General features: G+C 47.4%; 48 protein-coding genes (2 of these 48 only partly in view). 6 read left to right on the top strand and 42 right to left on the bottom strand.

Annotated elements, in window-relative coordinates:
* Nucleotides 1-206: the start of a thiosulfate reductase PhsA gene (gene phsA / locus KXJ80_RS05400; protein ID WP_259474550.1), read on the bottom strand. The gene continues 2077 nt to the left of window position 1, outside the view; only the first 206 of its 2283 coding nucleotides appear in the window; the start codon lies at nt 204-206; its stop codon lies off the left edge, out of view.
* Between the two features lie 485 nt (nt 207-691).
* Nucleotides 692-1318, bottom strand: a complete 627-nt coding sequence (locus KXJ80_RS05395; RefSeq protein ID WP_259474549.1) for a pentapeptide repeat-containing protein — start codon at nt 1316-1318, stop codon at nt 692-694.
* 702 nt (nt 1319-2020) lie between these two features.
* On the opposite strand from KXJ80_RS05395, the gene KXJ80_RS05390 reads away from it, so the two are divergent.
* The gene (locus tag KXJ80_RS05390) at nt 2021-3124 is read left to right on the top strand and encodes a phosphoribosylaminoimidazolesuccinocarboxamide synthase (protein ID WP_259474548.1); all 1104 of its coding nucleotides are present in this window, start codon (nt 2021-2023) and stop codon (nt 3122-3124) included.
* A 584-nt stretch (nt 3125-3708) separates the two neighbouring features.
* A complete protein-coding gene (locus KXJ80_RS05385) occupies nt 3709-4353 on the top strand; it encodes a hypothetical protein (protein WP_259474547.1) in 645 nt (214 codons plus the stop codon).
* Nucleotides 4354-4878: 525 nt separating this feature from the next.
* Here the strand turns inward: KXJ80_RS05385 and KXJ80_RS05380 are convergent.
* The 3 genes from KXJ80_RS05380 to KXJ80_RS05370 form a co-directional block, all read right to left on the bottom strand.
* The gene (locus tag KXJ80_RS05380) at nt 4879-5664 is read right to left on the bottom strand and encodes a class I SAM-dependent DNA methyltransferase (RefSeq protein WP_069454217.1); all 786 of its coding nucleotides are present in this window, start codon (nt 5662-5664) and stop codon (nt 4879-4881) included.
* 131 nt (nt 5665-5795) lie between these two features.
* Nucleotides 5796-6572, bottom strand: coding sequence for an EAL domain-containing protein (locus tag KXJ80_RS05375; protein ID WP_069454216.1), 777 nt, complete (start codon nt 6570-6572; stop codon nt 5796-5798).
* Between the two features lie 186 nt (nt 6573-6758).
* Nucleotides 6759-7469, bottom strand: a complete 711-nt coding sequence (locus KXJ80_RS05370; protein ID WP_259474546.1) for an oxidative stress defense protein — start codon at nt 7467-7469, stop codon at nt 6759-6761.
* 420 nt (nt 7470-7889) lie between these two features.
* Between KXJ80_RS05370 and rimO the strand changes: the two genes are divergently transcribed.
* Nucleotides 7890-9335, top strand: coding sequence for a 30S ribosomal protein S12 methylthiotransferase RimO (rimO, locus tag KXJ80_RS05365; RefSeq protein WP_259474545.1), 1446 nt, complete (start codon nt 7890-7892; stop codon nt 9333-9335).
* Nucleotides 9336-9556: 221 nt separating this feature from the next.
* Here rimO and KXJ80_RS05360 read toward each other — a convergent pair whose 3' ends face one another.
* Complete coding sequence (locus KXJ80_RS05360; protein ID WP_088586631.1) at nt 9557-9790, bottom strand: ribosome alternative rescue factor ArfA; 234 nt, start codon at nt 9788-9790, stop codon at nt 9557-9559.
* Between the two features lie 261 nt (nt 9791-10051).
* On the opposite strand from KXJ80_RS05360, the gene KXJ80_RS05355 reads away from it, so the two are divergent.
* Nucleotides 10052-10897: a substrate-binding periplasmic protein gene (locus KXJ80_RS05355; RefSeq protein WP_259474544.1), complete on the top strand. Its 846-nt coding sequence runs from the start codon at nt 10052-10054 to the stop codon at nt 10895-10897.
* Between the two features lie 182 nt (nt 10898-11079).
* Entirely contained in the window at nt 11080-13221 is a 2142-nt protein-coding gene (locus KXJ80_RS05350) for a TonB-dependent receptor plug domain-containing protein (protein ID WP_375164120.1), read from the top strand.
* Nucleotides 13222-13342: 121 nt separating this feature from the next.
* Here KXJ80_RS05350 and pmbA read toward each other — a convergent pair whose 3' ends face one another.
* Nucleotides 13343-14686 (bottom strand): metalloprotease PmbA, encoded by a 1344-nt coding sequence (gene pmbA, locus KXJ80_RS05345; RefSeq protein ID WP_259474542.1) that lies wholly within the window; start codon nt 14684-14686, stop codon nt 13343-13345.
* 161 nt (nt 14687-14847) lie between these two features.
* On the opposite strand from pmbA, the gene yjgA reads away from it, so the two are divergent.
* Nucleotides 14848-15381, top strand: coding sequence for a ribosome biogenesis factor YjgA (gene yjgA / locus KXJ80_RS05340; RefSeq protein WP_037422477.1), 534 nt, complete (start codon nt 14848-14850; stop codon nt 15379-15381).
* A gap of 414 nt (nt 15382-15795) precedes the next feature.
* Here the strand turns inward: yjgA and KXJ80_RS05335 are convergent, their stop codons facing one another.
* The 35 genes from KXJ80_RS05335 to KXJ80_RS05165 form a co-directional block, all read right to left on the bottom strand.
* Nucleotides 15796-17127 carry an APC family permease gene (locus KXJ80_RS05335; RefSeq protein ID WP_259474541.1) on the bottom strand — a complete coding sequence of 444 codons (1332 nt, stop codon included), beginning with the start codon at nt 17125-17127 and terminating at the stop codon, nt 15796-15798.
* 631 nt (nt 17128-17758) lie between these two features.
* Entirely contained in the window at nt 17759-18904 is a 1146-nt protein-coding gene (locus KXJ80_RS05330; RefSeq protein WP_259474540.1) for an ABC transporter permease, read from the bottom strand.
* Between the two features lies 1 nt (nt 18905).
* A complete protein-coding gene (locus KXJ80_RS05325; RefSeq protein ID WP_259474811.1) occupies nt 18906-20117 on the bottom strand; it encodes an ABC transporter permease in 1212 nt (403 codons plus the stop codon).
* A gap of 89 nt (nt 20118-20206) precedes the next feature.
* Nucleotides 20207-21181: an HlyD family secretion protein gene (locus tag KXJ80_RS05320; protein ID WP_259474539.1), complete on the bottom strand. Its 975-nt coding sequence runs from the start codon at nt 21179-21181 to the stop codon at nt 20207-20209.
* Entirely contained in the window at nt 21171-22589 is a 1419-nt protein-coding gene (locus KXJ80_RS05315; RefSeq protein WP_069454209.1) for a TolC family protein, read from the bottom strand. Before KXJ80_RS05315 ends, KXJ80_RS05320 begins: the two co-directional genes overlap by 11 nt.
* Before the next feature lie 202 nt (nt 22590-22791).
* Entirely contained in the window at nt 22792-24240 is a 1449-nt protein-coding gene (gene tldD / locus KXJ80_RS05310; RefSeq protein ID WP_069455392.1) for a metalloprotease TldD, read from the bottom strand.
* A 109-nt stretch (nt 24241-24349) separates the two neighbouring features.
* Complete coding sequence (locus tag KXJ80_RS05305; protein ID WP_069454208.1) at nt 24350-25198, bottom strand: carbon-nitrogen hydrolase family protein; 849 nt, start codon at nt 25196-25198, stop codon at nt 24350-24352.
* Nucleotides 25122-29372 (bottom strand): YhdP family protein, encoded by a 4251-nt coding sequence (locus KXJ80_RS05300; RefSeq protein WP_259474538.1) that lies wholly within the window; start codon nt 29370-29372, stop codon nt 25122-25124. Before KXJ80_RS05300 ends, KXJ80_RS05305 begins: the two co-directional genes overlap by 77 nt.
* Entirely contained in the window at nt 29372-30838 is a 1467-nt protein-coding gene (gene rng / locus KXJ80_RS05295; protein WP_051714234.1) for a ribonuclease G, read from the bottom strand. Before rng ends, KXJ80_RS05300 begins: the two co-directional genes overlap by 1 nt.
* A 109-nt stretch (nt 30839-30947) precedes the next feature.
* A complete protein-coding gene (locus KXJ80_RS05290; RefSeq protein ID WP_099457377.1) occupies nt 30948-31532 on the bottom strand; it encodes a Maf family protein in 585 nt (194 codons plus the stop codon).
* Between the two features lie 2 nt (nt 31533-31534).
* Nucleotides 31535-32023: a rod shape-determining protein MreD gene (mreD, locus tag KXJ80_RS05285; protein WP_037422445.1), complete on the bottom strand. Its 489-nt coding sequence runs from the start codon at nt 32021-32023 to the stop codon at nt 31535-31537.
* Nucleotides 32023-33051: a rod shape-determining protein MreC gene (gene mreC / locus KXJ80_RS05280; protein ID WP_037422442.1), complete on the bottom strand. Its 1029-nt coding sequence runs from the start codon at nt 33049-33051 to the stop codon at nt 32023-32025. The genes mreD and mreC overlap by 1 nt, the downstream gene beginning before the upstream one ends.
* Before the next feature lie 44 nt (nt 33052-33095).
* Nucleotides 33096-34145: a rod shape-determining protein gene (locus KXJ80_RS05275; RefSeq protein WP_007651015.1), complete on the bottom strand. Its 1050-nt coding sequence runs from the start codon at nt 34143-34145 to the stop codon at nt 33096-33098.
* A 339-nt stretch (nt 34146-34484) separates the two neighbouring features.
* Nucleotides 34485-38252, bottom strand: a complete 3768-nt coding sequence (locus tag KXJ80_RS05270; protein ID WP_218678297.1) for a DUF6701 domain-containing protein — start codon at nt 38250-38252, stop codon at nt 34485-34487.
* Complete coding sequence (locus KXJ80_RS05265) at nt 38245-38700, bottom strand: MSHA biogenesis protein MshP (protein ID WP_218678296.1); 456 nt, start codon at nt 38698-38700, stop codon at nt 38245-38247. Before KXJ80_RS05265 ends, KXJ80_RS05270 begins: the two co-directional genes overlap by 8 nt.
* On the bottom strand, nt 38690-39538 hold the full coding sequence (locus tag KXJ80_RS05260; RefSeq protein WP_218678295.1) for a PilW family protein: 849 nt from the start codon (nt 39536-39538) through the stop codon (nt 38690-38692). The genes KXJ80_RS05265 and KXJ80_RS05260 overlap by 11 nt, the downstream gene beginning before the upstream one ends.
* Complete coding sequence (locus KXJ80_RS05255) at nt 39538-40089, bottom strand: type IV pilus modification PilV family protein (RefSeq protein ID WP_218678294.1); 552 nt, start codon at nt 40087-40089, stop codon at nt 39538-39540. The genes KXJ80_RS05260 and KXJ80_RS05255 overlap by 1 nt, the downstream gene beginning before the upstream one ends.
* A complete protein-coding gene (locus tag KXJ80_RS05250) occupies nt 40079-40567 on the bottom strand; it encodes a prepilin-type N-terminal cleavage/methylation domain-containing protein (RefSeq protein WP_218678293.1) in 489 nt (162 codons plus the stop codon). Before KXJ80_RS05250 ends, KXJ80_RS05255 begins: the two co-directional genes overlap by 11 nt.
* A gap of 187 nt (nt 40568-40754) precedes the next feature.
* Entirely contained in the window at nt 40755-41270 is a 516-nt protein-coding gene (locus KXJ80_RS05245; protein ID WP_169548628.1) for a type II secretion system protein, read from the bottom strand.
* 13 nt (nt 41271-41283) lie between these two features.
* On the bottom strand, nt 41284-41793 hold the full coding sequence (locus tag KXJ80_RS05240) for a type II secretion system protein (protein ID WP_169548629.1): 510 nt from the start codon (nt 41791-41793) through the stop codon (nt 41284-41286).
* A gap of 52 nt (nt 41794-41845) precedes the next feature.
* Nucleotides 41846-42463, bottom strand: coding sequence for a pilus assembly FimT family protein (locus KXJ80_RS05235; protein ID WP_023266932.1), 618 nt, complete (start codon nt 42461-42463; stop codon nt 41846-41848).
* 75 nt (nt 42464-42538) lie between these two features.
* Nucleotides 42539-43036, bottom strand: a complete 498-nt coding sequence (locus KXJ80_RS05230; protein ID WP_218678292.1) for an MSHA biogenesis protein MshF — start codon at nt 43034-43036, stop codon at nt 42539-42541.
* A 38-nt stretch (nt 43037-43074) separates the two neighbouring features.
* Nucleotides 43075-44295, bottom strand: coding sequence for a type II secretion system F family protein (locus tag KXJ80_RS05225; protein WP_037428181.1), 1221 nt, complete (start codon nt 44293-44295; stop codon nt 43075-43077).
* Nucleotides 44296-44297: 2 nt separating this feature from the next.
* Complete coding sequence (locus tag KXJ80_RS05220) at nt 44298-46058, bottom strand: GspE/PulE family protein (RefSeq protein WP_037422422.1); 1761 nt, start codon at nt 46056-46058, stop codon at nt 44298-44300.
* The gene (locus tag KXJ80_RS05215) at nt 46055-47350 is read right to left on the bottom strand and encodes a tetratricopeptide repeat protein (RefSeq protein WP_099457408.1); all 1296 of its coding nucleotides are present in this window, start codon (nt 47348-47350) and stop codon (nt 46055-46057) included. Before KXJ80_RS05215 ends, KXJ80_RS05220 begins: the two co-directional genes overlap by 4 nt.
* Nucleotides 47347-48276 carry an ExeA family protein gene (locus tag KXJ80_RS05210; RefSeq protein WP_099457407.1) on the bottom strand — a complete coding sequence of 310 codons (930 nt, stop codon included), beginning with the start codon at nt 48274-48276 and terminating at the stop codon, nt 47347-47349. The genes KXJ80_RS05215 and KXJ80_RS05210 overlap by 4 nt, the downstream gene beginning before the upstream one ends.
* A gap of 6 nt (nt 48277-48282) precedes the next feature.
* Complete coding sequence (gene mshL, locus KXJ80_RS05205; RefSeq protein WP_218678291.1) at nt 48283-49962, bottom strand: pilus (MSHA type) biogenesis protein MshL; 1680 nt, start codon at nt 49960-49962, stop codon at nt 48283-48285.
* 14 nt (nt 49963-49976) lie between these two features.
* A complete protein-coding gene (locus KXJ80_RS05200) occupies nt 49977-50294 on the bottom strand; it encodes an MSHA biogenesis protein MshK (RefSeq protein WP_099457405.1) in 318 nt (105 codons plus the stop codon).
* Nucleotides 50281-50931, bottom strand: coding sequence for an MSHA biogenesis protein MshJ (locus KXJ80_RS05195; RefSeq protein WP_099457404.1), 651 nt, complete (start codon nt 50929-50931; stop codon nt 50281-50283). Before KXJ80_RS05195 ends, KXJ80_RS05200 begins: the two co-directional genes overlap by 14 nt.
* A complete protein-coding gene (locus tag KXJ80_RS05190) occupies nt 50928-51530 on the bottom strand; it encodes a PilN domain-containing protein (RefSeq protein ID WP_099457403.1) in 603 nt (200 codons plus the stop codon). Before KXJ80_RS05190 ends, KXJ80_RS05195 begins: the two co-directional genes overlap by 4 nt.
* Entirely contained in the window at nt 51527-52405 is an 879-nt protein-coding gene (locus tag KXJ80_RS05185; protein WP_099457402.1) for an MSHA biogenesis protein MshI, read from the bottom strand. The genes KXJ80_RS05190 and KXJ80_RS05185 overlap by 4 nt, the downstream gene beginning before the upstream one ends.
* A 238-nt stretch (nt 52406-52643) precedes the next feature.
* Complete coding sequence (gene csrD / locus KXJ80_RS05180; protein WP_259474537.1) at nt 52644-54554, bottom strand: RNase E specificity factor CsrD; 1911 nt, start codon at nt 54552-54554, stop codon at nt 52644-52646.
* Between the two features lie 215 nt (nt 54555-54769).
* Nucleotides 54770-56014: a malic enzyme-like NAD(P)-binding protein gene (locus tag KXJ80_RS05175; RefSeq protein ID WP_037422400.1), complete on the bottom strand. Its 1245-nt coding sequence runs from the start codon at nt 56012-56014 to the stop codon at nt 54770-54772.
* Nucleotides 56015-56527: 513 nt separating this feature from the next.
* A complete protein-coding gene (gene rpmE / locus KXJ80_RS05170) occupies nt 56528-56740 on the bottom strand; it encodes a 50S ribosomal protein L31 (RefSeq protein ID WP_037422397.1) in 213 nt (70 codons plus the stop codon).
* A gap of 179 nt (nt 56741-56919) precedes the next feature.
* Nucleotides 56920-57671, bottom strand: partial view of a FimV/HubP family polar landmark protein gene (locus KXJ80_RS05165; protein ID WP_259474536.1) — the 3' portion only. Its footprint extends 310 nt past the window's final position; 752 of the gene's 1062 nt are visible here — the last part of the coding sequence; its start codon lies beyond the right edge, outside the window — the gene reads right to left on this strand; its stop codon occupies nt 56920-56922.

Here is a 57671-nt window from a genome sequence, read left to right as displayed (position 1 = left end):
AAGACGTTTTTGCCCTCAATCACCCGCGCCGAAATCGGGCAACGGGTCGAACACATCTCACAGATACTGGCAATGTCTTTGCCCATTCCCTTTAGCTGCTTGCTCTCTAATGCCGCTAAGCTGCCCGGCAACAGGCTAGCCAATGCACATGTTGCACCGCTGGCCCCTGCGCCCTTTAAAAAGGTTCGCCTATTAAGCTCAATCATGGTTACCTCCATCACACTCATCCACCCTAATGCACCACTTGGCACACGCAAACTTAGGCTTTGGCTTACCACTGCGGTTAAAGACTAAATTCGCTCACAGGTTTTTAGTTATTAGTGCCAACAGACCTAGTGTTACGTCGTGTCGGCATTTTGCTGTTTCAGGGTGATTGTTATCCCGAAAGGGAGAGGCGGATATTGTGGTAAACCACATGGCCAAGTTGAGTGTGATCTGCGGCAACTAAAAGTTAAAATTGTTCTAAAAAATCGTGAATAAGATCAATAAGCCTGTTTGGCCTAAACCAGTACTAAGCCAGCGCACAGACTCGCGGCTTTGATAAGTTAAAAAGTTCTCAAAAAACCTCAAAAGCCGCTCCCATATTTAGGATGGCCGCGTGCGCAGAGTATGAGATAAGCGTTTCGCCCAGTCGTCACAGGGGAATGGTTGAAAGGGAGTCAGGCATAAGCAAGGCCAATGCCTAAGGGAGTTAGTCAACCAAGGTGATCTCTAAGCCATTTAATAGGCGAATCGCTTCGTCGCGACTAAACTTAGCGCCCTTGATTTTATTGTTAAAAATATCGATATCGTAATCGGTCGCCTCGGAGAAATCCGCCTCCATCAACTCGGTACGACCAAATAAGCTGTGGCGAAAATCGCTATAACTAAAGTTGGCGCGATTAAACTTGCCCTCACGGAAATCCACATCCTGCGCCTTACAGCCCTCGAGCACCATTTCATCGAGCTGAAGCCCCATAAAAGAGCAGTCGTTTAAGATGCAGGCGCTAAAGCTAAAAGGCGCCGCAAAGGATAATCTCGGCCAAGCGGCGCGGGTCCAATCTATGCCGACCAACTTACATTCTTCAAAACTCACACCGTTAAATTGGCTTAAGGGCACCTTGAGCAGGCTCAAATTACAACCCACAAAGCGGCAATCGATAAACTTGCAGCTACGGAATGTGCTATCGCTAAACTGGCAATCGTGGAACTCGCACTCTTCAAACTCCAACTCCTGCCACTGGGTTTGGCTTTCGGCCAAGGCGATAAATTGCTGCGAGAAAAAATATCGCCCCTCGGATGCGGCGCGCGCCATCATCGACGTTTTTACATCTGTCATTGACTACCTCTACTGTGCCATCTGCCTTAGGCTAAGGGCTGATGGGCAAACTGTGTTTTTCAATTCACAAAAAATGGGCGTTAACGCAAAAGGCCACGCTTTATATCGTACTTAGCCACTACCTTTATTCAGACCGCCTATGCTAACCCGATTTACAGAGCTAACTGCATGCCTATATTGGGATTAATACCATTCTAAGGCTTAGCGAGTCACACTTTATACTCAAGCTTATCTATTCTTCTACTCGGGTTTTATGGGAAGTATTTTCAGCAGCCGCATTACTCCCCTCCCCAATTTACCCCGACACGCCGCACAGATGTGCATAAATAGCCGTGGAAAATTTTGCGAATAAAGGTAAAATGGCGCCACTTTTCGCGGCTGTCTAACAAGGTTCTCTCGGATTAATGGTTAGCCTTTTCGAGCAAAATGGCACGGGGTTTCCCCGCTTGAACAGACCAGATTCTCTCTGGCGCCAACCTTGCTCTGCGTGCTATTTTTACCCCTTATCCCGACCTTCCCTCTCCTGCCTATCGCCCGAAAACATCCTATTCGCTTTACGTTTTAACCTCACCAATCTCTTGTGCGCACTTAGCGATAAGCTGTTGGTCAATAATAAAAAGGTGGCAAAGCATTTACGGCTTAAGCACACCGCAACGAATAAAAAACTCGTCCCTACACTCTCTATCCAAAGGAATACTCGTCATGAGTCTTGCTGATTCCGTATTAGCCGTAAACAACGATTTACCCATCCGCACCGACAGCCCAGTCCATAGCGGCAAGGTACGTAGCGTTTACTGGCTAACCGATGCCGACAGCCGCCGTTTAATTCAAACCAAGGGCTACAATGTGCCCGAAGATACGCCGCTTGCCATTATGGTGATTAGCGACCGTATTTCAGCCTTCGACTGCATCTTCCACGGTGAAGGCGGATTAAAAGGCATTCCAGGTAAAGGCGCGGCATTAAATGCCATTTCTAATCATTGGTTTAAGTTATTTGCCGAAAACGGTTTAGCCGACAGCCACATTTTAGATATTCCGCATCCCTTCGTTTGGATAGTCCAAAAAGCCCGCCCGATTAAAGTAGAAGCCATTTGCCGCCAATATATTACTGGCTCAATGTGGCGCGCCTACTCTAAGGGCGAGCGCGTATTCTGCGGTATCACACTGCCAGAAGGCTTAGAGAAAGATCAAAAGCTGCCTGATTTGCTGATCACTCCTTCGACCAAAGGTATTTTAACTGGGATCCCCGGTGTGCCCGCGCAGGACGATGTGAACATCAGCCGCAGCGATATCGAAGCCAACTATCAAGCCTTTGGTTTTGAAAAGGTAGAAGATATCGACCTGTACGAGAAGCTGTTAAAAGATGGCTTTAAGGTGATCGCTAAAGCTCTAGCCGACCTTGACCAAGTGTTTGTGGATACCAAGTTCGAGTTTGGTTATGTGACCGATAAAAACGGCAACTCAAAACTGATCTATATGGATGAAGTGGGCACCCCAGATTCATCCCGTATTTGGGACGGCGCAGCCTACCGCGATGGTAAAATCCTTGAAAACTCTAAGGAAGGCTTCCGTCAGTTCCTGCTGAACCACTTCCCCGATCCAGATATTCTGCTCAACAAGGACAGAATGCCAGAGCGTGAAGCCCTCGCCCGCGACAATGCCCTGCCATTAGAGGCCATGATGGATGTGTCACGCACTTACACCGGCATCGCCGAGAAGGTGACTGGCGCGGCAATCCCGCTGCCAGCCAATCCAAAGGCAGATATTATTAAGATACTCAAAGATGAGTATGATCTGATTGTTTAATCAGCTCTGCTGTGGTTAAGGTGTTACCCTCAACCTAAATTGAAAAAGGCGCTTAGGCGCCTTTTTTGTTTTTCAAACTTGGGTTTGGATTTATTTGTATGAATCAATTTAACTCAATTCTGAAATGTTAATCTGAGAAAAATCAAAGCCAAAGTCAAAATCGTGGGGCTTCACCTCACACCCGACCAAGGAGGACTACTCGTCCTATCCTCCTTGGATTCTCCAAGACGCCCCTACGGAGTTGAAAGCCCCTTGGGCATTTAGCGTCCTTATGCTATCGCGTCAGACGCTCGTCCCTGATTCGACTGACGCTATCTCGGCATCCATGCCTCGCTCACGCAACGAACGCTAATGCCCTGCGGCAACTCCGAGGGGATGGTGAACTCCTGTGATCTCGGCGTTGGCTAAAAACTCCGAAAGAGTTGTATCTGTCCCATCTTTCACCAGAGACCTACCATCACTATTAGAAAATTTAACAATGGGTCGTTAAATTATGCATTGATAAACTTTAAAATCATGTAAATATTTGATTAAAATAGTAATTAAGATTAATCTTTGCTATCTATAATTATTTGACAACATCTATGAAGAACAACATTAAATGTACTGATGTAGCAACAACAATAGCCACTTGGGTGATTGCTTTTTTAGTTTTATTTTTGTTGTTACATGAAGCTGGTTTATCCATACAAAATTTTAGTGCTGATGTATGGGTTGCGATTTGCGCAGCTTTCATTGCCTTGTGTGCGTTGGCAGTATCAATTTATCAAATTAGACTTTCAGAGCAGCATAATAGATTAAGCGTAAAACCACAGTTAACAATTCATTGTCCGTCCTCGGATAATGGGCGAATAGGATTGAAACTTATCAATAGTGGCCTTGGTCCAGCTATTTTAAAGAAAGCTGTGATTATGTGTGATTCAATAACAGCCGAGTGCAACAAAGAGGGCTTTCCGAGTAAAATTCTCAAAGAACGTTATGTTTATGAAGGTGATAAAAGTACATATTTACCTGGTGACTTTGAATATTCCCTTATATTACCTGAAACAACAATTGCCCAAGGGGATTCCATTTGGCTTATCTACCACGATACTCCGTCATCACTGCAAAGAGAATATTGGGTAAATTTTTTACAACAAAAAAATGGAATGCATTTAATAGTGACTTTTGAATCTATGTATGGTGATGAAACATTTAGGTTTGATGGAGTTATATCTCTAAGTAGCTGAACTAAAAAGTGCTAGTAAAAGCCCAAATGGGACATCCATAACTCTTTTGGGATTGACAGCGAACACGTCAGCATCAGGAGTTCACCTTCCCCTGCGAAGTTGCTGAAGGGCGTTGAAGAAAATCGCGTGAGCGAGGCATGGATGCCGAGCTAGCTTTCGGGGTACAGGATGTACCATCGGAAGCGTTAGCGATTTTCGAATAAGCACGAAGCCACTAATCAATGCATGTAACTTCGCTAGGGGCGTCTTGGAGAATCCAAGGAGGATAGGACGAGCAGTCCTCCTTGGTCGGGTGTGGGTTGAAGACCCACGACTTTGATTCACTTCGGCCGTAAGGCCGCAATTAATATAGCATTGTGCTAAACAGCATGAGGGTTGAAGCCCACGACTTTGATTCACCTCGGCCGTAAGGCCGCAATGATTAACAGTTACTCACAGGAAAATTGTGACAGGCAAAGATGGGATATGGGTGTAAATCAGAGCAGCCAAAGCTAACCGCCCAGTTGCCACACCTTCAACCCAAGGTTAAATCTTCACACAGACAAACAGCGCATTACCTGAGCTTAAATCCCATGGGACGATTTTTTCATAATCGTGTTCAAAGATATGCACTTCAAAATATGGCGCGAGTAGGGCTTGTAGCTCCGCAAAACTGGTGGCGACCATAGTGTGTTGGTCTTGCCATAATTCAGTCTGATGTGCAGATGTATCGCTTTCGAAATCAGTGAGTTGAGTAAAAGACTGGAGACTCTTTGCAATACTCAGATTTAACGACTGGTTTTCACCTTGACCACTGTAATGCCAGCCAGATTCAAAGGCAAAATGATGCCCCTCAAACTCGGCAAAATGCTTAATCGATAAGCGGTTATCGATGCGGTGCTTATCAACCGAGTTAAAACAAAATATCCCGCCGTCATTCAGGGCACTGTGCACACTGGCGATACAACTTTTAAGGCGCTCTATGTCCGCACTGTAATGGATGGAATATAAAAAACAGGTAATTAAATCCACTGGCTGCTCAAGATAAAAGGCGGTCATATCTTGCAGATTAAACTGAGCCTCAGGGCAACGACGCATGGCCATATCGAGCATCGGCTGATTAATATCTAGGCCACTACACTGATAACCAAGGTCGATAAAATGCCGTACATGTGGGCCAGTGCCACAGGCTAAATCAAGGTGTTGTTTACCATTATTCCCTAAGAACTGATGCAATCGATGGATGCTCGCACTCTGTTGTTGATAGTTAATATCGGAGCACATTAAATCGTAATAACCGGATAGATCGGTATAAAGCGCGTTAGAAGACATAGCAGCAAAGAGAAGGCATGGGCAATTAAGGGTGGCGCATGATATATCAGTTAGCCCAGAACCGATACACACAATTCCACAACCAATCTGAGTGCAAGGCACTTGGAGCACATTAATTCAATAAAACAATGCTACAGCGCAGCATAACAATCTAAGGCGTCAAAGGTAGTTAAATACTCGAGTTGGGGTTTGGCGAAGTAGTAACCTTGAAAATAATTAATACCACGGCCAACAAGATAGTCTAACTCCGCTTTACTCTCGACCCCTTCGGCCAACACCTGAGTGTTAAGCGTGCTACAAATCCCGAGCACTTCATCGATAACAAACTGTTTTTGTTTGTCTAAATGGATATCTCTGATCAACTCCATATCGAGTTTTAATACCTGAGGGCGCAAAAACTCCAACCAACTCAAATCAGCGAAACCACTGCCAAAGTCGTCGATGGCGGTGATAAATCCCCGTTTAGCGTAACTGTCAAAGATACGGCTTAATTTGGCTCTATCGACAATTTGCTCACCCTCAGTAACTTCAAACATGATGTTATGAATATTAAAACCAAAGAGGTCGGCCGCTTCAATCGAGGCGCGGATACAGGTTTCAGGGTTATAAACCGCATTAGGTAAAAAGTTGATACTTAATATTTTATCAAGGCCAAGCTTAGCGGCGGTTTCAATGGCTTTGACCCGACAAGCCTGATCAAAGTAGTACTTATTGTTTTCGTTTATACGCTCAAACACCCAAGCAGCACCTTCGCCATTTGGGCCGCGCACTAGGGCTTCATAACCATAAATCTGCTGATTTGGCCAATCGATAATGGGCTGAAATGCCATACGAATTTCAAATCCGAGTGACTTACCACTTAAACAGTCCATACAGGTTTGTTGCTTGATTCGAGAGGGAAAATCCATCATAGGTCTCCATAACCTTATCCTCTCTCAGTGTGGGGATAAATCGCTAATTTTGCCAGCGTTTAGTGCCTTTGCTCTGTTAAAACATGCAATATTGTAAATATGCTGACTCAGAATTAACCGATTGCGCCCCATAACAGCAATGGATGAGCCAAAGAATCCTCATCCATTGCATCTCGTTATGACTTATTTGAGTTTATAAACCACTTCGACTCTATCTTCGATAGTCACTTGGCCATATTGATAGCTTTCGGCGGCGCCCATGGCATCGGCCTTAGCATTCATACGTAACATCACCGGTTGCACTGGGCGTTGATCGTAATAACGAATTTGCCAAATCTTACCTAGGTTTTCCCCAAATCCCTTGGCTAAGGATTCTGCTTTTTGTTTGGCATCGACAATCGCCGCTTGGCGCGCCTTGGCCACATACTCGGCCTCTTTGCTCGACTTAAGGGCGATATTATTGACCCTGTTAATCCCCTCCTCTAAGGCGGAGTCTAAAATCGTATTTAAACGTGCCAAATCGTTAATAGTCACAGTGACTTGGCGACTCGCGGTGTAACCAGTTAGCTCAGGTGCTTTATCCTGCGCATACACATATTGGGGTTGCAGATTTAAGTTGGCGCTTTGGATCTGCTCCTTGGTAATGCCCGCGGCGGTTAAACGGGCGATAAATTTCGCCACCGCCGCATCCGAGTTATCTTTAGCCGCCTTAGCGTCTTTCTCGGTGACAGCCACTTCGACATTAAGCTCTGCCATATCCGGCTCAACCTGAATTTGGCTCACCCCCATGGTTTCGATATGGGGAAAATCTACGTCGGCGGCCATCGCCTTCGCGGTAAACACTCCTGAAAAAAGACCACCAGCCACTAATACAGCTAAAAGAGAATGCTTCATTGTTAACTCCAACTAAATCATTTAAGGCGAGACTGCCGTGGTTCTGACGCGGCGGCTATCGGTTAAAAGTGCGACTTGCTGTACCAATATGTAACAGCACCATTTGTCGTCCGTTGCGATAGCCACGCATCATGCAAACTACCCCTATAAACGCAGGCAAAAATAAAAAGGGTTAATTTTTTTGAAAATTTTTTCAATCGGCGCCGAGCGGCTGTGCACTGCGCTATTCAAACCTTAAAGCCATTCACGCAAGATGAAATGTGGCGGGATAACTAAGCTACGGACTCTGCCGCGCCGCAACTGGTAGAAACGCACTCTTGGCTGTACACTTTTCACCCAAAGACACTGTACCTTTTAATCACTTCAGGTATAATCCGCGCTCTTTTTACGGCGCTTTTTTATCAGCATCAGCGAGACACCATGACAGTTGAAACTTTTAATCCTAAGCAAACAACCACGCTTGAGACCCCAGCCAAAACATTAGAAGCCGCCAGTGCTGACTCTGTTAATACGGGCAATGCTGCCACAGGGAATCGCATCGGTTTCGTGTCTTTGGGTTGCCCAAAAAACCTAGTGGACTCAGAGCGCATTCTGACCCAATTACGCATCGACGGCTATGAGGTCACCAACAGCTACGACAATGCCGATCTGGTAATCGTCAACACCTGTGGCTTTATCGATGCGGCGGTTGAAGAATCCTTAGATGCGGTGCGCGAAGCCCTAGAAGAAAACGGCAAAGTGATCGTGACCGGCTGTTTAGGCGCCAAGGAAAACCAAATCCGTGAAGTGCACCCAGACGTGCTCGAAATCACGGGTCCACACAGCTACGAAGCCGTGTTAAAGCATGTACACAAGTACGTGCCAAAACCAGAGCACAACCCATTTACCTCGTTAATCCCGCAAACTGGGGTTAAGTTAACGCCTAAGCATTATGCTTATTTAAAGATTTCAGAGGGTTGTGATAACCGTTGTACCTTCTGCATTATCCCTGCACTGCGTGGCGATTTAGACAGCCGCCCAGCGGGTAGCGTATTAGATGAAGCCAAGCGTTTAGTTGAATCAGGCGTACAAGAAATTTTAGTCGTTAGCCAAGACACCTCTGCCTACGGTAAAGACAAGGGCGGCCGCACCGACTTCTGGAACGGTATGCCAGTGAAGCAAGACATCACTAGCCTTGCTCGCCAACTGGGCAAGATGGGCGCTTGGGTACGTTTACACTATATCTACCCATACCCATGGGTTGACGATCTCATCCCCTTGATGACCGAAGGTTTAATCCTGCCATACCTAGATATTCCAATGCAGCACGCCAGCCCACGCATCCTGAAGATGATGAAGCGTCCAGGCCGTGTTGACCGTCAGTTAGAAGCCATCCAACGCTGGCGCGAAATCTGCCCAGACTTGGTGATCCGCTCAACCTTTATCGTGGGCTTCCCAGGCGAAACCGAAGAAGACTTCGAAATGCTGCTCGACTTCCTGCGTGAAGCCCGCCTCGACCGCGTAGGCTGCTTCAAGTACTCAGAAGTAGAAGGCGCTGTAGCCAACACCATCGCTGAACTGATCAGCGAAGACGTGAAAGAAGACAGATACCACAGATTTATGGAAGTCCAAGCCGAGATCAGCGCCGAGCGTTTAGCCCGTTTCGTTGGCCGCACTATGGATATTCTGATCGATGACGTTGACGAAGAAGGTGCGATTGGCCGCAGCTTCGCCGATGCTCCAGAAATCGACGGCATGGTCTTTATCAACGGTGAAACCGAACTCGAACCCGGCATGTTAGTCCGCGCTGTGATCACTCACTCGGACGAGCACGATCTGTGGGCCGAGTTAGTCGACGCCGATGCCGAAGATGATATCGAGGCTTAAGCCTTCAAATCATTCAAGTTTTAATAAGACGAGCCACAATCTCAATTGTGGCTCGTTTTTTTATGGGCAAAATCTGGCGAATCCTCTCAATAGGTGAAGGTTAACTCTCAATAGTTGAAGGCTAGATAGTGCGACAAAAGGGATTGAAAAGGAAATCGCAAGGCAATGTGAGGGAGGAGTCTAGCAGGGATTAAATGAGCAGGATTAACGCGGCAAAAACGTTAAAACATCATCCCCATAAAGTCGAAAGGGGTATCGCCCCTGTGCTGATACCCCTTTCGGTTTGCTGCTTTACGGTTATAAGACCCTTTGCCCTTTTTCGGCTTTTCGGTACGCATCCGAAATAACGGACTAGTCACCAGCGCCTTAAGTGCATTGTCTGTAATGGTGCCGCGACCATTTTCATGCTCTTGCACACTCTGGGCTGTTACTTTTGCCACATTTATCTTAGTCATAATGACTCCTCAATTAATCCTCAATTCATCCTATATTGGTCAAGGGCCAAGTTAATCATTCTCAGCCAGCGGCGACACTATAAACCAATCTAAAAAGATGTACAGAGTTTGTGCAAAACCACAAAGAATAGCTCTTTTTATTATCAAAAAGTATGATAGATTAATCCAACAAAAATAATACATTAGGCTAACAAGCCTTCATTTTAAGTCGCTATTTAGCGATACGATTACCCTTTGTAATCACGGGATAAGGAGATCATTTTGCAATTTGCAGTTATTTATCGGCCCTTACTTAGCCTCGTTTTCCTATTAGTCAGCCTCTTCCCCAGCTTAGCGCAGGCTTTTTCAAGCTCTGAGTGCATCATTACCATGGGTTATCGCACCAGTGAGCGCCTTCCTTTTATCCAACACGAACCCAATAACCAAGGGTTTTACCACGATATCTATCAAGCCGCCGCCGAGCGGATTGGTTGCAAACTCAGGATCACGCGGGCGCCTAAGATGCGTATTTTGCGGGATCTCAAACTCGGAAATATCGATTTTTATCCTGGGCTGCATTTTAGTGAAGAACGTGCCCAATTTACCTATTTTATTCCTAATGGTCTGTCGGAGCGCATTATTGGAATTAGCCGAGCGGGTGCGGCAAATGTTGGTTCATTAGAGCAGTTATCACAGAGCGGTATGACGCTATTAATTGCCCCGGGCAGCTACGACTTTAATGGCATATCCGAAACCATGTCGGTCCGTAAACCACCTGAACTCAATGTGCCTAAGGCCTTAGATTACCTTATTAGTGGCCAAGGGGACTTTTTTATCTACGATCAAGCAACTATCAGTTATTACCTTAAAAATCGAGATACAAGCCAATTTAAGCTACACCCTAATTGCTGCCAGCAACCTCAAGCTATGTATCTGGGATTTTCGAAAAAAAGCCGCCATTTTCGTGGGCAACATAACCCTAACTATCGCGCCGATCTTCCCTTAAGTCCGAATAACAGCCCAAGCGTACTCGCTGAAGATTCAAAGGCCTATGAATTTGCCAAAGCACTCGCCGCCATGGATGCAGAAGGGGAAACCCAGCGGATCTACTTTAATCACTTCGGTTAATCCTAGGGCGCGTTAAACAACGCTGCTTATTATCCTCACATTGGCGCTAGCTTATCCCCATCTTGGTGCTAGCGAGAACTTCAGGCCGCTATTTCAGCTTTATCTTTATAAGCTCTGCGACAATATGCCGCACTTGTCACACTTAGATGATCTTTATAATGCAGCGCAATTTATCTAAGTGAATGGAAGACAATAAGATGGCTGCAAACGCTTCAACTATTCCCCACGGCTTTAAATGCTCCGCAATCGCCAGCGCGCTGACCTTAGCATTAGGCGCTTCAGTTGCCTCACAGGCCATAGCCGACGAGGCAAATCAAACTCAAATTGAACGTATTCAAGTCCATGGCGAACAGAGTATTGGCCGTAATGCCTTAGGCTCGGCCGATGGTTTGCTGAAAGATCAAGGCGTCGATTTCTCCGAAGCGGGCGGCGTTTCCGCCTTGCCCGTGCTTAATGGCATGATGGGCGATCGCATTAAAGTGTTAGTCGATGGTGCGGATATCACCGCCTCCTGCGCTAACCAAATGAACCCACCACTTTCCTACGTTTCCGCTAATCAAATCAGCTCGGTAGAAGTGGTCGCGGGCGTGTCCCCTGTCAGTGCGGGCGGTGACAATATCGCCGGGGTGATTAAGGTTAATAGCCTGAATCCTAAATTTAACGACAGCGACAACATCAGCTTCGAAAGCGGCGAGATTTCATCGGGATACCGCAGCACCAGCGATGCATTCCTACTCGGCGCGAAGGCTGGGATTGCCAGTAAGGACTTAAGTTTCAGCTATCAAGGCGCCTATGAAGACGCCAATAGCTACCACGATGGTCACGGCGATAAAGTACTAGACACCCTTTATCGCGCCCAAAACCATGCGTTAACAGCGGCATGGCGCGATGACACACAACAACTGGCGATTAAGCTAACGCACCAAGCAATTCCATTCCAAGGTTTCCCGAACCAATACATGGATATGACGGATAACAAGAGCTACGGTGCCCTAGTCCGCTATCTGCGGGATTTAGACAACGACGGCGAATTTAGCGCCCAGTTAAACTGGCACAGTGTGAAGCATGAAATGGGCTTCTTCACCCCAGAAAAAACCGGCAAGATGCCAATGAATACAGAGGGTAGCGATTACAGCTACCAACTGCATTGGCGCCTACCCATGGGCGATAACAGCACGCTACTCATCGGCCAGGAATTTTATAACTATCAACTCGATGATACTTGGCCAGCGGTGCCCGGCACTATGATGGCCCCCAATGACTATATCAATATCAACGACGGTGAACGCCGCCGCGCCGCAGTTTATGGCGAGTGGCAGCAAAACCTCACGCCACTCTGGTGGTTGTCTGCTGGGGTGCGTTATGAATATGTCACCACAAATACTGGCGAAGTGCAGGCATACAGCAATATGCCAATGATGGGCATGCCCAATGTGGATGCCGAGGCGGCAAAAGCCTTTAATGCCATGGATAGAAGCCGTGACGATAACCTTATCGACGCTACGCTGTTGGCGCGTTATCAGCTATCGGCCAAACAACAATTGGAATTTGGCTTAGCCCGCAAAAACCGCGCACCAAACCTGTACGAGCGTTACAGCTGGGGCCGCGGCGTGATGGCAACCACTATGATTGGCTGGTATGGCGACGGTAACGGCTATGTCGGCAACCCAGATCTTAAGCCTGAAACGGCGCATACTCTGAGCGCGGCCTACAAGTTTAATGGCGATGAATGGCAATTCTCGACCACGGCTTGGTATAGCGCTGTAACCGACTATATTGATGCCGAGGTGATTGGCAGCTTTAACCGTACAGGCCTTGCCAGCGGTAAACGCAATATCCTTAAATTCACCAACGAAGATGCCAATTTATATGGCGCTAAGTTTAGTGCGGTCTACCTATTAGCCAATACCGACAGCGGTAAATGGCAGATGCTGGGTAAGATCGATATCACCCGCGGCGAGCGTGATGAGGGTAATGAGCCACTTTATCAAATCAAACCGCTACAAACCGAGTTAGCCCTTAGCCATCAACTGGGTGATTGGGAAAACCGCCTATCATGGCAATGGGTAGCGACTAAGGATAAAGTCGATGAGCGCCGTTTAGAAAATGAGACCGACAGCTATTCGCTGTTAAATTTAAGCAGCAGTGTTAAATGGCAAGAGCTGAGTTTAACCTTTGCAATCAACAACCTGTTTGATACTTACTACGAACTGCCACTGGGTGGTGTCAACCTTGCCGAATTTAAGGCCGATAGCACGGGTGGCTTTAGCCAAGTCGCAGGTTCGGGTCGCTCATTTGAATTAGGCGCCAGCTACAAATTCTAATGACTACCGCCGCTAACAAGTGGTGATGCAATTTAGGGCGGGTCAGTTAAATCAAAAAGGGCAAATGCAGCTGCATTTGCCCTTTTGTGTTTCAATTGACTGAACCGTTATATGCCGCTGGCTAGTTACCTGCGACCTTCATCTCGGATAATAAGATCCCGCCGGTGAGGATAGATGAACGTAAATCGAAGTCCTTACTGACCGCCTGAATCCCACGGAACATATCCTTAAGATTGCCAGCAATGGTAATTTCTTCAACGGGGAACTGCACTTCACCATTTTCCACGTAAAAACCGGCGGCGCCACGGGAATAATCCCCCGTCACCATATTCACGCCTTGGCCCATCACTTCAGTGACAATCAAGCCCGTGCCCATGCCTTTAACTAACTCATCAAAACTTTGACCAGTGTGCGCCAGCGTCCAGTTGTAAATCCCGCCCGCATGACCTGTATTAGGTAGGCTCAATTTGCGCGCCGAATAACTGGTTAGTAAATAGGTTTCTAAAATGCCACTGTCGATAATGCGTCTATCTTGGGTCGCCACGCCTTCGCTATCGTAGTTGGCACTGGCGAGTGCGCCTAATAGATGCGGCTGCTCTTCAATATTGAACCAGTCAGGGAAGATTTGGGTGTGAATGGCATCGAGTAAGAAACTTGATTTACGATACAAACTACCGCCACTGATGGCACCAATCAAATGGCCGATTAAGCCAGTCGCAATCTCTGGCGCCAGTAATATTGGCAAACGGGTGGTGGCAATCTTACGAGCCCCTAAACGGCTCACGGTTTTCTCGGCGGTTTTTAGCCCCACCGATTCAGGAGAAAGCATCTCATTGAATTTACGGGCGATAGTGTAATCGTAATCCCGCTGCATATTGCCGTCACTGTCTTCACCGATCACGCTGCAACTTAAGCTATAGCGCGAGCTGCAATAGCCATTTAAGAAGCCGTGGCTATTACCGTAAACCTTAACCGACGTATGGGCGTTTGCACTGGCGCCGTCGGAGTTATTGATGCGCGGATCGGCATCGAGCGCTGCGGTTTCGGCGCGAATGGCCAATTGGGCTAATTCGTCGGGGGAAATATCTTCAGGATAATAGAGTTTAAGATCGCGGATCTCGGTCGCCATTAAGGCTTTATCGGCTAAACCGCTAAACGGGTCGGCCGAGGTGTAACGGGCGATATCATCTGCCGCTTTAACCGCAATAGCAATGGCTTCAGGACTGAGATCTGAGGTAGATGAACTGCCCTTGCAACCATCGCGATAAACCGTAATACCGAGGGCGCCATCTTTATTAAACTCTACCGTTTCAACTTCCTTTAAACGGGTTGAAACCGATAATCCCTGTTGTTTACTGATCGCCACTTCAGCGGCATTTGTCCCTAATTTATTCGCATATTCGAGGGCCACAGCAACCGCATCTTTCAGCGCGGTCAATTCACTATCGATTCTGTTCAAAGACACAAAGCAACTCTTTCGTTATAGGCAATGGCGCTAGCATAACAAACACCTATCCCATTCTCATTATTTATTGCGCGCTTTACTGATTGAATCGCGCTTTAACTAGGCGAATTTTGGCGGGAGATGTTATTATTAGCGCGTTATTTAACTGAGGTTTTATCTATATGAAGATTGTTGGTGATTCAGAACATTTTAAACAGCCCTATGACAGTAACGACGATTATGTCAGTAAAACTGAGGATAAGCGTGACTGCGAAGCGGCTCAAAAAGTCGGTATGGAACTGGTCTCACTCAGCAAAACCCAGCTAGATAAAATCGAGCTGGACGAGCACTTGTACGACAGCATTCAACAAGCTCATAAGATTAAGCCAAAGACCGAAGCCTATCGCCGCCATATGCAGTATATCGGCAAGCTGATGCGTAACGTCGATATTGAACCTATCAAGGCGTCGCTCGCGGTCGTGCTTAACAAAAACAGCAACGAAACCGCCAAGTTGCAAATGTTCGAGAAAATGCGTGAGCGTTTACTCACCCAAGGCGACGGTGAAATCCAAACCTTAGTGGAACATTACCCACAGTTGGACAGACAAAAACTGCGTACCTTAGTGCGCCAAGCAACCAAAGAGCTGGCAAAAGGTCCTGAGTCAAAATCCTCAAAAGAGCTGTTTAAATATTTACGCAGCGAAATCCAAGACTAGCGTGTTGAGTTTTTGAGATTACATTTTACTGTTCAAGCAAGCTCTAGCTCGCGAAGCGAGGGATAACACACCGTTATTCAACTCAAATGACGGGCGGCTCTTATGATTAAAAGTAAGAGTAAGAGCTTGCCAGAACACCCTCTTGGCCAACATATGGCTGCAAAATAACCCTGAAAGTCAACACGCCCCAATCCCCGCACTTCGGAATATTGCCTTAGGCGCTAGGCGCGATTTAGCAAAAGTTAATGTCTCTAACCTTGCTTTCTATGGGTCAACAAAACTGGGAAAATTTTATCCACGAGTTTTGCAAACGAACAACATGGCCTCGCCAGTCAGCGTAAAAAATGTCGTTCACTCTTAAGCGAACGACATTAGCATACCTCAGTGCTGTTACTTTATGAGTCAATACCTTAGTTAGCTCTGCAACTCTACTGCTTTGCGCAAACGTAGGCTGCGCAGCGCCAAATACAACATCCCTACTGCTCCCCAAATTAAGCCAAGTCCTAAGGACTGAGGCTCGAGGTTTATCCACAGCACGCCAATGGTCGCCGCACCACACAGGGGCAAGATGAAATACTGCAAATGTTCCTTAAGGGATTGATTACGTTTTTCTTTAATATAAAACTGCACTATCACCGACAGGTTAACAAAGGTAAAGGCAACTAAGGCGCCGAAATTTACCAAAGCCAAGGCCATTTCTAAATCAAATGACACCGCCGAAAGCGCCAGTAACCCCACCAGAATCACGTTAAATGCCGGAGTACGCCATTTTGGGTGAACATAACCAAAACCTTTATTAGGCAGCATATTGTCGCGCCCCATCACATAGAGGATTCGCGCCACCCCCGCATGAGCCGCCATGCCCGATGCTAACACCGCAATCGTTGTCGCCACCAGCACGATAGACTGGAATAAATTGCCGCCCACATATAGCGCTATCTCAGGCAGCACAGCGTCTAACTGCTGGAAGCGAGAAATATCAGGGAAATAGAGTTGTAAGAAATAGGACACGCTCACAAAAATCACCCCGCCAATCAGTGCTGTCAGTACAATGGCGCGGGGGATCACTCGCTTAGCGTCCTTGGTTTCTTCACTCAATGAACTTAAGCCATCAAAGCCTAAGAAGGAGAAACACAGAATGGTCGCGCCAGTAAAGAGCGGCGCTAAGGTTATCTGCTCCGAATAGAATGGACGCACGCTGGCAATAACCCCTTCACCTTCGCCAAGGGACAAGCTATGGGCCATTAAACCGATGAAGACTAAGATAATGGCTATCTGAGCAAATACGATAACGCCATTAAAATTCGCGACTAAATCAATGCCTCTCAGGTTGAGTACCGTCATGACGGTGACTAAACCAAAGATGAAAATCCAAGGCTCCACGTTGGGGAACATGGCAGTAAGGTAGATTTTGGCCAATAGCATGTTGATCATCGGCATAAACATGTAATCGAGTAGCGATGACCAACCCACCATAAAACCGATATTTGGGCTAAAGGTTTTTTGGGCATAGGTATAAGCCGACCCCGCATAGGGATATTTACGCACTAAATGACCGTAGCTAAAAGCGGTAAACAGGATACCCGCTAATGCGAGCAAGTAAGAGGTGGCCACGTGGCCAGAGGTGATCTCAGAGACAATTCCGAAGGTGTCAAACACGGCCATAGGCGTGAGGTAAGCGAGCCCCATTACAACCACTTGCCATAGATTAAGGCTTTGCTTTAAGCCCGGTTTTTGTTGGCTCATATACCACCTCCGAGTGCCGTCGGTGGAATGACTAACGCAACATCTTGATTGACGGCAATGACCGAAAATCCGGTAAACAACAGCCCCATTGAATTGTCCTCAGTAAAGTAGGTTCAAGCGAACCTCGTATCATTTCCGGATGTTTACCGGCCTCTATTGGTTTAAAACCCATATATTCAAAAAGAAAATAACCGAGGCAATGAATGCCTCGGTTATTTTTTCGGCGCGCATTTTCGCCCAAAACAGGGTAGAAGACAACCCAATAAGCACATTAAGTGCCTTTTATGTGTCCTAGATTAGGGCGTGTTGACGTTTCGAGATTAGATTTTGTTCGTTCTGGCAAGCACGTGCTCGCGAAACGAGGAATGATGTGTCGTTATTCTACTCAAATGACGAGCGGCTCTTATGACAGAAAGTAAGAGGAAGGGCTTGCCAGACGAACCCTTCGGGCAGCATTTGGCTGGCTTTTCTGCCGCGTTATCGTCCGTTTATGTAGAATAACTACACTGCACGGACTTTGCCTTGCATAAAGCTGCAAAAATAACCCTGAAACGTCAACACGCCCTAACAATGGCAACAATATCTGTAGAAGAATAACTCAACACAGGCAAGAAACGAGCGAATCTAAAGTCTATATTGATGTTTGTAATACATTTGCTCGGCGTTTAATCCCTAAAATGGCAAGGCCAAAAAATGCCGCAAATAAACCCCAAAGCTGTAACCACTTTGGCAGTACACTTGCCCACGTCGCGCCCATTTGGTTCAGCTCCAACATCCCCATAATGGCGGGCACCGCAGGGATAATCTGCGAGCCCAGCACAAGCGGCTCAGGGATTAAGGCAATCGGCCAGACAAAACCAGAGACAAACAGGATCGGCATTGAAATTAATAGCAATACTTGAGTCGGCAAATCGCGGCGGGTAAACAAGGTGCTCATCGCGACTCCGGCCGCCGCCGTTGCCAATAAAAACGGTAATAACCACAGCGCGACCAGGCCAAAACTCGCTTGAATACTGACGTTATACCAGTGGTAGCAATAGCCCACATAAAAGCTGGTAAACAGAGTATAAATCAGCATAAAGGCTAAAATTCGACCGCAAACCAATTGCAGCGGCGACACCTGTTGCCAATAACCCTGATGACGCCACTGGCCTGCACCTAAAATGCCAGTACCGATCAGCAGTGTTTGATGCAGGATCAGTAAAAATAACCCCGGCACGACATAAGGTGTATAGCCTAGGCTTGGGTTAAACGCAGGAACACTATTTAAGTGCAGCGAGTTGAGGTTCTGCTCGGCCTCTTTAGGATTTTTCCCCTGGGCGAGCATGCCAATCCATTGAATTTGTTTACCGGCATCCATCCCCGCGCTGACAAGACCTTCGGCCACAGCGGAGTAAATCAAGAAGTAACTGGCATCACCGCCGTAGCTTAAGGTTACGCCCTTACCTAACAACAAATCGCGGCGAAATCCTTCGGGGATCACTAATAAACCGTGCGCCTTACCGGTTTCGATAAAGCGCTTCGCCTCGGAGATAGAGCCGACTTGGCCTATCACTTGGATTTTTGCACTGGCATCCGCATGGCGAATAAGTTGACGACTCAGGGAAGAATGGTCTAAATCCACCACGATAAGTTGTTGTTCTGTGGGGACTTGGTGCAAATAAGGCAAGGGATAGAGCACAGAATAAAACAGCACACCGCCAAATAGAGTTACGGCAATGGCCTTATCGCTAACAATCGCCTTTAATTCAGTGAGCACTAACTGCCATAAATTCATGTTATTGCCCCTTCACTGATAGAGATGTATCGGTGTCAGCCGCTACCGAATTGGGGGTTACCGTTATCGGCAGTAGTTTGCTCGCCAAGGCATAAATCACGGGGAGCAGGCAAATAAATCCCCAATAGCTACTCAATTGCTGCGCCATCGTTGACCAAGTAGCACCGTAACTGACCACACTCACATGGGACTCAATATAATGGCTAGATGGCATAATCAGTCGCCACCACTGGGCGAGTTGCGGCATATCATGGGTAGGAAAAGTGATCCCCATAAAGGCAAAGGCAGGCGCAAATAACGCCGTGCAAAAGCTGATAACCCGCGCGCTATCACGCATCAGCACAAACACCAATAACACCAAACTCCAAACCGCCAGCAGCATGATCAACTGGGCAAATAGCAGCAGCGCTATACTGCCCGCTAGAGGCAACGCGAGATACAAGTACAACCAGGCTAAAATAAACCCACCCTGCAGCATCAATATCGGGGTAAACAGCAGGATTTTAGCCAACACCTTAGGCCAGAAATGGTCGGTTAAGACATTGGAAACCCTATCCGTTGGCAATGCAGCAGTTAGATGCAACTCGCGATTTAAGCTGTTAGCGATCACCAACATGGATAACAACTGCCACAACGCGACCAATACTGGCGGCACTAAAAAGCCAATATAGTTATTGTTACGATTAAACAATGCCGTGGTCTGGCTTTTGACCGGGCTTAAATTCACCGCCACTTGTGATTTTGGCGTGCCCGTCATCAGTTGCTTAAGGCCTGCGACCTGCAACAACCCATCGCCGAGACTCAACTGAATTTGACTCGACAACAGCTTACCCACCAGCAAAAACTGGCTGTTGTAGCGCACATCGATAGTGGGTGTATGGCCGGTAAGCAAATCCTTTTTCATATCATAGGGAAATACTACCACCGCATAGACCTGTGCCTGCTGCATAGCCTCGACGGCCGAGGAGAGATCGGAAAAACTCTGGGGATCTGTCACAGGATTGGCTTTGAGCTGACGGGTCAACATCCGGCTGAGTTGGCTATGGTCTTGGTCAACAATCGCCACGGGTAACTGCCGCGGTAAACCCGCACTAAATAACCACCACAGGCACAAAATTCCCAGCAACGGAATGTAACTGATAAGGGCTAGTTGCCAAGGATCGCGCCATAGCGCCTTAAGCTCGCGGCGCACCAATGCCATGAACAACGCCATAAAGCCTACGGAGGCAGACTCTGTCGCATCGGCGTTAGTGCCATGCTCGCTCAATGGCTTAGGCTCGCTCGGTAACTTGGTCACAGTCGTTACTCTGCACTGAGCAACACAGACATACCGACGCGCAGATCAGCAATTGGCGCCGTTGGGCGTAATTCAACCTCAAAGGTGCGCATATCAAAATCGTGGCCGCTTTCGGTCGAACGCCAAGTCGCAAAGTCGCCCATCACACTGATATGGGAGACAGTAAACTCTAGCGTTTTATCCAGCGCTGGCAGCGTTAATTGCAGTTTATCGCCCTTTTTAAAACGCTTTAGTTGATCTTCACGTACTTGGAATACCGCCCAAGCGTCCTGCATATCAATCAGACTCACCACCGGGAAGCCGCTGGGTGCCAACTCTCCCGCTTGCAACAATACTTCGCTAATTTCCCCTGACTTAGGTGCGCGCATTTGGCTATCGGCCATAATAGCACTGACTTCTTTCACCGCCCCTTCGGCCATGCGAGCGTTACCCGCCGCCGCAGCTTTGGTTTCGACCCGCGCGCCTTCTTCGGCCATTTGATACATGGCTAACGCCGCTTGTTCTGTGTATTTTGCCGCTTGCCACTGGGTAAAGGCTTCATCGCGTTTTTGCCGTGCAGCAACACCTTCGGCAAATAAGTTTTCGACGCGGGTATAGGTAGTTTTTGCCAGTGTTGCCGCCGCTTGCGCCTTGAGCCATTGCTCTTTAGCTGCCATCACTTCTTGGCTACGGGCACCATTATTTGCCTCTTGTTGCAAGGCTTTAGCGGCATCACGGCCACCTTCGGCCTGCATCAACTTGGCATCTAGCTCTGGACTGTGGATAGCAAACAGTAAATCACCTTCATTGACACTATCGCCACGGCGCACAAGCACTTGTTCGACCCGTCCTGGCACCTTAGAGGATACGTTATATTCGCGGGCTTCAATCTGCCCCTGCAACACACTCGGCTTTGGGCTATAAGCCAGTTTGAGCCCATAGGCTAAAATAAGGCCTAATGCGACCAACGCCGTGAGAGCAAGAATTCTGTTAGCGCGCATTGATAGTCTCCTGCGATTGAGTGCCTGTGGCACTGCGACCGATAAATTCATCTAATTGACCACTGATGGCCATTAATCTGGCATAGGCTTGCACATAGCGATAACTGGCACCGAGCTGCTGGGTTTTAACGGCGCTCAGTTTTAATTCGGCATCGACCCTATCGATAGACGTTGAAAGCCCTTGATTAAAGGCGATTTCCCTTAAACGCAGGTTCTCGGTGGCCAGTTCGAGTGAGGTATTCAGGGCCTTGAACTCTTCTTCGGCCTGTAATAACTGGCGGTAACTTTGGTCGAGCAGCAAACTTAAGTCTTGGCGTGTCTGCGCCTTAGTGTAACGGGCTTGCAGCAAGGCACTCTTAGCCGCTTCCACTTTACCGCTGCGGCCATCGCGGCTCAGCAAGGGCACTTTTACACCGACACCGACCATCCAGTCCGGTTCTACCTTAGAAAACAAGCTGTCATCTTCGTATAAGGTGTAATTACCAAAGAGGAAAACCGTGGGGTGATATTTACCTTTCTCTAAGGAAACCAAACCATTCGCCTGCGCCTCTTTAGCCTCAAGTAGCTTAAGCGCCGGGTGTTGATTTAAGGTCATTTGGGTCAAGTCCCCCAATGACGGCGCCTGTGGCAGCACAAATAGCGGCGAGTTAGTACTGACATCACTTCGTTGCAACATACGCGATAGGGCGATAACGGCCATTTCATGTTGGCGGCGGGCGCTGCCTAAATTGACCTTAGCATTATCTAAGGCCACTTGAGCATTCAGGCGCTCGACCTTAGCGATTTGCCCCTCGCGCTCCAGCACCAGCGCATGGTCAACGTGCTTAGTTAAGGAGGCCACCAGCTCGGTTTGGGTGCTGACGAGGGATTGAGTCACATCAACGGCATAATAACGATCAACCAACTGAGTGAATAAGTCGCGGGTTGCTAACTGTAATTCCTGTTGTTTCTCGGCCACCATGGCGGCATGAATGCCTTGAGCCGCGGTGATCTGGCCGCCAGTATAAATCGGCCACATCGCCTGTAAGCTGGCGCGGAAAATATCTTGCTCGGTAAAGGGCGTGACAAATAATGAACCCGGAATACTCGCCAATATGCCACCTAATTCAGGAGGTAATGGCAATGAACCCGAGGCAAGGGGATTAAGATCCCTTAAATCTAATTCAATTGGTTTTTCGAGGTGGGTATAACTGCCATTCAGACTGAGGGACGGCAGATTTAAACTTTCGCCCGCCTCTTGCTCGCCCTTGGCGCGATTCACCTCTTGGGATTGAGCCTGGAGTTTATCGCTCACCTTAAGCACTTGCTGCCAAGCCTCAGTAAAGCTACTGGGCTGGGCGTAGGCCGCTAACGGCAATAGTGAGGGCAAAGGCAATAAACACAGCCATGCCAAACGTGATAGTTTCATTAACACCTCTAGAGTAGTTACTCTAATTTCCTTTGCAAATGATAACATCCATCATGGAAGGCGGCTAGAACCCACCGCTGGAAGTGTAAGATGGGTTCTAAAATAAGCACTTAGCCAATCAACGTAGGAGCTTCTAGCTTCTAGCTTCTAGCTTCTAGCTTCTAGCTTCTAGCTTCTAGCTTCTAGCTTCTAGCTTCTCGTTTTACGCAGTACCGCCTACGGTCAGCTTATCGAGCTTAAGGGTCGGTTGACCGACACCCACAGGCACGCTTTGGCCATCTTTACCACACACACCAACGCCCTTATCTAGGGCCATGTCGTTACCCACCATGGAAATCTGGCTCATGGCTTCTGGGCCATTACCAATCAGGGTAGCGCCCTTAATTGCTTGAGTCACTTCACCATTTTCAATCAGATAGGCTTCAGAGGCCGAGAACACAAACTTGCCTGAGGTGATATCGACCTGACCACCACCAAAGTTAGGCGCATAGATGCCCTTCTTCACCGACTTGATGATGTCGCTCGGTTCAGACTCGCCCGCCGTCATATAAGTGTTGGTCATCCTCGGCATCGGCAGATGCGCATAGGATTCACGGCGACCATTGCCCGTTGGTGCTACGCCCATCAGGCGCGCATTTAATTTATCTTGTATGTAGCCTTTGAGAATACCGTCTTCGATTAACACTGTTCTCTGGGTTTGTACGCCTTCATCGTCGATGCTCAATGAGCCACGACGATTCGCAAGCGTGCCATCGTCCACCACAGTCACCAGTTTCGACGCCACTTGCTGGCCGACCATACCACTAAAGGCGCTGCTGCCCTTGCGGTTAAAGTCACCTTCCAGACCATGGCCTACAGCCTCGTGCAATAACACACCTGGCCAACCATTACCGAGCACCACGGGCATTTCTCCGGCGGGCGCATCGATGGCATTGAGGTTAACTTGTGCCTGACGCACCGCTTCACGGGCAAAGGCAAAGCACATCGGCAAACTGGTTTCATCATTCACCATAAACACGCTGTAATCGTGACGACCACCGCCACCAGCACTGCCACGTTCACGCTTACCGTTTTCTTCTAAAATCACGCTGCAATTAAAGCGCACTAAGGGACGAATATCGGCAGCCAAGGTGCCATCGCTAGCAGCGACCAAGATTTCTTCGTGCACACCAGCAAGGCTTATCACCACTTGAATAATGCGACTGTCGAGGCTACGAACATAAGCATCGGCCTCTTTCAGCAGGTTGATTTTTTTCACTTCCTCCATGGCGGCGATAGGGTCGAGACTATCGTACAGTGCCAAAGCTTGCTGGCGCTTAAATGCCTGAACCTTGGCCAGCTCACCCGCCCCTGCAATACCGCGCGCCGCCTCGGCCGCAGCGCTTAAGGCCGCTGGCGTAATATCATCGGCATAGGCAAAACCGGTTTTCTCGCCGCTGATGGCACGCACACCGACGCCGCGTTCGATATGGAAGCTACCATCTTTAATAATGCCATCTTCAAGCACCCAAGATTCGTGGCGACTACCTTGGAAATAGAGATCGGAAAAATCGACTTTATGTTGATGTATGGTGTTTAAATAACTTTGTAACCCATCTAGGGCTAAGCCACCCTTTAATAAACTTTGCTCTACTTGTGCTAAAAAAGGCATCGCGGTTCTCTCTGAAAGCTTGGCTAAAATTGGCAACTCACTCATTTTTAAAATAACTTAAATTCGCTGTGAGTCTATTTCATCTAAATCTGTTGAAGGCTTAATCTGTTCAAGGTTTAAGGTTCGGTGCAGTAAAGCGATTATGTTGCGCCACGGGCATTTTACTGCGGATGCTGTGCACCTCGGCCACATCGATATCGGCATGCACCCAACCTGTACCGGTTTTCTGCTCGGCAATTACCTCGCCCCAAGGGCCTATCACCATGCTCTGCCCCCAGGTCTCGCGGCTGCCTTCGTTATGGGCGCCCCATTGGCCGGCAGCCAAAATAAAGCATTGGGTTTCAATGGCTCTGGCCTGTAATAACACCTGCCAATGGGCTTCTCCCGTGACCTTAGTAAAGGCCGAAGGCACGGTAATAATCTCGGCTCCCGCGAGGCGCAGCGCCCTGAATAAGTCCGGAAAGCGTAAATCATAACAGATGGTCAAGCCAATTTTGCCAAAAGGGGTGTCGATGACACTGATATGATTGCCGGGGCAGAAGGTTTCACTCTCGCGGTATTGCTTAGTGCCGTCAGCAACATCCACGTCAAACAGATGCAGTTTATCGTATTGCCCTAAGGTATCACCTTTATCATCAAACAGATAACAGCGGCTGTAGACGCGCCCATCCTCCGCCAGCGCGGGGATGGTTCCCGCCACCATATACACAGAGTAACGGGCGGCTAAGGCACTTAAGGCGGATTTTAACGGGCTAAGATGGCTATCACCCGCATAGGCGAGTTGTTGACTCTCATGGCCACCAAACAGCAGGCTGCATTCTGGCAGCACCACTAAGTGCGGGGCATTTTTGTCCCATTGCAGGCGATCACGGGTTAATTCCTCAAGCTGCGATTCGATAAACAACAGATTCGCGCTGACGTCGCGGCTGCTCTGACATTGCAACAGGCTGATGCGCATGACTATCTCCTTGAATTGTGTTTATCGACAATACCACCTTGGGGCTCACAGGCTTAGGTTGTTCTGGTTCGGCTTTAGGCGGCTCAGCAGGCTCTACCTTGGGGAGCGTCGGCGCTTGCGGCGATGTCTCTTCCTTAACAGCTTTTACAGGTTTCTCTTTAGCTTTATCAGCATCTAGCGCAGGTTGCTCGTTGTTTTTTTCGGGCTCGACGGGCGGCTTATCGTCTGTCTTGGTCGGGGCGCTATTCTTGACGGGTGGCGCATCATTCGGCTCTGCACCCTCGGTTAGCGCTGGCAATTCGCCCCCTACCATAGGCAGAATCGACTCGGGGATTTCAATCTCTTTACTCTTACGTTCCAGTTCCTCTACCACAGGCTCAGACATAGTGCCCGTTACTCGGAAACGGATCTCAGAGATCACCTCAATCACAGGCTCTAACACTTTGGTTAAGGCAAACGCCCCAAGCCCGAGCGTCCACGCACTGGTACTGAGCAGCACCACAGTTGGCACACTTGAGGCCAGTTGCGGCACAAAGCGAATATCATAGTTTAAGCTTTCGCTGGTAAGATCCGTATAGCCGCGCACCTTCATATTACCTGCAATCGCATCCATTTCAGTGTCCGTAGTTTTCACGACACCATTATCGATTTGCAGATTACCGGTAAAGGAATTGAAGTACATGCCTTGACCAAATACATCACTGAAATCTAAGGACAATTTACGTACTAATGAATCGAGGCTAAACAGTGAGAAAATCCGTGCGCCCTTATCGCTCACTTGGGATAAATGGCCTTTGCCCAATTCAAATTTAACTTTACCATTCAAGGTTTCAAGGGAAAACGCATAGGGTGCACCTTGCCAAGCTAGCTCGGCATTCACCTTCAATGGAGCTTCATTTACACCGGGATCGATCCCAAGTTGGTGACTCAAATAGCTAAACTGACTAGCATTCAAACTGACGGATAACTCGGTTTGATTTTGACCATTCTGCTGTTGCCAAATCCCATTCCCCTGCAAAGACACCTCTGGAGTGGTTAAAGATAACGTCTGAATGCGGTAACCCGAGGCTTGCGGACTTGCTTGCACCACTAACTGGCCAAATGGCTTATCGAAAAAACGAAAATCCTCTACATTCACCGCAACGGGCGGCAAATTAGTGAGCACCTGCTCCGCCGCAAAATCCGCTTCACCTTCAGGCTTCACATTGGGTGAAAAATAGAACTTACTGGCAGTCACTTTTAAACCTTGCGTCAACCAATTAGGGTAAAAATCTACCGTTCCTTCAAACTCACTGGCTTTGGCATCGAAGCGCCAACCATTTTCATTGGGTTTGGCGCTGAGTCTCAACTCTGTAAGCCCTTGCCCTAATAAATCAAACTTGCCGATATTTGCATCAATCCCAGCCACTGAAGGGAATAAGTTAGCGTTATTTACCTCTTCCACCAAAATACCAGTGCGAGTCGGTTTGTTATCTGAAGCAACAAAGGCATTAATTACGGGTAACCAATTAGCTAACTTGCCACTGGTTACATCAATCTTAATATGTCCAAGCTCGGTATTGGGCACCTCGGTAGCCTCGAAGAGTCGCCCTAATAGCAGATCAAAATAATTGAATTGCGTACCTTTTTCAGCCTCAAAGCCGCCAATAAACTCAGCTTGTTTATCGAGTTTTACCCTCAGGGTTGAAGTCTGCTGATCACCAGAAAACTCGGCCATTAAAGGCCTAGGCTCGTCAGCAGGTTTTGCGAAAATGCCCGGTAATGTTAAGGTGGCACCGACCAGATCGGAACCTAAATTGGCTTGAATTTGATAGCCTTGCTCATCGAATATCATGCTCAAGTTACCGCCCCAAGCGACTTTACCTTGGTAAAACTTACTTAAGGGATTTTGTAACTCTAAGGGTAAACGACTGAGATCCCAACGACTCTTCATATCCACATTCAGCGCAAAATCTTTACCTTCGGGTTGAGTGGCAAAACTAAACTCCAAGGGCTGCTCAAACAGGCGAGACTTAATCCCTTTGCCTTCGACTATCTCGTTGGCAAATTGCACTGTGCCCGTCACCGCCTTGAGTTGTAACCCTGGCTGCGCAATAAACACGGGCGTGTTATCAAACATAATTTGACCGCGGATATCCTCAGCCTCACCCTCATACAAGGGAATACTAATATCTAAATTCCCCGTTACCGCGCCCTGCACTTGCACAACCTTTAAGGTTTTGCCCACAGTATCGGCAAGGGGAGAAGCCTGTAGCACTTGAGTCGCAGCACTGCCTTGGGTCGCAAGATCGGCCTGAATTTTTAACAGCGAATGCTCGCCTAACTCGGGAATAAACACGTGGGCACCATCGGCAACCACATTCATCAACTTTCCTTGGTTAACCCAGATATCCATGCGGGCATTTTCAAACAAGGCATCGAGGGAAAGATCAGTGACTGCGGGCCAATCTGGTTGGAATTGGTATTCGGCATTGTTTAAGGTAAATGCCGCTTGGAACACACCGCTATTATCCTCAAAGGGAAAACTCGATAATGCCCCCTGCCATAATACTTGGGCGTTTTGACTCTGCCCCGCTTTAATCGCACCATCCAGATACTCAACCAGTGACTCGCCCATGGCTTTGATCGGGAAGTATTTATCCGCATTGGCGGCATTTTTGACTTCAACATTGGCGGCAAGGGACATACTGGTAGCAGCGCTAAAATCCAGCTTTAGAGCAGCAGCAAGACCAATATCGTCGTTTTCGAACTGCACCTGAGGCACAGATAAGGTTGCCCTTTGGGTATCGAAGGCACCGGTTAACGCCGCGCCATGCAGCACTAAAGGCGCTGAAAATTGATCGCCAAAATCGAAGGTATAAGTTTGCTCGGGAAGCGAAAAAATTAACTTTTCATCCTGCCATTGCAACTTCAGATCCAAGGGGTTGATATTGGGTATTCCTTCCACTTTCTGCCAGTGCAATTGCTTAACGCTAGTGCTTGCGAGCAAAGGCTGATCTGCCGCTTGATAGAGACGAATCGGTCCGACGCTACCCTCGGGCGCGAGCTGAAACCATTGCTGCAATATGGCTAAGTCGACACCAGGGAAAAGCGGTAGCAATGGAAATAACGTGTCTAAATCCAAACGGCTAACATAGGCATATAAAGCATCGTCTTGCTGCTTGGCCGCAAACTTCAGCTCGGGCCAATGCACCCCATTGGTGACAAAATCCAAATGAGTGCTGCTGATCTCCCAACCTGCCGCATTTGGCTCCCAATGAATGCTACCGGACTGGATCTCAAACTTTTGCGGTTGACCTTGCATCGACCATTGCAACCAACTTGGCTCAAACTGCACGAGTCCAGAACGTAAACTTCGATGGGCAAAATCAAACCACGCCTTAAGATTGACTATCCCTTCTAAGGGCAGTTTTTTGCTTGGATCATAGGGATTAGGTTGACGTGATGCCCATTCGCCCAAATCTAAGGACTGAGCCGCCAGATAAACTTGTCCAGTTAAACTCTCGGGCGCTGTAGCATCGCCGTTAATATCGAGTTGCAGGCTGAGCGATTCCTTAACCAAGGTATTGTTATCGAGGTAAATTTCCCCCGCGCCGCGGTGGCGCTCACCACTATTACGCCAATTGAGGTGACGAATATGAATGGGTCGATATTCATGTTGCAAGCTAAGCAGTTGCACCGAAGCATCCGTCAGCGAGAAACGCTCGAGCTGCTTTAAGAGCAGCTTATACAACCAATCGGTTTGCGCCGTTTGATTGGGAGACCCCTGCGCCTTATTACCCGATAATTTATCGATATCGAGGGCAATATGAACACCATCGAAATTGACATCTTCAATGCGTGGACTGGTGGTCAGTAGCGATTGCCAAAAATCCAATTTGATTTGGACATGCTTCACCAACACGGTAACAGGGAGCTTGTCCTGCGTAGGGATCACTAGATTATCAACCGTTACCGCTGGGCCAAAGGCCTGCCACTGGGCGGATAACTCGCCAACTTGGATATCAATTTGATATTCGCTTTTTACATACTCAACTAACTGCTGGCGTACTTCATCGACCTGAGGCAATAATCCACGGATCAAGCTTACCGTCAAGGCAAACAAGACTAAGATCAGTGCCAGTAATTGCCAGCAAAAACGGCTTAGTTTTTTAGCAGTAAAAAGCGTTGCCACTACATCATCACCACGTCGTATTTATGCTGGGAATACATAGGCTCATTTTGCAGGCGAATACGCTTACCTATATAAACTTCAAGCTCGGCGACCAAATGACTTTCATCTCCACTTAAGCTGTTATAGACAGCGGGCGAGCAGTAAAGCAAAAACTCGTCGGCGTCATAGGCCCGATTCAAGCGAATAATTTCGCGGAAGATTTCATAAGAGACAGTTTCTACCGTCTTCATGCTACCCGTGCCCTGACAGGCTGGACACTCACTGCATAGCACATGCTCTAAGCTCTCGCGGGTGCGCTTACGGGTCATTTCAACTAGACCCAACCCAGAGAAACCACTGACATTAGTCTTAACTCTGTCCTTGGCGAGCGCACTATTTAAGCTATTGAGTACCCGCGTTTTATGCTCGTCGCTCAGCATATCGATAAAGTCGATAATGATGATGCCGCCGAGATTTCGCAGCCGCAGTTGCCGTGCAATCGCTTGGGTAGCTTCAAGGTTAGTGTTAAAGATGGTTTCTTCAAGATTACGGTGGCCCACAAAGGCACCAGTGTTGATATCGACCGTAGTCATAGCTTCAGTCTGATCGATAATCAGATAACCGCCAGATTTAAGCTCCACCTTACGTCCCAGCGCACGCTGGATTTCATTTTCGACATCGTACAAATCGAAAATCGGCGCAGGGCCAGAATAGTGCTCAATCTTGTCAGCGATTTCCGGCATAAACTCTTGGGCGAAGGCTTGCAGCTCGGCAAAGGTGCGGCGCGAATCGACTTGAATTCGGTCTAATTCGGTGCCGACAAAGTCGCGCACAATGCGCACCGGCAGGGCCAGATCTTGATAGAGTAATGCTACGCCACGGCGCTGACGCCGCTCGGAGACCTTAGACCATACTCGGCGCAAAAAAGCCGCATCTTGGGCAAGTTCGTCCTCACCTACGCCCTCGGCAGCAGTGCGGATAATAAAGCCGCCGTCTTCATCGACGAATGGCAGAGTGATTTTTTTAAGACGACTGCGCTCTTCTTCCTGCTCAATCCGCTGGGACACCCCAACATGGCTAGAGCCAGGCATAAACACCAAATAACGGGAAGGCAGTGTGATATCTGTGGTTAGGCGCGCACCTTTAGTGCCCAGAGGGTCTTTCACCACTTGCACCATAATATCTTGCCCTTGGCGAACCAGCTCGGCGATATCACGGACCACAAAATGGCCCTTCTCCACATCGGCCACGCATTCAGTGTGCGGCACAATGTCGGAGGCATGTAAAAACGCGGCTTTATCTAAGCCAATATCCACAAAGGCGGCCTGCATGCCGGGCAACACACGGCTGATTTTGCCCTTGTAAATATTGCCCACCAGACCACGCTTCATGCGCCGTTCAATATGGACTTCTTGCAGCACGCCGTGCTCGACTAAGGCAACGCGCGCCTCAGAGGGGGTTACATTAATCAGTAATTCTGAACCCATCTTGCGCTGAATTTTATTCGGATTTAAGCGACTGGTATTCACGACTCACCCCATTAGGGAAATTAAATTAATCTCAGTATGTTCTAAGCCTGAAAACCAATACCGCAGACTAGATAATGCCAGCCTCAGATAAGAGTTGGCGAGTTTCGACTAATGGCAAACCGACAACACAGGAGTAACTACCATCAATTGACTCGACAAAACAGCCACCTAATCCTTGGATCCCATAGCTGCCCGCTTTATCCATGGGCTCTTGTGAGGCAACATAGGCATCGATATCTGCATCAGAAAGCACACAAAAACGCACTAAGGTTTCAACTAAACGCACTGCGGTATGATTGACACTTGCTAAGGCGACGGCGGTCATTACTGTGTGCACCTTGCCAGAAAGCGCACGTAGTACCCGCTTAGCATCGGCTTCATCAACAGGCTTACCTAATATTTCATTTTCAAGCACCACGATAGTATCAGAACCTAATACAGCAGGCTGTGACATACCTGAGCATAATGCAAGCCCAGCCTGGGCCTTTTCAGCCGCAAGGCGCTGAACATAATCCCGTGGTAACTCTCCAGCTTTAGGTGTTTCGTCAATATCTGGTGCTACTTGCGCAAACGTAAAATCAGCCCGTCCGAATCCAATATGAGTCAGTAATTCTTTCCGGCGCGGCGATGTCGAGGCTAAAACTAAATTCACAACTAACGAACCTTATAATGACGTCGAATGCGACGTAAAATCCAAAAAATCCAAGGCCAAAAAACGAGGCCCGATAGTGCAGGCAAAAACAGTTCAGAGTGGAATGTTGCGCCATCCATCACAAACTCAACCCAATAAACAATGAGGTGATAGATAGCAATTAACAGCATTATGACCAGCGACTGTTGCCATTTCGGGAAGTTACGTAAACGCTGACAATGTAAAATAGCAATATAAATCACCAACGACATTGCCAAAGAGCGAACACCTAAAGTCGCGCCCAAGAGAATATCAAGGGCTAAGCCCATAACCCAAGCCGTCAGAATGTTATATCTGTGGGGCAACGCAATGGACCAATAGATCAAAATCATCAGTAACCAATCAGGACGCCAGGCCTCAACAATTACTGGCAGTGGCATAATTTGGCTTAAGAGCCCAACAAATAGGGTTAGCCAAACCGCGATGCGTCCATTAGCAGCTTGTAAACTCATTAGTGCACCTCTGCTGGCGGTTGGGTAGTAGCAGCGTTAGATGCCCCATTCGCGTTACTGGATGCTGCATTGGGATTACTAGGTACCACATTGACATTTGTGCCCTGAGTACCGCCTTGAGTCGTTGGCGTTCCATTACTGGTATCAGGCTTAACGTCTTGTGCAGGATGATCTGCGGCCGGTACAGGCACTTGATTAGGCAGTGTCACCCCCGAATCTGGCGATGGCCAAATTAACAGGAGATAACGAATACGGTCGAGTGCCGCCAGAGGCTGAGCCGTGACTCGCGCATAACTTTGGCCATCTTCGGTAAAGACTTCCACTACCCGCGCAACCGGATACCCTTCAGGGAAGCGGTTACCTAAGCCAGAAGTGACCAGCAGGTCGCCCACACGAATATCGGTACTCTTGGCAACATGGCGTAACTCAATTTCATCAAGTTCCCCCGTCCCGTTGGCGACAAGGCGCACATCATTACGGGTAATCCGTACGGGTAAGCCATGGGACACATCAGACAGTAGTAACACTCGGCTAGTCATCTCACTGACCTGCACAACTTGCCCCACCACACCTTGCGCATCCACAACAGGCTGACCAACAAAGACGCCACTGCGGGAACCTCGGTTTAAAACCACATAATGATGGGAAGGATCGCTGGCAACCTCCATGACCTCTGCAACCATCTTGAGAGAATCCTGATAGGCAGGCGAACCTAGCAAGGCGCGTAAACGTTCGTTTTCCTGACGTAAATGCTCGAAACGCTGTAAGCGTTCACTCATTAATAATTGTTGCCTTAACAGCTCTTTATTTTGCAATGCCAACATATTGCGGGTCGCAAAACTCTCAGAAGACCAATCGAGGATCGCACTGGGGACACTCGCGAGGTATTGAATAGGGCTTAAAGCGGATGAAAGGGATTCACGGGCAGGCTCAAGGCGGTGATTTGCCGCAAGCAAAATCACCGACAGAATAATTGCCAGTGTTAAACGGAACTGGTTCGAAATACCACGAACAAAAATTGGCTTCATAGGAAAGCTAAGGCGGTGATTAGCCGCCCTATACCGAAGTTAGATTAGGTTTCTTCGGAGAACAGATCGCCGCCGTGCATATCAATCATTTCAAGGGCTTTACCACCACCGCGCGCTACGCAGGTCAATGGATCATCAGCCACCATGACTGGAATTCCCGTTTCTTGCATCAATAAACGGTCTAAATCACGCAATAAGGCGCCACCACCGGTTAACACCATGCCGCGCTCAGAGATATCAGAAGCTAATTCTGGTGGTGATTGCTCTAGTGCCACCATAACCGCACTCACAATGCCCGATAATGGTTCTTGCAACGCTTCTAAAATTTCGTTGCTGTTGAGCGTAAAGCTACGAGGTACACCTTCAGCCAAATTACGACCACGGACTTCAATCTCTAATACTTCATCACCTGGATAAGCAGTACCGATAGTGTGTTTGATACGCTCAGCGGTCGCTTCACCAATCAAACTACCGTAATTACGGCGAACATAATTGATGATGGCATCATCAAACTTGTCACCGCCAATACGCACAGAAGAAGAATATACCACACCATTCAAGGAGATAATGGCAACTTCAGTGGTACCACCACCGATATCAACAACCATTGAACCTGTGGCTTCAGACACAGGTAACCCTGCACCGATAGCTGCGGCCATTGGTTCTTCAATCAAATACACTTCACGGGCACCCGCGCCCATGGCTGACTCGCGGATCGCACGGCGTTCAACTTGCGTTGCGCCAACGGGAACACAGACTAAAACACGTGGGCTTGGGCGAAAAAAGCTGTTGTTATGCACTTGCTTAATAAAGTGCTGCAACATTTTCTCTGTCACATAAAAGTCTGCAATCACACCGTCTTTCATTGGACGGATTGCTTGAATATTGCCAGGAGTACGGCCTAACATCTGTTTAGCTTCGGTACCTACAGCCGCTACAGATTTCTGACCAGAGCTGTTACGCTCGCCACGTATAGCAACAACTGAAGGCTCATTGAGGACGATGCCTTCATCACGAACATAAATTAAGGTGTTAGCTGTACCCAAATCGATCGATAGATCATTAGAAAAAATGCCACGCAGCTTCTTGAACATGTAACTAGCCTGTATTCTGTGGAGTCAGAAGAAAAGAAAAATCAGCTAACTTTATCAATGCCACCCTGATTCCACAAGACCGTTGAGGTTAACAATCGCTAATGGAGTGATTTTTTTTCAAATAGACCACTCAAAAACACTATTTAATCGATAAACGCGCCTTATTGAACAAAAATCAAACAACCCAAAACCCCATTTAATACAAGCTGGCAACATGCGTAAAACCTGTATCTTGCATTTTAGCCTTAGCATGATGCTTTGAGTTCATGCAACAAAACCCATCGCATAACGATAAATCACTACGGACTAATTCCAATTCAGCAAAATCGATCTACCTCACTAATTAACTTCTCGCCAGTAGATGATTCTGTCATGACCACGGTAACGCCCAAAAAATGCACTCGCACGGGGATCGGATAAGCTGGTTGGAGACACCCCATTCCAATTCCAATACCATTCTAACCAAGTCGGTACCTCTAAAGGTGCGGTCACTTGACCGCGATATAAGTTGCCACTAGAGGTGAGAGCTCGCCACAGCAAATCAAATTGCCCCGCTTGAAATACTGAAGATGCACCAGTGCGAGTAATACTCTGCCCCGTGGCTAAATCCGGGTCAAAATTGTAGCCAAGGCCTGCATTATCCACCTGCGATCCAAGGTTGTAGGTAGCAATAGTGCAGCTATCATCGCCATTTAATACCCAATTAGTCCCATTCCAATATTCGGCTCGGGTCGGCATCCTAAGGATTTCAGTTTCTGGACCATAGGTATTGTCCATCACCACCCTGCCGTGGCGCAGGATCTGTGTGGAGATTTTCTTGGCATTACAGTTAGTGCAAGCGCCCGAAGATGCCGCATCCATATCCGGTAAGGCCACATAGCTGTAAAGTCCATTTGGCCGAGGATCGTTATCCAGCAACTGCACGCCAATATCGAGCAGCTCGAAGGGACCGTCTTGATAAAGATTCGTCGTCACATTTGGGGTTACTCGGTTTAAATAAGCGCGATAAGTACCATCGACCATCGCCACACCCTGACTCCAGCTATCAACCTTTACAGGCAAGGCACTTAAGCGACTCTGTAAATCGACACCATTGTTATTGTTTTCTCCGACCAATTTCGCGGTCGCAAGGGAGAATGGTGGGAAATAGTTTTGTGTCACCGCGCCGCCGATATTCAAGGCTTTGATGCTCATTGACATAGGAAAAGGTTGATCCATATAACTAAAACTGCCACAGGCAGGTAAGACAGAAACGTCTCCCACTAAAAAACTATCGGGCACAAAGCGACCAATATTGGCTGAATAGCCAATCGGAATATTCAAACTGCTGGCTGAGCCAAGATAATTAGGACTCGCCTGCGCCGTAATTTGAAATACGCCAACTTCGCTAATACTTTGATTACTGATGGTGTTGAGATTATTAGTTTGCGCGGTATGGCTATAGGAAGTGACGCCTAACACCCCATCATGGCCACCACTGGCGATACTAGGCGCAACAACTTTACTGATAAGCTTCATGGCTTGGTCGCTAAAGTTAGGTGTCGATAAGTTGCCCGAACAAAAATCCGTATCGCCATCTTTTTCCCATGCCATGGCTTGTAGTGTCATACCGAAATTCTGCCCCGCTTTACGGTAAGCACTACAGCTCATATCCGCACTTGGGCAGCTGGCACTGGCATCCACGGGTTTAACACATAATCCTGCCGGCACACTGACAAACTGATCGGAGCCTGTCATGACTAGACCTTGTTCATTACCACTACCAACATATTGCGCATCGAGCTGTAATTTACCCGCATCGGGATAATTCACCGAAATATTTGCTTGTCCGTTCGTATCAAATAACAGACTCAGCGCCGTTGGCGAGGCGCTAGAGCTACTAATTGCCGTATTGTTGATCGTGACGGCTTTCGGCGAGATAGGCGCACTTGGGGTCTGATAACTGCTCCAGAAATTCAGCGTCTTAGTCTGACTTTGGAAGCTTGGAACACATTGCTGAGTCACATCAGATTTTTTCACAGCCTTGACTACTACCTGCTCGGGGCGATTAGCACGCTTATCAGGCACATCGAAGACAAAACCACTGTCGGCGAAGGTGAGTGAACAGTTGTTTTCACTCAGGCCACCATTTCCGATACGGCAAAGGGTTTTACTTAAAGGTTTGGTTGTCGGGCTCGAACCTTTTACACCTAAAGTCACAATGCCAGCAGTATTGCGCCGTAATTGTAATTGCGCAGTACCCCCACTAAAGCTCACTTGATTACCACCAATCCATACGCCTTCGGAGGCGGATTCAGGTAGCAAGGTCGCCGTCAAAGGGTCAGTAAAAAGCTGGCTACAACTGGCGTTTGCACAGGCTCGAATTGTCACAGTTTCGGGATTACAGGTTAACCCCAGACCCGAATGGTCAAACTCAAAATGATCGATTTGCGCGCCAATAGGATTAGATTTCAACGCACAAATCTGAACGTTATCGATTTCATGGTTGTTATTCGAGCCACCGGTTGACCCTGTAAGCGAGAGTAAGAAATCACTCGGTGTAGCCGCTTGTCCAGATTCCGCCATTGCATTAAAGGCAGGAATTAAGGTGACAAATCCCGAACCCGTATTACGTTCAATCTTTACCATCGACTGACCGGATACCTGCGAGTCGATAGTGATTTTATATCTATGTGCTGGTGACACATTGTTGCCATCGACCGTGGGAGATAAACAGTTACCACTGGTATTGGTCGTGCCATTATTACAAGTCCCACGCAAATAACGGTAACCAGATGTGCCAGAACCAGAACCGCGAACAGCAACTGACTGACGCCGTTGTCCCGAAAGATTTATGCTCCCACCTTCACCGGAAAAGTTGCCAAACTCATCGATCCCGATACCTAGCCAGCCCCCCGCAAATCCGCTAATACCGGGCTTGAATCCATAACCTAAGGGACCACCAAAGGCACCAGGCTGGGGAGTGATCGCGGCATCAGATAACACTAACGCAATACCGTCGGCACCATTGCCACCATAGGCATAATGATCAAACTGGATCTCCACTAAGTTTGCCGCGGCTGGGAATAATCGTTGATAGGTCGATGCGGTGGATTGATTAGATGAAGCTTCAGTTAAGCGTAAACGACCACTACGAATCGATGGAGTAAAAGTGCCGCTACTGCGGGAAACGACCCAGTCACTGCTTAATGCACTTTGGGAAAAAGTATCATTAAAGCATTGTAAGACAGGTGCACCGGCATCATAAATCACCTTACTATTGCTGCCTAGGGTGACGTTTTTAGCACTGAGTCTACCTACCAATACCGCACTATTGAGTAACGTCGCATTATCGGCGACATAGTAGCTACCTTGAATCTGAGCGTTACTTTGTACTTCTAGCCTATTGCCTACGTATACATCAACAGAGGTGGGCGCATTAAAAACTGATGAGAGAGCAATGGTAAAATTACCTTTAATATACAGTTTGGTATCGCCTGTACCCACTATATTTAACGTACCTGAATTCAGGTTAAGATCGCCATCAATAATATAAGTTTTACCAGCCTTTAAGGTCATGGTCGCTGCATTATAAAACGTCAGATCTTTTATAACATATGTTGAATAAGCATCAGATACGGTGACATTACCGCCTGTATTAATCGTTAATGTGCCTATATCCCAACGACTACTATTAAATCGTTGACCATAACCCGCTGTCGTTCCCAGCTCTACAGAAGGCGTTGTCCAATTGGCTACAGTATTGGTTGCAGAGGTAGAGCTACTGACAAAAGTGGGTGCTGCTCTTGCCAAACTGGGAGTCCCCGAAATCTGACACTTCCCTATACCACAAGCATTCGCATTCATTTCATGGTAATTTTTTACCGTTTTAAAGCAAACATCTAAAACATTATAATTTTCAATGAGCGCACCGCTTTGCATATAGAGTTCGCCGGTACTACTAAAACTCTGTATTGGCCCAGGAAATACACTATTGCAATCAATTGCAGCATAAGTTGGCGATGAGGTAAGAATAAAAAATATAAGCAGTAAATTAGACGATAAGCCACGCATATAATGAGTTTGAAAACGTAGTGCCAAGTTTAATATCATCAAAAGTCTAACCACGGGCTTCTACCTCTACTTGACGGCTCACACGGGTATCCCCACTCTCACACACCGCTTTACTATTGATCCGATATTGAGTGACAGCGCCAACTGCATAGGATGTGCAGCTTAAACTGACGCTACAGGCATGAAAGCCCACCACATCGGGGGGTGTCCAACTGCTTGAAACACTTGCACATGTCGCCGTCGCATTAGCGGGGGCGTTTAATGGGAATAATTGCGCTAATGCGGCATCGGCACCGCTGTTTGCTGCGGCTAATGCACGGGTCCCCCACACCTCTTGGGTTAATCCGCTATCTGCATCTTCAACAATATTAATTAAGGCGGCGGCCAATAAAAACATCACGGTAATGACAAAAATACCGATCACTAAGGCGCTACCGGCTTGGCGCCGAGCCGAAGACTGACAATACTTTGAGCGCGATAGGCTAACTAAGTTAGGGGACATTAATCACCTGCACTTGATGTCGATATTGAAATGTCTCGCCGTTAACATTAAATCGTGGTTGTAGATGCACCATCGCATTATTGACTAGGCTCGATGGTGTTAAGATCAACGGTAAATCGGCGTTATTACTCAACACATTAGCCACATTCTGTGCCATTAGCACACCCGAACTCATATCCGCAGGTGTTGGCTGGTTAGCATTCAACCCATAGCCAGTATAACGCCTTAAGGTTAACTCATTGGTCGATGACGCTTTTTCAAAGCAATAACTCACTGGGGCCGAAGCAAAATAGATCCGCTGACGCGGAGAAGCTTCGGCAAATCTCGCATTGGCAGTAAAGGTTAAAGTCACTTGGTTTGCGGCGCTGCTAACGGTGTTAATCTGCGCGCGTTTTTGTCTCGTGATGTTATATACATCGCTATCGGTTAAAGGATAAATCCACACATATTGGTTCGCTGCAATCTTACTGGTCAGATTATCTAAAATCACAGTGCCCGTTAGCGCTGCTGTGCTCGGCGCAATCGGCATGGCTAAATAGGTGGTACTCGTCTCAATAGGGACAAATTCAACACATTGATAGGTTAAGCCATTACCATTGAGCCGCACACTGTTAGGCACGGCGCTGCGCAGCTCGCGGGTCATACGCTCCACAGCAAAACGGCTCTGGCTTAACACTTGGTCAACCGAACTCGACTCCACAAAAATTCGCGTGCCGAAGATAATAAAGCTACTCACCCCAACCACAAGAATGCCTAAGATCAGGATCACAGTGACCATTTCAACTAAGGTAAAACCCTGTGCGCATAAATGCTTACGCTTCATTGATAAAGAGCGCATTAGTAATTGCTCCTTACCAAATTGTAAGTGATCACTTCGTTATCTGGTGTGGTGACATTAATGGTCACTAACTTGGTATTAGGCGCAGGCCCAAAGGCGACTGTGACACTTAGTTGATAGTTGGGATAAGCCTCTGCATAAGTTTGGCTGGAATTGAGCATAGTGGCGTTTTGGGTTAGGCCGTTATAGTCATCCACATCGTTAAAATCGTTGCGTCCCTCTCCCGCTTCGGGCCCCAAGTTGGCCGAGCAACTACTGCCTAATGGACTCCCGCAAGCCGGCACTCCGCCATTGGCATTGGTGTTTTGATCATAACGTTTGCCCCAAATCTCATTCATTACCGAATGGGCAAGCTCGGCACTTTTTACTCGGTGTAAAGTCTTGGCAGCGCGATCCGCCTGCGGAAATAACATGCTACTGAGCATCACAATAGCGATGGCAATGACTAACATGCCAACCACTAATTCGATTAAGGTGAATCCCTGTTGTGGTTTGGATTTTAAGAATGGCGTTATTATTCTGCTCTCCAGCAATCGAGGATTAATTCGCATAAATATAGCCCTCGCTGGAGATATTAATCGCCACAGTGTCATTGGCAATCACATTGATACACGGCCCATTACAAGCAAGCGACGCTCGACCATTGATATCAAAATCAAGATAAAAGCTCTTGGCATTGTTGCTGATAAGCACTAACTGCGCACCACCTTGAAAAGCTTGGCTGGATAAAGGGTTAGGAGATAAAGGCGTGCCCGTACAACTAGTGCTATCGCGACTGGCGAACTGGCTGACTTGATAACCCGTCGCCGACACGACTACGCGGTAACATCTATCGGTATTATTTAAGGCTTTTTGCTGAACCTGGCGCAGCTCGGCCATAAACTCATTACGCAGACTAAAGGCACTGTAGGAGGACTGACTAAATAAACGCGGCAATACCGTCACCGATAGAATCCCAATCAGGATAATAGTGGTCACAAGTTCAACTAAGGTAAACCCAAACTGTCTGCCGGTGGAAAATCTACGCATTGTCCGCTTTGCCGTGATGCTAGGTTCTAGGTTCTAGGTTCAGTTTCTGCCAACATGATTATTAAGGCAAATATTTCGCCTAAACAAAAGAAATAATTAGCAAATTCAATTTATTATAGCCAACATTCCAATAGATTGCTGGCCTAAAAAAAAGGCCTGCTAGGCAGGCCTTTTAATGTAAAATTCTCTAGCAGCCAGACACCACAGTATTAACAGTAATAGGACCGTATGCAGTCAGACCATTCACATACTGAACATAACAAGTACCAGGGTTGTTGGCAGCTTTTGGGCTAACTTGCCCTTGAGGATAAAAATAAATACTCTTACTTGCGCTATCCTCGAGGTAAATCCACTCGCTTGATGTTCCACTAGTTGCGGCATTAATGTCTAGTGCATTTGCAAGCGAACCTGTCCATACAGGCGTTGCATGGCCATAGTTAATCAAAACTGTTTTACCAGTTTCAACTGTGACATTCGGAACAGGCGTTGCAGTAGAAGCTACTGTATTATTGCCCGCAATTAACGATTTTGAGTTAATTAAAGTATCTGCACCTTTAATCGCTGCCTCTAATCCTTTCACAGTTGAAGCACGAGCATCCGATTGTAGGTTGATAAATTTAGGCGCAGCAGTAACAGCCAAAATTCCTAGAATAATAATTACAACCACTAATTCGATTAATGTAAAACCACTTTGCTTTTTCATTTAAAATCCTTATTTAACAACCTGATGACTCAACATGGTACTTAGGAGGATTGCTAGAATCTGCCTGTTTGTATTCAACCCAACATTTTGCCGTATTTGAAGGTGTCAACTTTTTAGGATGAATAATCACAGGAGATGTAAGCGTCGTTGTTACAGCGGGTGCTTCAACGATTGTCCACTCGTTAGTAGTATCTAAATCAAGTACTAATACCATATCAGCTGCTGCTTGCTTCAGATACCCATAAACACCGTTAACTTTAACATCGTCAGCTGCATCAGAATTACCTTTATCATCGATGATAATGCTAGATGTGGCCTTACTTTCTAACCCTTGAATAGCTGCCTTAGAATAAACAAGCGAATTAGCGCCTTGCAAAGACGCTTTGACACCATTCAAAGTAGATGCGTAAGCATCAGATTGAAGATTAATAAACTTAGGTGCCGCTGTGACAGCAAGAATACCTAAAATAATAATAACTACGACCAACTCAATTAAGGTAAAACCTTGTTGTCTTTTCATCATTAACTACCTATGTAATAACAATTCTAAATACGTAAAATTCACGCCTGTATAATTAAGGCGTAAATGGTGTTTGAGTGAAACTTAATACTTTGCCTGTACCTGGATTATAAACCACGCCTTTAGCGCCTGTGGTTGATAAATCTGGTGCTGGAGTTGGCACACCAGTATTTTGGTTTAGCACCAGTGAGGCCACTTGATGATAAACACATAAATCCAAACCACTCACGGCTGTACCCGCAATGGAATTAGTACTGCCACCCGCACCATCGATAACGCGTACGGTGTAACGTTGATTTCGCGCATCTTGCGAATAAAGCACATTACGCGGCGCACTTTGCAATACCGTATTGAATACCTGTTGACAGCTTGCATCCGTCATCGCCGTCGCATCGGTACCAGAGGTACCCGTTGGATAGCCAAAACGTGGGTCGAGTGAAACAGAAGTACCATCTAAGATCACACTGCTATTTTGGCGACCATCGACTTCCCATTGTGAACGCACAAAACTCACGGCTGTAGATAAACCACCCGCCACACCGTCCACACTGGCATCTTCAGCATCATCGGTGACGTTTAAAAAACGTGGGATTGCCGTTGCCGCTAACAGACCCAAAATGACGATCACTATGACCAGTTCAATCAATGAAAAACCATTTTGTTTAGTCTTCATTAGTTTCCCCCTACTTGATGAAAGTCCATTCTAACAGCTAAATCAGTTTATAAAAGCCCGTTACTTAACAATATTTTAGGAGTTCGTCAAAAAAATGACCCTGCCAGAGTTTAGTTGATAGCCAATACTATCCCCATTTTGTGAGCGATAACGGCAGCTATTATCCTTGAGAAAATAGCTACCAATGAGGGAGTTATCTGCCGCCTCCTGCCCCATGAGTTGCCACCATAAGGCTTGGCAACCTTGGTCACTAAGTTCGGTCGGTTGCGGCCATCCCTGCGCGCTCATAATCACCAGCGTTTGCAGCTCATTATGAGTGTTTTGCTCATTAAACACTTCCCAATCTAGTCGCATTTGTTGTGGTTTGCCAAGGGATAACCATTGAGAACGGACCATAGCCAACACATTTAAGAAGCGACTATGTTCGACCTCCACGCTTCGGGCGGCAAGTTGTGGCATAGTGGCAAAATATTTAACCCCAATCACCGCGAGAATAATCAAGACCAAGGTCAAGCTAACGAGCCGCCCATAAACCCGTAACAGATTGCTTTCAGCCTTCTGTTGGCTCTGCATCTATTTGATCCTAATTGAGTTAAACTCTCGACTTGGCATTACTTCCCGCCTTTAACCACATTGAGCATATCCCACATCGGCAGGTAAATACCCAGCGCCAGTACCAACACAATAACGGCCACAATACCGATTAAAATCGGCTCTAACTTAGCGGTAAGATTTTTAAGGTCATAGTCAACCTCACCTTCGTAAAAATCGGCGGCATCATTTAACAGTTGGTCAATTTGGCCGGTTTCTTCACCGACGGCGACCATTTGCAGTACCAGTGGCGTAAACAATTTACTCTGATTCGAAACCCTCAGCATAGATTCGCCTGACTCTATGCCACGGCGCATCCCGACAATTTTGTCGTGCATATACGCATTATCTACCGCATCGGCGACCAGGCTGAGCGCCTGCGTCATCGGCACGCCCGCACTTAACATCATCGAAAAACTGCGGCAATAACGGGAGAGGGTCGAGCGCTCAATAATCGAACCCACAGCGGGAATATGTAATTTCCACTGATCCCACTGTTTCTCGCCTTTTTCGGTATGGTGCCAATAACGGATCCCAATAATAGTTCCGAGTAGTAGCAGTAACATCAAAGGCCAGTAGTGAACAAATAAGTTAGATGTGCCAATCAACACCTTAGTCGCCCAAGGTAAGTCGGCACCGAAACGGGCAAACATTTCGGCAAATTTGGGGATCACCATGATATTTAAAATCACCATGGCCAACGCAATGGCAATCAATACAAATATGGGATAACGCATCGCGGCCTTAATCCGGCGGCGAGTTTCCTGCTCACGCTCGATATAACCCGAGAGCTGAATAAAAGCATCCTCTAACTTACCGGTGTTTTCCCCCACATGAACCATAGAAACAAACAAAGAATCAAACACATCTGGATGTTGATTCATCGCAGACGACAGCGGGCGCCCAGCAGTTAACTGCTCTGAAATATCATTCAGTGCATCCTTCATCCGTTGGGAGTGGGCAGTTTCGGATAATCCCGCAATGGCGCGCAGGATGGGGATCCCCGAGCGCGTTAGCGAATACATTTGCCGGGTAAAAATTTGCAATTCATCTAAGCCGACTTTACTACCAAAGAGCTGTATCAGTGAAAATGACTTCGTCACCTTTGCCGCTTTGACTTCCAAGGGAATAATGCCGCGCGCTAACAGCATATCAGCAGCAGCACTTTCTGAGGCAGCATCGAGCTGACCTGTTACGGCCTGACCTTGTCCACTGCGTCCACGGTATTGATAAACCGGCATAATTACGCCTCAACGCCTTGCTGACTGATAATATCCCGCGAGAGTGGCACCTGCGACTCACTCACATCTTCAACTAGCTTAGCCACCTCTTCAATGGTCGTCATGCCCTCGCTCAAATATTGCAGTGCTGACTCGGCGAGTGGAGTAAAATTTGGGCTTTGCAGGGCTGCACGGGCAAAATCCTGTGGATTACCGGTACGCATCGCATCGATCATCTTTTCATCCAACTCGAGGATCTCAAAAATACCGATACGGCCGCGATAACCACTGCCATTGCAGCTTTGGCAGCCCGTGCCAATGCGGAACTTGGCCGATGAAAAGTCCTGACGACTAACACTATTCAGCCAGGCTTTTTCCTGCGCCGTAGGCTGATATTCCACCCCGCAGTTATGGCACACGCGGCGCACTAAACGCTGGGCAATAATCACCCTTAACGCACTCGCCACTAAGTAACTGGCGGCGCCCATATCGAGTAAACGCAGCGCGCTGGTTACCGCATCGTTAGTGTGCAATGTGGATAACACAAAGTGACCAGTGAGTGCGCCCCTTAGACCAATCTCAACGGTTTCTTGGTCACGCATCTCACCGACCATGATAATGTCCGGGTCTTGACGCAAAGTAGTGCGCAGCACGTTCGAAAAATCGAGTCCAATCTTATGGTTAACTTGAACTTGGTTGATCCTTGGCAATTGGTATTCGACCGGATCTTCTACCGTGATAATTTTACGATCCGCAGTATTGAGCTCACTTAAGATACCATACAAGGTGGTGGTTTTACCGCTACCCGTAGGCCCTGTCACCAGCAACATGCCGTGGGGGCGTTTAATCTGTTTACGAATACGCGCCAAAATATGTGGCGGCATCCCCGTCTCATTTAAGGTCAACAGCCCAGCGGATTGATCGAGTAGACGCATTACCACAGATTCGCCGTGGTAAATCGGCATGGTCGACATCCGCACGTCAATCTTGTGACCTTTAATTTCCATATGGAAACGCCCATCCTGCGGCAGACGTTTTTCAGAAATATCCAGCCCAGCCATAAGCTTAAGCCGCAGTACTAAGGCCGCTGCGATATTGACTTCATTTAGAATGGTCTCGTGTAACTGGCCATCGATACGTTGGCGGATCCGCAGGGCTTTTTCGCCGGGCTCAATATGAATATCCGAAGCGCGCATTTGCACCGCATCTTCAAAAATCGACTGCAGCAACTTAACCACTGTGGTTTCATTATCGCTATCGCCCGAGGTCAGGCTCGCCAAATCAAACATTTGATCTGCGGCATATTCCTCTTCAAGCTTACCAGCGATTTGCGCGATTTGGTCGGTGCGGCGATACAGGTTATCGAAGGCTTGCAATAATTGCTGCTCGGGTGCGACTGCGACACTGAGCTTTTTCGGCGCAATTAAGCTTTCTAAATGGTCGAGCGCCTGCAAATCCGCCGGATCGCTCATGGCCACTAATACCGTATCACCCCGATCTTCAACCGCAAGGGCACGAAAACGCCTTGCTTGCACCTCAGGGATCAGATTCACCACCTCGGTGGGAATTGGGCGTTTGCTGATATCCAGCAGCGGTAGATTTAACTGCTGCGACAAAAATTGCAGCAGTTGAGTTTCGGTAATAGAGCGCAGCTCAATCAGAGTTCGGCCAAGTTTATGGCCCGTCTTACGCTGCTCGCCCAAGGCTTGTTGTAGCTGCTCTTCGGTAATAATCGATTCTTGAACTAACAGATCGCCCAAACGCATCTTTAATCTGGGTTTCATTGGCTATCTCCTAGTTGTTGTAAACGTTGTTCAATAAAAGCCGTGGCCTGAGTTGATAAACCGGAATAGCTTAATGCTGTACGATAGGCTTGACTGGCTTGGGTAAATTGCTTTTGAGAGTCAAGAGCATAGGCTAATCCCATCCACCATTTCCCCTGCTGCGGCTCCTGCTGCAATAACTTGCGGTAAGCCTGTTCAACTAACGGATATTGCCCCTGTTTTTGGGCTAAATCCGTCTGCGCTAACCACTTTTGCCGAGCTAAAGGATGACTATCGGGGATTTGCGCAAGGCTAGCAAGTGCTGCGTCAGTATCGCCCATCGCATGTTGCACCCTAGCCAATAACAAAGCAAATTCAAACTCTTGCGGATAAAGTAATCGTCCCTGCGCTAACACTTCGGCCGCTTGGGGCTGCTCACCTTGACCATAGTGCAACGCCGCCAGTTGTTTGCGCGACTCGTGTAGGCTCGGGTCGAGCTTGAGCGCTTTAGCGTAGTAATCCATCGCCTTAACCAACTGACCTTGCTTTTCGGCATCGCTCGCCAATACCAGTTGTTTTTGTGCTAACTGGCTTGGAGAAAGCTTTACTTCCGTCACCGCCATTTGCCCTGTTGGCTGAGCCGAAGCTTGAGTCGAAGCAGACTCGACTGACTCACTCGCCTTGGCCTCTGTTTGGGTTATTTTTACTTCACTCTGATTTACGTTAACTTCCGCTTGATTTGCTTTAACCGCAACCTGTTGTGGCTCAGTTTGTGCCGGCACCGACTCTTGGTGTAATGCCGCTTTGTTAGGTATATCAGGTGAGGTATTTGCAGCAACCGATTCTGTTGTCGGTTCACTCGTTGGCTCAACGGGCGCCGCGTTTACACGGGAAGATTGAGCCACACTTGGGGCAGATTCTACTGACGCCGACATATCCTTTGCTGGAGCATCTGTCGACGACGGACTCACTTGCACCATCTCCACAGTTGGCTCTGTTGGTATAGTCGTTTCTGCTCCCGTTTCTGCTCCCATAGAACTCGTATCTGTCTGTGGGTTTGTGTTATCCGACTGAGTTTGCGCACTCATCACAGTGTTAACACTGTTATCAGTGGCATTCCTTGAGTCGTACATGGCCTGAAAGGCATAAACCGACACACCACCTACAAGCAGTGACACTAAGCTGATGACTAACCATTTACGTGATGAATTGGGACGCCCCAGAAACTGGGCCTGATGAACAGCCACATTGCTGAGAGAATGCCCCTGCTGGCGTTTATCGAGATCCTGCAGCATCTTGTTGATCACGCTCATGCGGAGCCTCCCCACAACTGTTGTAGGTTAACGCCTGATGCCAGCAATGCCGCAATTGCCGCTGCACATACTATCAGCGCGATCGCCATATAGGTCGGCCAGTTTTGCGAACCGCGACTGGCATCTTCGGTATCCAGTATCGCGCCCTTAATGTGGGCGATGCGCACCTGAGTTGCCCCTTCGCCAAAACTGAGCATCAGGGCTTTATGGGCTAAAATATTGATCAATCTCGGAATGCCTCGTGATGCCTCGGCGATTTTACGCGTCAGTTTAGGGCTAAATAATGCTTGCCCCGCATAGCCTGCCACCGCTAAGCGGTAACGAATGTAGGCATCGGTTTCATCCCAAGTTAACGGCCGCAGACTGTAACTAAAGGTGATGCGCTGCCGCAGTTGTCTAAAGGCTTGGCGCTTTAATCGCTCATCCAACTCGGGCTGACCAAAGAGCACCACTTGCAACAGCTTACGGCTTTCGGTTTCAAGATTGGTAAACAGCCGCAACGCTTCAAGGCTCTCATCGGGCAAGGCCTGCGCTTCGTCCAGCACTAATACGATGGCGTGACCATGGGCGCTCAGGGCGAGTAATTGTTGCTGAATAAGTCCAGTGAGTTGCTGCTGATCGATTTCGCTGGTGTATTTTAATCCAAGTTCATTGGCCACCGCCCAGCGCAGCTCGACGGGGGTGAGATAAGGATTAGGAAGATACGCACAATGAAAGCCCTGCGGCAGCTCATTAATCAACTTACGGCAGATTAAGGTTTTGCCCGTGCCCACTTCGCCTGTGACTTTGATAAAACCCTCCCCGGTTTGTAGGGCGGTCTGCAATACTTGCAGCGCCTCTACGTGCGGGGATAACCCGAAAAAAAATCCGGTATTAGGGGTTAACGAAAATGGCGTTTGGCTGAGTCCAAAGTGCTTCAAATACATGAAAGCTTACTTATTTTCTGGATACCAACGGTCGAGTAAGGTCTTAGAACGCTCTAACTCGTTTTTCCACGTATCCCCGCCCACCACGGTCGGCTTTAACATAATAATCAGCTCGGTTTTCTTCTTCTGCTTACTGCGGTTTTTAAACAGTTCACCCACCCAAGGGATATCCCCAAGCAAAGGTACTTGCGATACCACTTCTGAGTTTTCACTCTTCATCAAACCACCAATGACGACAACATCGCCAGAGGCCGCGCGGATCACAGTATCAGACTCGCGAATTTCACTTTGCGCCAAGGGTAATTTTAAAGGTTGGTCATTGATTACAATGCCTTTTTCCTGTTCTTTGACATCGATCACCGATGGATGAACATGCAGTAATACGTTGCCGTCTTTATCGATTTGCGGAGTTACATCCAGCGCAATCCCCGAGAAAAAGGGAGTTAATTGAACTTGAGGTGTCGTAATAGGCGTAGTGCCAGCCACAGTAGTTGATGAAACATCGGTAACAAAATACTCATCGGTACCGACTTTAATTACCGCTTTTTGGTTATTCGATGCCGTCACCCTTGGGCTGGATAATACATCCACATCACCTTGGGTATCGAGCAGGTTAATCATCCCCGCAAAATCCGCACCCTTGAAACTAATCGTCGTTACGCCACCCAGCGTTGAGCTAATTTGATCACTCAAACCTGAACCAGCAGACGTACTTACGCCTACCTGAGTATTTCCCCCTGCTAACGCTGAGCCAAGCGCTTGCCATTGAATCCCCTGCTGATAACCATCAGACAGAGTCACCTCGAGGATCTTTGCCTCAAGGATCACTTGGCGTTGTAAATGTATCTCTGCCGAACTTAAAAATGCACGTACTTGACGTAATTCATTCGGATAGGCACGAATCGTCACTAATCCCGCCTGTGGAGTGACGACCACTTGGCGACCACCGCCCGTGTCACCCACAATGGCGGTTAAGGTTTCTTTTAACTCGCCCCAAAAATCGGTCTTAGTGTGCGAACGGATAAAGGTGCCATTGCTGCTATCGCTGCTGTTATTGTTGGCATTATTACCGTTGCTCGAATTGTTATTGCCACTAACGTTACCGTTATTCGAGTTATTATTGCCGTTATTGTTATTCGAGTTGCTGTTATCGGAAATTCGGCCCGAACTCACCGAGGTTAACGACAGGCCATCGCGTACCATGTATAAGTAATTGACCGGAAAAGTCTCAGTACGCATCCCCGCAGGGAATACTCGCAAAATACGTCCTTCACGGCTGACTTCATAGCCATAAATATCTTCAACCACTTGAATGGCTTCGCTCAATGTCACGCCTTTTAGCGACAATGAAATCGTGCCCTGCACATCGGGATGCACCGCCACACTAAAGGGGGTGCCCTGAACGAGGCTCGGGAAAAACACCCTCGCATCGACATCATGGGCAGAAACATCGATACGACGTTCGGTTTCCATGGGCGCAGCTAAACTGCCCATTAAGGTATTAGTATTCAGTTCACGCTGCACCGCCTCTGGCATAACGGCTGGCGGAGGTGGCGTTGACTGCTTCGCGGCCTGCATCGACGCAGAAAGAGCCTCTTTTGATGCCATAGGCTGCGGTCTATCTGTAGTTTGGCAAGCCATAAGGCAAAGTGAGAGTAGAGGTGTGAAGTATTTAATGGCGGTCATCTGAGTCTTATTCCCTATCTCTCTGTTATTGCTTGAAATAATGCTAATTTCCGTCCGTCAGAAAGTGATACTGACGAGGGGGTAATACGCACGACTTCGACCCCTTGGATGCTATCACCTACGGACACAATTTTATTATTAATCACGGCGTAAGCCGTGTTGCCTGAGCTGACAATGCTGTTGAGCACTAAGGCTTGATGCTGATTTTGACTCGCAGCGCTTACAGCCGAATAGCTTTTACCGGGCAAAGTAGGGTCCCGTAAGTTTTCAGCCGACACTTGTGCCGAAATCACCAGTAATGCGATGAAAATATAAGGCTTATTGAGCAACACTGATAAAGTCCTTATTAATACTCAAGGTATAAAGCTCGATATCGACTTTCCCTTTGGGGTAATCAGCCACTTTATAGTCGAGGCGTTTCCAGTAAAGTTTGTCGGGCATGGCTTCTACTGCTTCAACAAAACGCAATACCGAGAAATAATCACCTTCTAAGCTCATGCGGATCCCATGGCTATACAAATTCAACTTTTTCTCTTCACCCACCGCAAGCAGTGGTACGGGCGCGACAGAGGTAAACTTCAGTAAGGTAATTCCCTGAACCTGCCCAAGCAGATTACCCAATAGTTCAGGCATATAATCGGCGGGCACCATATCGACCATCTGCTCGTTAAGCTGAGTATCAAGCTGTTGATTTTGTTGCTGTAGCAAGGTTAAACGCTGGCGATAGTCCTGATTAGGATCTAGCGCTAATCGCTGCTGATATAAATCAATCTGTTGCACCGAAACCTGATTTTCTTGCTCTATGACCTTTAACTGCTGCGCCGTCGAATGCTGTTGTTTCCAAAGCGACTCAATAGGCATATAAGCCAACATAGCGATCAGTGCTAACAGGGCAATGGCGATTAGCCCACGCTCGCGTTGGCTGAGAGCATCAAACTTTTGCGCTAATTGTTCAAATTGGGCTTTCATCGCGCCTGCTCCTCTGGGGTCTCACTCGTCAGCGTGAAAGCCAGCGGTTTATCCTCACCGCGATCCATGGTCATAGAGGAAAAAGCCTGCCCTTTTAAGGTCTGGGTCGCTTTTAGCTTACTCACCCAAAGCGGGATACTCTGAGGATGATCTGCAAATCCTTCAAACATAAAGTGCTGCTCGTTAATCACAATATGGTTAAGCCAAACACTCGCATCGGCCACCATAGCCAAATCCTTCAATACAGGTGCAAAACCTCGGCTGGTGAGGGAGGAACGCAGTTCCAGCTCATTCATTAATAATTGCTTTAGCTCGAGCTGCTGTGACTCTAACTCGACGCGCGCGACTAACTCAGGATCGGGTTTACGGGCGGCGATTTGTGCTTCAAACTCCGCCTTTTGCTGGTCAAATTGCTGTTTTTGCGCTGACGCTTGGCTTAGCGCCTGCACAGACTCATTTAATGTCCAATAGCTAAAACCGGCAACTGCACCGCAGACAACTAACAAGCCTACGGTATAACTGATTAATTTAGCGAAGGTTAAGCTCTGCTTTGGCGGCAATAGGGCGGCAGAATATAGGTTGACTCTCGATTTTATCACTCGTCACCTCGTGAAAGCTCACTAAAGGCCAATCCTGCCATTTTCGCGCCAACGGAGGTCTTATTAACCACGTTTACAGCTTGATTAAAGTTGGCTGACACCAACTTCGCTAAGGCATCGACCGCACCGTCGGCAAATAACTCAATGGAGTTAACAGGAGGCTGGCGCAGTTGACTCTCAAAATAATCCATAGATCTTTGAATTTCTAGGCTTAAGTTATCTGCCAATCCATAGTTTAGTTCATCCACTTCAGCCTTATCTAATTGGCTAAAACCGCGTACACGGCGCTGCATATATAACAGCCCCTGTTTTACCACCGTCAGTAACAACTCCTGCCCAGAATGATGGCTAACGACCAATCTTGCCTGATTATCATCCATAAACAGGTTGGTCATCGCGAGTTCTTCGATGCTAATCCCTAAAACAGTCAAGCCTTGCTCACTGATGGCTTGAACCATATTGATCAATTTATCTTTATCAACCACGACAACATTGAGTTTATTGCTTGGCAAAGGGGGCTCAAAATAATCCAAGTGAATTTGCGGCACAGGAATATTGACCATATCTTTGATAGACCAAATTAAAGCTTGAGATAATTCTTCACTATCGACATTCGGTTTATCGGCGACGAGCAATTGATAGCGACCACTACTAAGAGTGATCTGTAAAGCGGCATGGGGGAAAGTGCTGGCAAGTTCAGCAAAGACGCTTTGCCATTGATCTTGTTGTAATTCAAAAGAAACCCACTGCTCATGCTGACGTTCGGTGGCAGGTGCATAGACCCACAGCTTATCAGCACAGACATACACCCCCAGTGCAACACCCGTCTGTTTGGCTCGCCAAAAGGCCAACCGAGCAAAAAGTCCTTTATCCATAAAAATGCCTGTCTTCCGATAAAGTTAAGCTTGAGTGATAAGCCAGCGAATTGCGCTATTTCTACAACACCAGACGGAGATAAGCTCACAGCATTTAGAATGCGAAATTCGTCATCTCCAGCGTCATAATTTTGGCACAGGCTAGTTTATCCGCTAATCTGTGAATTTTATAGAGAAATTCAACAACCCAGCCCTATTCTTCCACGAGGATCACATCACTCGGGGAAAACAATACGACTTATAACACCTCTACTGGATCGCTAAAATACATGCCCTGGGCCATCCCCACCCCGAGGATTTGCAAAGTTTGCCATTCTTCAAACACTTCAACCCCCTCCGCACACACTTGCACTTCAGTACGGTATAAACCACCGATTAAACTACGAATAAACAATTGATTTTCAGGGCGTAAATGAATATGACGTACGATAGAACGGTGCAGTTTAATCATGTCGAAATGGCACTCTCGGATATAGTAAGTGCCAACAACCTGTTGTCCAACATGGTCGACACACAGACGAGCGCCCATCTTACGGATCATATCGAGTTTAGGCTGAAGCTTGTCTTGATGCTGGATCACTATATCCTCTGACACCTCAAAAATCAGTTGAGGTGTCAGATGGCGATGCTCAAGTAAGGTCGTTTTAAGCCACTGGGTAAAGGCCCGGCTCATCAAACTATCTAAGCTAAGATTCACACTATAGATTTGATCTTTATGCTGCTCTTGGCCGAGCAACCCCAATACACGCTCAATCATCTGCCGTTCAATTTGTGGCATCAAACCACATTTGTTTGCCATGGGGATAAACAACGTCGCCCGCACTAATGTCCCTTGATTATCCCGCGCCCGGGTAAAGATCTCTTTATGGTGCTCTCCCCCATCTAAATCCATAATGGGCTGACTAAAGGGATAAAAACGCCGCTGAACTAAGGCATTCTCTAAGAAGCTGCGCCAACGCACTGAACCTTTGGCAAACTCCTCATCAATCGCGCCCTTATCGTACATAAACCAATTACTATTACCTTGTAATTGAGCAGCACGTAACGCCATATCGGCCTCATCAAGCAGCTGATTAACATTATCCCCGGCGGTAAAATAAGCACAGCCCAAGTGGTAAAAGTTATCTCTATTGTCCACATCATCGGGCAAGGTTTGACTCAAGCAGACTTTAAGTAACTTACTGGCGAGCTGATCTGCCTCAATCAAAGAGACGTGGGGCACAACTATCGCAAATTGATTATGGTTACGCCGCGCAAAAATACTGTTCGGCAAGGTTTGCAAGATAGAGTTAATACTATTGACCGTCGCATGGAGTAACTCTTTAACAGCAGCTTCACCCTTTGCCTGCTGTATCAAATCGAGATCATCCATTTCTAACAGATAAATCACCCCATGAGCGACCATACCTTGGTCATGGCTCATGGCATCGAGGCGGTTATTTAAAAACAGCCGATTACCAATACGGGTTTGCGCATCTAAAAAGGTATTGGAGCGAATAAACTTATCGAAACGACCTCGTTCCTTATGGGCATCCTGCAATTCCTCAAGCAGTTTGGTTAAGGCTCTATTGATTAGCCTTGGCTTACCATTACCAGGGGTTGCCAGCGCTTGTTCATGTTTACCTTGTAAAATTAATCGACTGCGCTGAGCAAGCTCTTCGATACCATCCAACTGCTGCGAAAACCATATATGCCCGAAACGTACCAAAGCAATCACAGCTAGTAAGCCAATGCCCAAGATAAGCAACTCATACCAACTCACACTGTAATGTTCGAAAGGTTGTGGCAAGCTCAGAGCCATTGTGAGACCCGACTGAGGATCGAGCAAATGGGTATACACCATGGCATTTTGCGTCTGCACATTGCCGTGATAGGTGAAAAGCACTTCGCTCTTCATGGTTAAACGAAATTCAACGGCGTTATACGCCAGCAACATGGGAGGCAGCCAAGACTCCAACTCCCAATCGGGCTGGGAGTGATAATGCTCTATTAGAAGGGATTCAAGTTCAGACACTTTCTGCTGCTGAAACTTATAGGTTAATTGTACAAAACTCATCATTGCGCTGAGTAAAAAGACGAAGGCAATAGCGGCTAAAGACATTAACCAGAAGCTGGTTAGTTTTGTTGTTAACATTCGAGTGAATTTCATCGAGCCGCTATCCTGCAGGATTATTATAATTATTGGTGCACTCTTAACATGAGTTAAACAAATGCTACTCAAGATTATTCAGTAGCATAAGCTAAAAGGCAACCTAGGATTTATTTTCAAAGACATTGAAAATCGCGCCAATAGCAGAGATTTCAGCCAACGTTAAAACAAAAAAGAGGCTAATTAGCCTCTTCTTCTATTAATTCTGTTGTCGCTTAATCCGCATATTGGGGCAAAGTCGTTATTGCAGCAACACCCGAATCAATGGCCGCTTGCGCCACGGCGCGGGCCACGCGCGGCAATAAACGTGGATCCATCGGTTTTGGTAACACATATTCAGGACCAAAACTTAATGAACTTACCTTTGGATATGCCTTAAGTACACTTGCTGGGACTTCTTCTTTCGCTAATCCGGCAATGGCATGCACAGCCGCAATCTTCATCTCATCGTTAATGCACGATGCACGCACATCTAATGCGCCGCGGAAAATAAACGGAAAACACAGTACGTTGTTCACTTGGTTTGGATAATCGCTGCGACCAGTACCCATAATTAAATCGCTGCGCGTCGCGTGGGCAAGTTCAGGTTTTATTTCAGGGTCTGGGTTTGAGCAGGCAAAAATCACTGGCTTATCCGCCATCATGGCCACTTCTTCAGCACCAATCACATTCGGGCCGGATAGCCCTAAGAAAACGTCAGCGCCTTTAATCACATCTTGCAAGGTACGCTTATCTGTCTCATTCGCAAACAAGGCTTTGTATTCATTCAGATCAGTACGACCCGCATGGATCACGCCTTTGGTGTCAAGCATGTAAATGTTGGCGCGGTTAGCACCACACTTCACTAACATGGTCATACAGGCAATGGCAGCCGCACCAGCACCCATACACACAAAAGTGGCATCGCTAATCAGTTTACCTTGAATCTCTAAAGCGTTAATCATGCCAGCTGCGGTAACAATGGCAGTGCCATGCTGGTCATCGTGAAACACAGGCACATTACAACGCTCAATCAATTCGCGCTCGATAACAAAGCATTCAGGCGCTTTGATGTCTTCGAGGTTAATTCCACCAAAGGTGCCAGCAATGGCCGCAACTGTATTAATAAACTCTTCAGCAGTGTTATGCGTTACTTCAATATCGGTCGAGTCGATATTAGCAAAGTGTTTGAATAATAGTGCCTTACCTTCCATCACGGGCTTTGAAGCCAATGGACCTAAGTTGCCTAGGCCCAGAATCGCCGTACCGTTAGAAATAACGGCAACAGTGTTACCTTTGTTGGTATAACGATATGCATTTTCAGGATTAGCGGCAATTTCACGTACTGGTTCAGCCACACCAGGGCTATAGGCTAGCGCGAGGTCATGGCTCGTTTCAGCAGGTTTGGTGAGGCATACTGCAGTTTTACCGGGAACGGGGAATTCATGATAATCGAGTGCTTGTTGACGAATATCTGACATTTTAACATCCTGAAATGCGACATTTATAAGTATGGAAGTAAGGCCGACCGACTCAAGATCACCTCATTTATGGGTGATTTAAACAGTGTGGCAGGTCGGGGTAAGATACGCCAATTAGGTCACATTTTAAATAAGATCTTGAGAAATTTCGCCTTTACGGCTGAATTGTCGCCCTAAGCTAAGTTTTACAAACTTATCTTAGTCGATAACGGATGATTACCTGTTTAAATTTGTAGAAAACAAACGAAAATATGCAATAAAACAAGGGTAAAACTGTGGTCAAACCTAAAAAATGTTGACTAAATTACAATAAAGACACTAACTAGCATTATCTTATCGTTAATTACTATAAATAAGTCGATTTTGCGCAATTTCAACAGGAAGAAAGTGATAGTGGTGCTTTTTTAATTGAAGTCGTACCAGAAAGGCTAAAAAGTAGCGATTACGTGCCAGCTAACGACAAAAAGCAAAAAGGCGCCAGAGGCGCCTTCGAGAGAAATATTGCTAACGCAATTATTTCTTGCCAAGCATACCAAAACGCTTGTTGAACTTGTCGATACGACCGCCTGTATCAACAATTTTTTGTGTACCTGTGTAGAATGGGTGACATGCACCACAAACGTCTAAATGCAGGTCTTTACCAGCAGTAGAGTTTACTTTGATTACGTTGCCACAAGTACAGTTTGCAGTGATTACTGCATATTCTGGGTGGATACCTGGTTTCATTGGGGTTACCTCAAAAGTAAGGCCATGTCGCTCTTCCAACCCGAAGTCGGACACCACATGCAGTTAATAACGGATATGTTAGGGCGCAGGATATTACAGTATCACCTAAGCGGATACAAGTAGATTATCTGAGCATTTTAACGATAATCCACTTGTTTACTGCCCATTTGTCTCTGCTTTTATTGGCCAGCTTCCCTATCTTCGAAACTCGCCTTAGCGGCCTGTGCATTGGGATAACGCGCGAGTATCTCAGCCGATGGACAAGTTAAAGTGGCGTCTTTCTTTAAGGCATTGATACGATTTTTAGCAAATGCTTTAGGATTAGCGTCATGAATCGCCAACATCGCACCATAAACACTGACTTGCCACTCAAGGGCATAGCGATTGGCAATCCGCCATAGGGTCTCGTTGTGATAATCCAACATACACTCACCCGAGCTTGTTGCATTGGCATTTGTCGAGCTAGCAATCTTAGTCACTTCGGCTGTCTTAGCTTCAGACACATCAATCCCATTTATACTCTTATCAGCTTTTGCCATATCTGCGTTTGCAGATGAGACTTGGGCAGCAGATGGTTCGGTCGATGGCTTAGCTATAGAAGGTTCTGTAGACAAACTCGAAGCTGAGGATGCTTTCGCGTCAGGCTTATCCTCTGGGAAGGTAAATCCAGAAGCGCGGGGCGCAGCAACGTTTGCCGTCACAGCCGCCACAATAACGGGCGCAACATCTGCTTCAGCGGTGACTAAATTCACCTCTTGCACAACCTTAGTTGATTTAACTGTGGTTTTGTCACTTTTAGCAGAGCTTGCCGCCAACTGACTAGTTTCGGCTTTGGCTGCTTTGTTTGATTTAACAACCGCGGTTTTTGCTTGCGATACTGAAGACGTCGCAGAGGAAGTATTATCAAACAGCGGCAGATTTTTCACTTCAT

The sequence above is a fragment of the Shewanella xiamenensis genome, assembly GCF_024971755.1.
Classification (GTDB): domain Bacteria; phylum Pseudomonadota; class Gammaproteobacteria; order Enterobacterales; family Shewanellaceae; genus Shewanella; species Shewanella xiamenensis.
This window is presented reverse-complemented; position numbering and strand designations above follow the sequence as displayed.

Bases quoted from the DNA above. Each gene is read 5' to 3' on its own strand.
- mreC (WP_037422442.1), bottom strand. From the start codon at position 33,051: ATGAAGCCAATTTTTGTTCGTGGTATTTCGAACCAGTTCCGTTTAACA.
- KXJ80_RS05335 (WP_259474541.1), bottom strand. From the start codon at position 17,127: ATGAGCCAACAAAAACCGGGCTTAAAGCAAAGCCTTAATCTATGGCAA.
- KXJ80_RS05250 (WP_218678293.1), bottom strand. From the start codon at position 40,567: ATGCGTAGATTTTCCACCGGCAGACAGTTTGGGTTTACCTTAGTTGAA.
- KXJ80_RS05370 (WP_259474546.1), bottom strand. From the start codon at position 7,469: ATGAAGCATTCTCTTTTAGCTGTATTAGTGGCTGGTGGTCTTTTTTCA.
- KXJ80_RS05350 (WP_375164120.1), top strand. From the start codon at position 11,080: ATGGAAGACAATAAGATGGCTGCAAACGCTTCAACTATTCCCCACGGC.
- KXJ80_RS05380 (WP_069454217.1), bottom strand. From the start codon at position 5,664: ATGTCTTCTAACGCGCTTTATACCGATCTATCCGGTTATTACGATTTA.
- KXJ80_RS05360 (WP_088586631.1), bottom strand. From the start codon at position 9,790: ATGACTAAGATAAATGTGGCAAAAGTAACAGCCCAGAGTGTGCAAGAG.
- mreD (WP_037422445.1), bottom strand. From the start codon at position 32,023: ATGAGTTTACAAGCTGCTAATGGACGCATCGCGGTTTGGCTAACCCTA.
- mshL (WP_218678291.1), bottom strand. From the start codon at position 49,962: ATGACCGCCATTAAATACTTCACACCTCTACTCTCACTTTGCCTTATG.
- KXJ80_RS05235 (WP_023266932.1), bottom strand. From the start codon at position 42,463: ATGAAGACTAAACAAAATGGTTTTTCATTGATTGAACTGGTCATAGTG.
- yjgA (WP_037422477.1), top strand. From the start codon at position 14,848: ATGAAGATTGTTGGTGATTCAGAACATTTTAAACAGCCCTATGACAGT.
- KXJ80_RS05260 (WP_218678295.1), bottom strand. From the start codon at position 39,538: ATGCGCTCTTTATCAATGAAGCGTAAGCATTTATGCGCACAGGGTTTT.
- KXJ80_RS05245 (WP_169548628.1), bottom strand. From the start codon at position 41,270: ATGAAAAAGCAAAGTGGTTTTACATTAATCGAATTAGTGGTTGTAATT.
- rng (WP_051714234.1), bottom strand. From the start codon at position 30,838: ATGGGTTCAGAATTACTGATTAATGTAACCCCCTCTGAGGCGCGCGTT.
- KXJ80_RS05315 (WP_069454209.1), bottom strand. From the start codon at position 22,589: ATGAAACTATCACGTTTGGCATGGCTGTGTTTATTGCCTTTGCCCTCA.
- KXJ80_RS05265 (WP_218678296.1), bottom strand. From the start codon at position 38,700: ATGTCCCCTAACTTAGTTAGCCTATCGCGCTCAAAGTATTGTCAGTCT.
- KXJ80_RS05225 (WP_037428181.1), bottom strand. From the start codon at position 44,295: ATGCCGGTTTATCAATACCGTGGACGCAGTGGACAAGGTCAGGCCGTA.
- KXJ80_RS05395 (WP_259474549.1), bottom strand. From the start codon at position 1,318: ATGACAGATGTAAAAACGTCGATGATGGCGCGCGCCGCATCCGAGGGG.
- KXJ80_RS05220 (WP_037422422.1), bottom strand. From the start codon at position 46,058: ATGAAACCCAGATTAAAGATGCGTTTGGGCGATCTGTTAGTTCAAGAA.
- KXJ80_RS05240 (WP_169548629.1), bottom strand. From the start codon at position 41,793: ATGATGAAAAGACAACAAGGTTTTACCTTAATTGAGTTGGTCGTAGTT.
- KXJ80_RS05325 (WP_259474811.1), bottom strand. From the start codon at position 20,117: ATGGCGTTGTTCATGGCATTGGTGCGCCGCGAGCTTAAGGCGCTATGG.
- KXJ80_RS05175 (WP_037422400.1), bottom strand. From the start codon at position 56,014: ATGTCAGATATTCGTCAACAAGCACTCGATTATCATGAATTCCCCGTT.
- tldD (WP_069455392.1), bottom strand. From the start codon at position 24,240: ATGCCTTTTTTAGCACAAGTAGAGCAAAGTTTATTAAAGGGTGGCTTA.
- KXJ80_RS05275 (WP_007651015.1), bottom strand. From the start codon at position 34,145: ATGTTCAAGAAGCTGCGTGGCATTTTTTCTAATGATCTATCGATCGAT.
- KXJ80_RS05330 (WP_259474540.1), bottom strand. From the start codon at position 18,904: ATGAATTTATGGCAGTTAGTGCTCACTGAATTAAAGGCGATTGTTAGC.
- KXJ80_RS05320 (WP_259474539.1), bottom strand. From the start codon at position 21,181: ATGCGCGCTAACAGAATTCTTGCTCTCACGGCGTTGGTCGCATTAGGC.
- KXJ80_RS05255 (WP_218678294.1), bottom strand. From the start codon at position 40,089: ATGCGAATTAATCCTCGATTGCTGGAGAGCAGAATAATAACGCCATTC.
- KXJ80_RS05215 (WP_099457408.1), bottom strand. From the start codon at position 47,350: ATGAGCGTGATCAACAAGATGCTGCAGGATCTCGATAAACGCCAGCAG.
- KXJ80_RS05210 (WP_099457407.1), bottom strand. From the start codon at position 48,276: ATGTATTTGAAGCACTTTGGACTCAGCCAAACGCCATTTTCGTTAACC.
- csrD (WP_259474537.1), bottom strand. From the start codon at position 54,554: ATGAAATTCACTCGAATGTTAACAACAAAACTAACCAGCTTCTGGTTA.
- KXJ80_RS05385 (WP_259474547.1), top strand. From the start codon at position 3,709: ATGAAGAACAACATTAAATGTACTGATGTAGCAACAACAATAGCCACT.
- KXJ80_RS05185 (WP_099457402.1), bottom strand. From the start codon at position 52,405: ATGGATAAAGGACTTTTTGCTCGGTTGGCCTTTTGGCGAGCCAAACAG.
- rpmE (WP_037422397.1), bottom strand. From the start codon at position 56,740: ATGAAACCAGGTATCCACCCAGAATATGCAGTAATCACTGCAAACTGT.
- KXJ80_RS05230 (WP_218678292.1), bottom strand. From the start codon at position 43,036: ATGCAGAGCCAACAGAAGGCTGAAAGCAATCTGTTACGGGTTTATGGG.
- KXJ80_RS05195 (WP_099457404.1), bottom strand. From the start codon at position 50,931: ATGAAAGCCCAATTTGAACAATTAGCGCAAAAGTTTGATGCTCTCAGC.
- KXJ80_RS05390 (WP_259474548.1), top strand. From the start codon at position 2,021: ATGAGTCTTGCTGATTCCGTATTAGCCGTAAACAACGATTTACCCATC.
- KXJ80_RS05305 (WP_069454208.1), bottom strand. From the start codon at position 25,198: ATGCGCATCAGCCTGTTGCAATGTCAGAGCAGCCGCGACGTCAGCGCG.
- KXJ80_RS05375 (WP_069454216.1), bottom strand. From the start codon at position 6,572: ATGGATTTTCCCTCTCGAATCAAGCAACAAACCTGTATGGACTGTTTA.
- rimO (WP_259474545.1), top strand. From the start codon at position 7,890: ATGACAGTTGAAACTTTTAATCCTAAGCAAACAACCACGCTTGAGACC.